The sequence below is a fragment of the Solwaraspora sp. WMMB335 genome, from assembly GCF_049179075.1.
In the GTDB taxonomy this organism is placed as follows: domain Bacteria; phylum Actinomycetota; class Actinomycetes; order Mycobacteriales; family Micromonosporaceae; genus Micromonospora_E.
In genome coordinates, this window is record NZ_JBMHMF010000001.1 from 5,231,545 (window position 1) to 5,287,367 (window position 55,823).

Below are 55,823 nucleotides of genomic sequence, written 5' to 3' on the forward strand. Positions count from 1 at the left end.
CCCGCGCGCCGGCCGGGCCGGGGCAACCCGCCGAACCGGGACAACCCGTCCAGCCAGGCACCGCCGTCAGGCCCACCGGCGCCGCTGAGTGTCCAGGCAAGGGCCAGGTCGACGGCGGCCACTGCGGTCAGTACGAGTGCCCAGCCGGCGGAACCGTCGATCAGGTCGTAGCAGAGCAGTGGAATGACCGGCTGGATCGCCAGCACCATCGCGTACCGGGGCAGACGTAGTCCGGTGGTGGTCGCGTACGCTCCGGCGACCAGCGCGGTCACCCCGAAGGTGAACCCGGCGAAGACGGTGCCGCTGACCGGCCCGGCACGGACCACGTCAGTGGCCCACAAGGCGAAACCGTCGATGGGAACCAGGACCAACGCGACGGCGGCGATCGTCTCGGCGGTGGAGGTGAGGCCGCGACGGGCCACCACCGGCGGGGCGGCGAGCAGCAGCAGGGTCCCGAGGAACAGGATGGCCAGCCGCGTCGGGTCGGCGATTGCGCTGTTCGCGACGGCGGCGAAGACCACCACCGCCATCAGCGCGCCGAGGCCGAGCAGGACGTTCTGGATCTCCAGCGGAGATGCCTCGGGCCGTGACCCCATGCCCGGCATCAGCGTGGTCGGGTCGTCGTCGGCAGCGGCGGACGGGTAACCGGCGTCGTCGTCCGGCGGCGGTCCGTCGGGCGGTAGGTCGTCACCGGAGGGAGGAGGTGCCTGCCGGGGGAACCTCGGCGGTGCCGTGCCCGGCTCGGCGGTCGGCGGTCGGCGGTCAGCCCGCCGCCGGACCAGCAGCTTTGGTCGCCCGCCCGGTCCGCGTCGGCCAGCGGCACCGCCGGTGGACAGGATGTCCCGCTGGAAGATCGCCGCCTGGATGTCGCTGGCGATCTTCTTCTGCTCCTTGGCCAGGGCGACGTCGCGTGCCTTCATGTCCGCGATAGAGCGCTCGATGCGGGCGAGGTCGTCGGCGAACTGCGGTTGGGCGGCCCCGCACCGGGGGCACGTGGCCGCCGCCGGCACGGTCCGCCCACACGAGGTGCAGCGGTACGCCGTACTCATGGCCCCTCCTCCACGCCGGGCCCAGCATTGTGGACCGCTCCTCTACGAAGCATGCCTAAACTAGGCAACGGTTGAACAGCCCTTGACGGCGTGGAGATCGTGAAAGGCGGTTCGCTCGGGACCCGCCCGGTCGGAGGCTGGTCCGGTCAGGGACGGCCCATGCCCCGGTACTCCCAGCCGGCGCCGGTCCACAGGGCGGAATCCAGGCAGTTGCGCCCGTCGATCACCCGTCGACCGGCGACGAGTTCACCCAGGGCGACCGGGTCGGCGTTACGGAAGTCGGCCCACTCGGTCAGTACGCAGACCAGATCGGCGTCGCGCACCGCGTCGACGATCGACGGCACGTAACTCAGGTCGGGTTGCGCCCGTCGCGCGTTCTCCATGCCCTCCGGGTCGAACACCCGTACCCGGGCGCCCGTCTTGGCCAGCATCGCGGCGACAGCGAGTGACGGTGCGTCGCGTACGTCGTCGGAGTTGGGCTTGAACGTCGCCCCGAGCACCGCCACGGTGGTCCCGGACAGATCCGGCCCGGCCGGCCCGGAGCGCCGGCCGAGCAGCTCGGCCGCGAGCTGGACCACCCGGGTCCGACGGCGCTGGTTGATCAGGTCCACCTCGTGCAGGAACCGCAGAGCCTCGCCCGCACCCAGCTCCTGGGCGCGGGCCTGGAACGCGCGGATGTCCTTTGGCAGGCAGCCGCCGCCGAACCCGACGCCGGCCTGCAGGAACCGGTTGCCGATCCGCGGGTCGAAGCCGATCGCCCGGGCCAGTTGGGTGACATCGCCACCGGCGACCTCGCAGACCTCGGCCATCGCGTTGATGAACGAGATCTTGGTGGCCAGAAACGCGTTCGCGGCCACCTTGACCAGTTCGGCGGTGGCGAAGTCGGTGACCACCAGGGGCACCTCACGGTCCTCGGTGGCGGCCAGGTCGAACACCCCCTTGTGGGCGGCGTACAGCATGCCGTTGGACCATTCGCTCTTGACCCCGACGACGATCCGGTTGGGTCGCAACACGTCCTCGACGGCGAAGCCCTCCTGCAGGAACTCGGGGCTCCACGCGACCTCGACGCCGAGGTCGGCCGGGGTGTGCTTGCTGACCAGCTGCTCGATCCACTCGGCCGTGCCGACCGGCACGGTCGACTTGCCGACGATCAACGCCTTGCGGGACAGCTGCTGCGACAGCCCGGTGACCGCGGCCTCGACGTAGGACAGGTCGGCACCCATCCCGTCGCCGCGTTGCGGCGTGCCGACGCAGATGAAGTGCACGTCGCCGAATTCGGCGGTGGCGGCCATGTCGGTGGTGAACCGCAGCCGACCGGCGGCCAGGCTACGGTTGAGCAACTCGTCCAGGCCGGGCTCGTGGAACGGCACGTCACCGGCGCTCAGTTTCGCGATCTTGTCGGCGTCGACGTCGTAGCCGATCACGTCGTATCCGAGTTCGGCGAAGCAGATGGCATACGTTGCGCCCAGATACCCGGTGCCGAGGAAGGTCAGACGTGGCCGGGGGGCGCCGGACGGCGGGGTCACCGCCGCGATGGCCGGCATGGGCTGGGTGTTCGGGTACGGGATGGTCACGCCTGTGTTCTCCGCTCGCGCTGGCGGCGCTGATTCTGCGTCGCGGTCGGTGGTTCCGGTGCCGGGGACCCGACACCAATCATCGTCGTTTTCACGTTCGCGGCACACCGCTTCTCCGGGGCCCGACCCGGACGGGGTGCCGCCCGGGTGCCCGGGAGACGATAGTCCGTGCGCCTGGGCGGGGGCGACCGGCACCGGCGTTACTCGCCGGTATCCTCACATTCGAGCACGTTGCGAGTGGGGACGCGAGACGAGTGGAGTGTGCGATGGCAGCCGGCCCAGCGTTCGATGTCTATCAGTTACCCGAAGAGTACGCAGCGGTCAGAGAAGCGGTACGGGAGGTCTGCGACGCGAAGGTCGCGCCCAACGCCGCCGAGGCGGACGAGACCGCGCAGTTTCCCGCCGCGTCGTACGACGCGCTACGAGCCGCTGATTTCCATGCCCCGCACATCCCCGAAGAGTACGGCGGGGCGGACGCGGACGCCCTCGCCACGGCTATCGTGATCGAGGAGGTGGCCCGTGCCTGCGCCTCCTCCTCGCTTGTTCCTGCGGTCAACAAGCTCGGCACCATGCCGCTGCTGCTCGCCGGCTCCGATCAGCTCAAGCAGCGCTATCTCCCGCCGGTGGCGGCCGGCGAGGCGATGTTCTCGTACTGCCTTTCCGAGCCCGAGGCGGGCAGCGACGCGGCGTCGATGACGACGCGGGCGGTCCGCGACGGTGACCACTGGGTGCTCAACGGCGTCAAGCGGTGGATCACCAACGCAGGCGTGTCGCAGTACTACACGGTCTTCGCGTCCACCGAACCGGGTGCCCGCTCTCGGGGCATATCGGCCTTCGTGGTAGAAAAGTCCGATTCTGGGGTCAGCTTCGGTGCTCCCGAGCGCAAGCTGGGGATCAAGGGATCGCCAACGTGTGAGGTGTATCTCGACAACGTGCGTATCCCAGCGGACCGGATGATCGGCGAGCCCGGCACCGGGTTCGCCACCGCGATGCGCACCCTCGACCACACCCGGGTGACGATCGCCGCGCAGGCCCTCGGGATCGCCCAGGGGGCGCTGGACGTGGCCCGCGGGTACGTGCGCGAGCGCACCCAGTTCGGCAAGCCGATCGCCGACTTCCAGGGGGTTCAGTTCATGATCGCTGACATGGGGATGAAGCTGGAGGCGGCCCGGCAGTTGACCTACGCCGCTGCCGGCCGCTCCGAGCGCGGCGACGCCGATCTCACGTTCTTCGGAGCGGCGGCGAAGTGCTTCGCCTCGGACGCGGCGATGGAGATCACCACGGACGCCGTTCAGCTGTTGGGCGGGTACGGCTACACCCGCGACTTCCCGGTCGAGCGGATGATGCGTGACGCCAAGATCACCCAGCTGTACGAGGGGACGAACCAGGTGCAGCGGATCGTGATGGCTCGCCAGTTGCTGTCCCCGTGAGTCTGTCCTCGTGAGCCTGTCCCCGGGAGCGCGCGACCTGCGTCGGATGTCACTCAGAGCGGGCGGGTCGCGTCCGGGTCGGCGGGTGCGTCCGGGTCGGCGGGTGCGGCGGGGTCGGTGGGCGCGGCCGGGGTCTGCGGTGTACCGGACCCGCCGGTGCCGCCCGACGCCGGCGGCCTGCTGATGGCCACCGTGTCGTCCGGGGAGGTGATGCGGGTGGTCGCCTCGGCGTCGCTGGCCGGCGCCGTGCCGACCTGGGTGGTTTCGTCGGCGTCGCCGGCCGGTGGATTCGGCGGGGTGGTGATCCGGGTGGTTTCGTCGGTGCCGCCGGTGACCGGAGCGCTCGTGTCACCGGGCGTGGTGCTCGACGATGGCCCGGACCGGTGCAGTACGACCGTGGGATCGTCCCGTCGATGGCCCGGCGGGGTCAGCCGCATCGTCTCCAACTCGGTGTCGGGGCCGGCGGTGGCCGAAGCCGGGCGGGCCGGCCGCAGCGGAGGGTTGCCGGTGGCGGGGAACGCGATCGTCTGCGCGGGGTTGCCGACCGCCTGCGGGGCGGTCCAGTGGGGTGGGCCGGCCCAGTGAGGTGGGCCGCCGCCCGGCCGGTTCCCCGCGTCAGCCGGGGGATAGCCGCCGTAGCCGGGCGCACCGCCCGGCGGCGCGGCGGTATGGGCCATCGCGGCCGGGCCGGGACCGCCGGGCACGCCGGCGTACAGCGCGGTCATCCGCTCACCCCGCCAGCGGCGCGGGCTGAACACGGTTGCCAGCAGCGGGACGGCCAGCACGACGGCGGGCCCTTCGGCGGGGGCGGTGAACACGAAATCCGTGCCGAGGAACCGGCGCGGGAGGTTCTCGTAGAAACTCGTCGCGTCCAGCGCCGACCAGGCGGACAGGCCGAGAAACACCAGCCCGGCGAGCACCGGACCCGTCGGAGAGAGTCTCGGCAGCAGCAACAGCGTGTAGACCAGGCCGCCGAGACCCAGCGCGGCCAGTCCGATGAACAGCTCCAGCGGCGGGTCGGCGTACGCGATCGCCCGGACCTGCCCGTACTCGCTGAGCCCCAGCCCGACGAGGAACCAGATGACCGGGGTGAGCGTCATGGACAGGACCAACGAGCCCACGTGCCTCATCTGACCTCCTCACAAGGGTGATGCTTCAGGCACGGTACCCGGCAGCCGCAACGCCCCCGGCAGTGGTCAGGCCGACCGGATCAGCGAGGTATGCGGGTCGATCGCGGGATCGGGCGTGCCGGACGCAACCGGTCCGGTCCGGTGCCGTCGTCGCCCGATGCCACGACACCGGTGTCCGGACCGGCCCCGGAACCGTCGCCGTCCGTGGCGGTGGAGCCCGCCGCCGCACCCGTGGATCGTCGCTCGCCCTGGGACGGGGCCGGGGCGGCCGGCGTCGCGCCGCCGCCCGACAGGGACCACAGCGAGGGATCGAACTCGCCGAGTGGACGCACCGGCAGTGGTTCCGCCTGTGGTTCGGCCGTGGTGCGCTCGCCGTCGCCGCGCCCGGGTCGCGACCGCCAGCGCCCGGGGCTGAACGCCGCCACGCAGAGCAGGACACCGAGCAGCGCCAGGGTACCGTTCGCCACCGGCGGCCACAGGTCGACCGGCTCGCCGAGGAGCCGCCAGGGCGCGCCGATGACGTCCCGGGTCCAGAACGGGTCGACGAACGTCGCCACGTACCCGGTGATGAGCAGCAGCCCTGCGGTGACCGGCCCGAGCGGCGAGAAGCGCAGCGTACCCAGCAGACCGAGCAGCAGACCGGCGACGAGCAGGTAGGCCGCCGGTACGAGCAGCTCCGCGGTGTGGAACCGGCCGTCGGCCACCCAGCCGGACACCGTACCGGCCGACGTGGACTGACCGATCGCGATCAGCAACCAGCAGACCGGTGCCACGGCGAGGCCGCTGAGAAAGCTCCAGAGATGACGCATGGGCGAACCGTACCGTTTCGGGCGAGTGAAGCTCGGACAGCCGCGCACCGGCAACGCGTTTTTTCGATGTACGCGGCTGGAGCCTGTGCCCGTACCGCGACCTGTCCGCGACCCTTGTGTTTCGGGCACATTGCCGTACCGGCGTTCTGGCGTACGACAATGGAACCTGCGGTACGCGAGGATGGCCACGGGCAGCCGGCGGAAAGAGACGGTGGTCGTGGTCCGGGAGGGAGCGACAGTCGTGAGTGAGGTGCTCTGGCGCCCGCCGGCGGATGTGCGCCAGCGGTCCCGCATCGGGGCGTACCTGGGCTGGCTGGACCGCAGCCGTGGGCTGCGGTTCGCGGACTACCCGCAGCTGTGGCAGTGGTCGGTGACCGACCTGGCCGGGTTCTGGGACTCGATCTGGGACTACTTCGAGGTGGTCGGACACCGGCCGGCGGACGCGGCGCTCACCGACCGGTCGATGCCCGGCGCCCGCTGGTTCCCCGGTGCCCGGCTCAACTACGCCGAGCACGTGCTGCGCGCGCCCGGCCTGACCGGCGACCAGCCGGTGGTGATCGCGCACAGCCAGACCCGGGCCCCGGTCACCCTCACTGTCGAGCAGCTACGTGAACAGGTCCGCCGGGTGCGGGCCGGCTTGCGCCGGCTCGGCGTGGGCCGGGGCGACCGGGTGACCGCGTACGCGCCGAACATCCCCGAGACGTACGTGTTGATGCTGGCCGCGACCAGCCTCGGTGCGGTCTTCTCGTCCTGCGCGCCGGAGTTCGGCACCCGCAGTGTCACCGACCGGTGGCAGCAGATCGAGCCGGCGGTGCTGGTGGCGGTGGACGGCTACCGGTACGGCGGCAAGGCGGTGGACCGCCGCGACGAGGCGGCGGCGATCGCGGCGGCGTTGCCCTCGGCGCGTCACCGGGTGCTGGTTCCGTACCTGGCACCGGACGACCGGGCGCCCGAGTGGGCGACGACGAGCTGGGCCGAACTCGCCGCGCCGACCGAGGAGACGTTGGCGTTCGAGGCGGTGCCGTTCGACCATCCGCTGTACGTGCTCTACTCCTCGGGCACCACCGGCCTGCCGAAGCCGATCGTCCACGGACACGGCGGCATCCTGCTGGAACACCTGAAGATGCTGGCCCTGCACCATGATCTCGGTCCGGGCGACCGGTTCTTCTGGTTCACCACCACCGGCTGGATGATGTGGAACTATCTGGCGTCCGGCCCGGCCGTGGGGGCGGCGATCGTGCTGTTCGACGGCAATCCGGCGGTGGACGCGCCACCCGGGGCGCCGGCCCGGCCGGATCTGGGCACCCTGTGGCGGTTGGCGGCGCAGACCGGCACCACGTACTTCGGTACGTCGGCGCCGTTCCTGCTGGCCTGCCGCAAGGACGGGTTGGTGCCCCGGGATATCGCCGACCTGTCCGCGCTGCGTGGAGTCGGTTCGACCGGCGCGCCGTTACCGGCCGAGGGGTTCACCTGGGTCTACCGGGCGGTCGGCACGGACCTGCAGCTCACCTCGCTGTCCGGCGGTACCGACGTGTGCACCGGGTTCGTCGGTGGCGTACCGCTGCTGCCGGTGCGGGCGGGGGAGATCACCTGCCGGTGCCTGGGCGCGCGGGTCGAGGCTCGGGCGTCGACCGGCCGGCCGGTCATCGGTGAGTTGGGCGAGTTGGTGATCACCGAGCCGATGCCGAGCATGCCGGTCGGATTCTGGAACGACCCGGGCGGCAGCCGTTACCGACAGGCCTACTTCGAGCGTTATCCCGGTGTCTGGTGCCACGGAGACTGGATCACCATCTCCGAGCACGGCAGTTGCGCGATCACCGGACGCTCGGACGCCACCCTCAACCGGGGCGGGGTGCGACTGGGCACGGCCGAGTTCTACTCGGTGGTGGAGACGTTGCCCGAGGTCGCCGACTCACTGGTGATCCATCTCGACGACCCGGCGGGCGGGGCCGGCGAGCTGTTGCTGTTCGTGGTGCTGCGCGGCGGCGTCGAGTTGGACGACGCACTGCGCGCCCGGATCGCGAGGCAGCTGCGTACCGCGTTGTCGCCACGGCACGTGCCGGACGCGATCCAGCAGGTCGCCGTGGTGCCCCGGACGCTGTCCGGCAAGAAGCTGGAGGTGCCGGTGAAGAAGATTCTCACCGGGGTACCGGCGGATCAGGCGGCAGCCAGCGGTGCCCTCGCCGATCCCACGTCGTTGGAGCAATTTGTACGTTTTGCCAGTAGCCGGGTGTTCGGATAGCTAATCGGGGCTCTTGGCAACGCAGTGTCAGCGCCGTGCGTCTCACAGTCGTGGGTGTCTACTTCCAGCTGAGGATCACCGACACGCTCGGCGTCTGGGTCAAGGGGGCGCATGCCTTCAATCCGTTGGCCCGGGTCACCAGGACCTTCTGGTACCGGTTGCCGGCGGAGTGGATGGTCGAGGGTGCGCTACCCCAGGAACGCCGCGAGATGCTGGTCGACCGCCTCTACGGCCCGGGCTGGCGCGACGGCAACCCGGACGGATCCCGGTACATCATCCTCGGGGTGCAGGAGAAGGTGCTCTCCGCGCGGGAAGCGGCGGGCAAGCCGTGGCTGGCCGACCGGGGCGGCTTCTACGTCTGGGTCGCCGACGGCGAACTGCGCGAAGTGGTGCCCAGCGAGTTGTGACCCGCAGCTGGTCAAATCAACGCCTGGTCGACTCGTTCGCTGCGGGTGCGCTTGTCGAGCAGGCGTCGGTCCAGGTTGCGGCAGAGCACCACGCTGGCGTCCGCCGCCAACGGCGCGAGCAGCCAGTCGACCGGATCCGGATAGCGGTCCGCGTCGAGGAGGATCCGGGAGCCGGTGGCGAACCCCAACCGCGCGCCCTGTTCGACCGCGCGACCGGCCAGGTCCGCATCCTGCGGGTCGACCGCCGGGTACGGGGTGAAGTGGTCGCCGTGCCCGCGTACCTCGGTGATGTAGTCGCTCCAGCCGTTCGGCAGGGTCCGGGCCGGTGCCGCCATCGGGGCGAGGGTCAGCAGGTACCGCTGTCCGGCCGGATGCGCGCCGGCGTCGCTCGACCCGCCCGTTGCCGACCCGTCCGTTTTCGACCCGTCCGTTGCCGTATCGCCGGTGGCGAAGAGCACCTCTGCGGCGGGATCCACGCCGACCACGAGCCCGGCCGACCAGCAGCCGAGGAGGACCGCGGCGGTCTGCCAGTGCGGCGGCAACCGCACCTCGACAGCATCGCCAGGGGCGGTGCCGGCCTCGTCGACCAGCAGGTTGGCCGTCTTGGCCACCCAGTTCGCCAACGTCGCGCCGGACAGTTCGGTGCGGTCGCCGGTGGCGTCGTCGTAAAAGGTGAGTAGCGGTCGCGTCGGGTCCGCTGCGACGGCGACCGCGAGTAGGCCGGCGATGTTGTTGGTCATCGCCCAGGAGCCTATCGGCCGCACGGGGACCGGCGGCACCGTCACTGACGGTACACGCTGTCACCGGATGATCTCGCGCCGCTGACAGGGCCGGAAATCGCTCGCCGAAGGCGTCTTCGGTCCGCGTCGTCGACGCGGCAGATGACGTCGAGCGGCGTAGGCTTGGCACACGTGTCGTTCCCCACAACCCTCCACCACCCCTTAAGAGGAGTTGCCCTGTGACCGCCGGTCGACCGCCCCGCGTACTCATCGACGCCACGAGCGTGCCTGCCGACCGTGGTGGCGTCGGTCGATACGTTGACGGCCTGCTCGGTGCCCTTGGCAAGCTCATCGGCAGCGACATCGAGCTCTCCGTCGTCGCGCTGCGTACAGATGTCGAGCGATATGTTCGGATGCTGCCTGCTGCGGACGTGATCGCCGCTCCGGCGGCCGTGGCGCATCGCCCGGCCCGGCTCGCCTGGGAGCAGACCGGGCTGCCGCTGCTCGCGCAGCAGGCTGACGCGGACGTGCTGCACTCGCCGTACTACACCTGCCCGATGCGCGCGGGTTGTCCGGTAACGGTGACTGTGCACGACGCAACCTTCTTCACCGAGCCCGAACATTACGACAAATCGCGGCGTACTTTCTTCCGTAGCGCGATCAAGACCTCGTTGCGCCGGGCCAACCGGGTGATCGTCCCCAGCAAGGCCAGCCGGGACGAACTCATCCGGCTGCTCAACGCGGACCCGGCTCGGATCGACGTGGCCTACCACGGTGTGGACCCCAGCGCCTTCCACGTGCCGAGCGACGAGGAGAAGGCGCGCGTGCGCGCCCGATTGGGCCTGGTCACCACCGGCTACGTCGCTTTCCTCGGCGCCAAGGAACCGCGCAAGAACGTGCCGAACCTGATTCGTGGCTGGGTGCAGGCGGTACGGCACCGGCCGGAACCGCCCGCACTGGTGATCGCTGGCGGCCAGGGCCACGACGACGACATCGACCGCGCCGTGGCGGACGTCCCGGCGCATCTGCGGTTGCTGCGTCCCGGCTATCTGCGTTACGCCGACCTGCCCGGATTCCTCGGTGGCGCGCTGGTCGCCGCCTATCCCTCGTACGGCGAGGGCTTCGGCCTGCCCATCCTGGAGGCCATGGCGTGCGGGACTCCGGTGTTGACGACTCCACGACTGTCACTGCCCGAAGTCGGCGGCGACGCGGTCGCCTACACCAGCGAGAACCCGGAGCAGATCGGCACCGACCTGGCCGCGTTGCTCGACGACGATGCCCGACGGCAGGCGCTGGCCAAGGCCGGTGCCGACCGGGCGAAGGACTTCACCTGGACATCCAGCGCCGAGGTGCACATCTCGTCGTGGAGCCGGGCGGCGGCATTGGCCAGGACCGCCGGATGACCTGCCCGCTGCCGACCGGTACGAGTGGGGATCCCCTGTCTCGCCGGGACGCGTGCGTACGGCGGGCATGATGTGCTGATGCTTTACGCAGTCATCCCGGCCGGTGGCAGCGGCACTCGTTTGTGGCCGCTGTCCCGTGCCGGCAACCCTAAATTCCTGCACCCGCTCACCGGCACCGACGCCTCGTTGCTGCAGGCCACCGTCGCCCGGCTGGCGCCGCTGACCGACCCGGAGCGGATCCTCGTCGTGACCGGGGTCGCGCACGCCGCCGCGGTGGCCCGGCAGTTGGCCACGGTGCCGCAGGAGAACGTGCTCGTCGAGCCGTCACCCCGGGACTCGTGCGCGGCGATCGCGCTGGCGGCTGCGGTGATCGCCCGGCGTGAACCGCAGGCAGTGATGGGGTCGTTCGCGGCTGACCACCTGATCAGCGACCCGCAGCGGTACGTCGACACGATCCGCCAGGCGGTCGCCGGCGCACAGGACGGGCTGCTGATGACGGTCGGGATCACCCCGACCCGGCCGGAGACCGGATACGGATATCTCGCCTGTGGTGGTCTGCTCGGTCCCGGACCGGTCCGTCGGGTCGAGCAGTTCACCGAGAAGCCCGGTCTGGCGGTGGCCGAGGAGTATCTGCGCTCCGGCCGCCACCTCTGGAACGCCAGCATGTTCGTCTGGCGGGTCGACGTCTTCCTCGCCGAGCTCGCCCGCCAGCAGCCGGAGCTGCACTCTGGGCTGAGCCGGATCGCCGCCAGCTGGGACAGCCCGGACCGTGACGAGGTGCTCGGGGACATCTGGCCGACCCTGCCGCGGATCTCCGTCGACTACGCGGTCATGGAGGGCGCCGCCGCGGCCGGCCGGGTCGGCACCGTGCCCGGTGACTTCGGCTGGAACGACGTGGGTGACTTCCACACCCTCGGCGAGGTTCTGCCCCGGGACGAGAACGGCAACGTGGTCCTCGGCGCCCCGGCCGCCGAGGAGAAGCCCGGGGTGTTGCTGCGCGACAGCAGCGGGCTGGTGGTGGTGCCGCACTCCGGGCGGCTGGTCGCCGCGCTCGGCGTACGGGACCTGATCGTGGTCGACACCCCGGACGCCGTGCTGGTCTGCCCGCGTGATCGGGCGCAGGACGTCAAACGCCTGGTGGACGCGCTGAAGGAACGGGGCGCCGACGGCTACGTCTGAGCGCGTGGCTACGTCTGAGCGCGCCGGCCGCGCTCAGCCGGCCGGCACCAGACCGAGGTACGCAGCGAGCCCGCCCACGCCGGGCTCGCTGCCCAGATAGGCGCTGGCGATCCCCTCGCTGGCCAACGCCGCCCGCAACCGATGCAGGTCAGCGCCGAACCGGACGAGGTCCGTCCCGGCGCCGTCCGGCGGACGGCACCGCAGGTATCCCGGGTATCCGGCCCGTAGCGAAGGCTCGGTGAGCGTGACGGGACCGGTCGGCTCGATCCGGGTCCCGGCCGCGATCGCATCCGCCACCAGCCGCACCGCCCGCCGCACCGCCCCGGCGTCGACCGCCCCGGCCCCGGCAGCCCCGGCCCCGGCAGCCGTCCCGGTCCGATCCTCGGGCGCGGCCTGCGGTAGCGTCGCCGCTGCCGCCAGTCCGACACACCGTGCCTCGGCGGTGCCGAGGGTGAACATGTCCTGATCCAGATCACGGATCAGCGGCCGGACCCCCGGACCGTCCGGTACGCCAACGAGTCGCGACTGCCCGCCGGCCTCGGCCGCCGGGCCGGCCCCGGTGGTCTCGCCGGCCTGGGCGGTCTCGCCGGCCCCGGTGGTCGGGCCGGGCCGCCACGGATAGCCACGGATCACTGCCACCGGCACCTGCTCGCTCTTACCCTTGACCAGCTCACCGGCGCCGGCGAGCTCATCGACCACGGCCATCTGGGTCAGCCGCAGCTCGTTGCCGTACCGGTCGGTCTGGCCCCGGTAGTCGAGTAGCGGCGGCACCCCGGCAGCGCCCAGCGCGACGTCGGTCAGGCCGTTGCGCCACGGTCTGCCCATGGTGTCGGAAACGACGACCGCGACGTCGACCCCGAGCCGCGCGCGCAGCGCCCGGCGCAGTTCGCGCGCGGACCGGTCCGGATCGAGCGGCAGCAGAACCAGCCGGTCCGCCGCCACGTTCGAGTTGTCGATCCCGGCGGCGGCCATCACGAAGCCGTGCCGGGTCCGGGCGATGCGGGTCGGGCCGCGCCGGGCCACCACCGCGGTGGTCTCCGCGGCCAGCGCCTCGTCGTACCGGCGGGTCCGGTCCGGTTCGGCTACCGGCAGGTCGACCAGCCGCCCCTCCGCCTTGGACACGATCTTGCTGGTCACCACCAGGACATCGCCGTCGTGCAGCCACGGCGCGGCCCGCGCTATCAGGTCAGCCAGATCGTCGCCGGGAGCGACCTCGCCGATTCCGGTGACCGGCAGGATCTCCAGTCTCATCTCGCCACCCCGTCAGGCCGTGGCCGGGTGCCGGCCGGCTCGACTGAGCCGGCCAGTTCGACTGCGGCGGCGACCATCTGCGCGGTCGCCGTCTCGTCGGTCATCCACAGCGGTACGGCACGTACCGGTACCCCGTCGGTCTCGGCTGCGGCGTCGACCGGGTCGACCAACCAGCCGTCGAGCACACCACCGCTGCGGCGGGAGCCGTACAGCCCGGCCACGGCGGCGGCGGTGCACGGCACATCCAGTACCGCCAGGCATCGGTCAGCCATCCCGCGTACCGGGGCGTCGCCGATGATCGGGGAAACGCCGACCACCGGTGCGGCACCGCCGACCAGCGCTTCCCGAATTCCGGGCACGGCCAGCACCGGAGCCACGCTGACCACCGGGTTGCTCGGTGCGATCAGCACCACGTCCGCGGCGGCCAGCGCGTCGAGCACGCCGGGGGCGGGTTCGGCCTGCGCCGCGCCGACGAAGACGAACCGGTGGGTGGGCAGCGCGCCCCGGTGCCGTACCCACCACTCCTGGAAGTGGATCGCCCGCTGGGCCGGCGGCGCCGGATCGGGATCCGACACGACCACGTGGGTCTCCAACCGGTCGTCCGTGGCCGGAATCATCCGGACACCCGGGTTCCAGCGTACGCAGAGCGCATCGGTGACCGCCGACAGCGGATAGCCGGCGTTCATCATCGTGGTTCGGACCAGATGGGTGGCGATGTCCCGGTCGCCGAGTCCGAACCAGGTCGGCTCTGCCCGGTAGGCGGTGAGTTCCTCCTTGACGGCCCAGGTCTCGCCGGCCCGGCCCCAGCCGCGTTGGGCATCGGCGCCACCGCCGAGGGTGTACATGACACTGTCCAGGTCCGGGCACACCCGCAGCCCGTGCAGCACCGCATCGTCACCCACGTTGACCACCGCGGTCACCTCGGCGCCGGTGCGGCGGGCGTACGCCCGCACCCCGACCAGGAACTTCGCCCCGCCGATCCCGCCGGTCAGCACCACTATCCGCATGTCGACATCCTCCCGCATCGGCCGGGACCAGCCGGTTACCGGTCCGGTGGTTTACGTCTGGCACGGTTCGGGGATCCGACCCGTGGACGCCGGCCGATACGCTCACGGCGCAACCGCCGTCACCGCCAGCACAGGGAGAGTCCGTGACCACGCAACCAGAGGCCGCGCCCGGCGACCGACCGCCGGCCAGGGAGTTCACCGCGCCGTTGCGGGAGATCGCCGCGGCGGTGCTGCTCGGCGCCACAGCGGTCTTCCTCTTCACCGCACTGCTCGATCTGCTCGTCCCGTATGGCTTCGGTGGTGGCGGTCCCGGGTTCGCGCGCCGCTCCGCGAACAGCTTCGGCGGCTTCGTCAACCTGATCACCATCGGTTTCCCGGCTCTGGCCGTGCTGCTGGCCAACCACATCACCCCGGAACTGTCCCGGGCCCGGCTGCTTACCGCGGTCGCGTTGGTGGAGTATGCGGTCGCCGCGCTGTTCGGGACGTTGTTCGGACTGCTGGTCGGGTTCGTGGTGCTGGTCGACGACAGTGTCCGCGTCGCCTTCCAGGCACTGCTGAGCCGGGCGGCCTGGTTGGCGGTGCTCGGTGTCGCCGGACTGGCGCTGGTCAAGGTCTGGCAGGGGCGCTACCACGTGGCCAAGCCAAAGCCGCCGGCGTCGCCGCCCGGGGTCTACGGTCAGCCCGGCGGGTATGGCCAGCCTGGGGGGTACGGGCAACACGGTGCGTACGGGCAGCCGCCGGCCGGATACGGTCCGCCGCCCGGCTACGGTGGTCCACCGCCCGGGTACGGCCAGCCGGGCTACCCACCACCGGGCCAGCAAGGTGGCGGATACCCGCCGCCTGCCGGCTATCCGCAGGGCGGTGCCGGTCATCCGCAGGGCACGTACGGCCAGCCGGGTACGCCCGGCCAGCCGCCGACCGGCTACGGCCAATCCGCGCCGTACGGGGGGCAGTCCACGGTGTACGGTCGACAGCCGGCCCAGCCCGGTCCCACTCCGCCGGGCAGCCCGCCACCGGTCTCCTCCGCGCCACCGGTCTCTCCGGCGGCTCCGCCCGGACCGGTCTCTCCGGCGGCTCCACCCGGACCGGCCTCCCCGGCACCTGCCCCGCCGACCCGTCCGGACGATTCCGGATCACCCGACGCCACCCAACGGCTTCCCTGATCCCCGGTCGCCTGGCCCCGTCGGGCGAGTTCCCGCTCGCCCGACCCGGCGGCCGATGTGGCGCGTGCCACCAGGAGCGTGCCACCGGAAGGCCTAGGCTGCACAGGTGGCCGACCACACTGACACCACCGGGGCTCCCGCACGGGCTGGCGTGCCCACCGCATCCGCCGAGCGGCCGACTCTGGCCAGCGTGCGGCGCGCGTTGCGGCGGGCCGCCGCCGGCCGCAGCCTCGACCTAAACGAGGCGACCGGGCTGCTGGCCGCTACCGGGGCGGAGTTCGACGAGCTGCTGTCCGTGGCCGGGGCGCTCCGGGACGCCGGGCTGCGCGACGCGGGGCGGCCGGGCATCGTCACCTACTCCCGCAGTGTCTTCGTTCCGCTCACCCGGCTGTGCCGGGACCGCTGCCACTACTGCACGTTCGCCACCGTGCCGGGCCGGGTGCCGGCGGCCTACCTCGACCGCGACGAGGTCCTGGCCATCGCCCGGGCCGGTGCCGCACAGGGGTGCAAGGAGGCGCTGTTCACCCTCGGCGACCGGCCGGAGGAGCGTTGGCCGGCGGCCCGGCAGTGGCTCGACGAGCGTGGCTACGACTCGACTGTCGACTACCTGCGGGCCAGCGCCGTCGCCGTGCTGGAGGAGACCGGCCTGCTGCCGCACCTCAACCCTGGCGTGCTGAGCTGGGCGGAGCTGCAACGGCTCAAGCCGGTCGCGGCCAGCATGGGGATGATGCTGGAAACCACCGCCACGCGACTGTGGTCCGAACCGGGTGGACCGCACTTCGGCTCCCCGGACAAGGAACCCGCGGTCCGGCTGCGGGCGATCGCCGACGCCGGGCGGGTGGGCGTGCCGTACACGACCGGGCTGCTGATCGGCATCGGGGAGACCCCGGCCGAGCGGGTCGAGTCGCTGTTCGCCATCCGGTCGGCGGCCCGCGAGTACGGCCACATCCAGGAAGTCATCATGCAGAACTTCCGCGCCAAGCCGGACACGGCGATGCGCGGCATGCCCGATGCGCAGTTGCGGGACCTGGCCGCGACGGTCGCCGTGGCCAGGATCCTGCTCGGGCCACGGGCCCGGATCCAGGCCCCGCCGAACCTGGTGGCCGGTGAGTACGCCCTGCTGCTGCGGGCTGGCATCGACGACTGGGGCGGTGTGTCGCCGGTCACCCCTGACCATGTCAATCCGGAGCGGCCATGGCCGCGGGTCGACGAACTGGCCCGGCACACGGTCGGCGCTGGCTTCACCCTGCGCGAGCGGCTGGCGGTCTACCCGGAGTACGTACGGCAGGCCGAGACGTGGCTCGATCCGCGGATCATGCCGCACGTGACGGCGTTGGCCGAGGCCGGTACCGGGCTGGCGGACGACGCGGCGACCCCGACCGGGCGACCCTGGCAGGAACCAGACGAGATCTTCGTCCCGGTCGGCCGGACCGATCTGCACGCCACCATCGACATCACCGGCCGCACCGGGGACCGGCGGGGTGACTTCGACCAGGTGTACGGCGACTGGACGCAGGTCGCGGTCCGGGTGAACGGAGGCGGGACGGGCACGGCGACCGGCGGCGGTGACGCCGACCTGCTGGCCGGGTTGCGACTGGCCGCCGATGATCCGGCCGCCCTGCTGGCGCCCCGGCACACCGACGCCGCGCTCGCGTTGTTCGCCGCCGACGGGCCGGCGCTCGACCGGCTGTGCCGGATCGCCGACGACGTGCGCCGGGACACCGTCGGGGACGACGTCACCTACGTCGTCAACCGGAACATCAACTTCTCCAACGTCTGTTACGTCGGTTGCCGGTTCTGCGCCTTCGCGCAACGGGAACGGGACGCCGACGCCTACCGGCTCTCCGCCGAGCAGGTCGCCGACCGGGCGGAGCAGGCATGGCAGGCCGGGGCGACCGAGGTCTGCATGCAGGGTGGCATCGACCCGAAGCTGCCGGTGACCGCGTACGCCGACCTGGTCCGTGCGGTCAAGCAGCGGGTGCCCGAGCTGCATGTCCATGCCTTCTCGCCGATGGAGATCGTCACCGCGGCGGCAAAGGCCGGCATGCCGGTGCGGGACTGGCTGCTCCTGCTGCGTGCGGCGGGGCTGGACACCATCCCGGGCACCGCGGCCGAGATCCTCGACGACGATGTGCGGTGGGTGCTGACCAAGGGCAAACTGCCGGCCGCCACCTGGGTCGAGGTGGTCAGCACCGCGCACGAGGTGGGCCTGCGGTCCAGCTCGACGATGATGTACGGCCACGTCGACCACCCCGGGCAGTGGCTGGCCCATTTCCGGGTCCTCGCCGGGGTGCAGGACCGCACCGGGGGGTTCACCGAGTTCGTGGCGCTGCCCTTCGTCCACACCAACGCGCCGATCTATCTGGCCGGGCTGGCGCGGCCCGGCCCGACGTGGCGCGAGAACCGGGTCGTGCACGCGATGGCGCGGCTGCTGCTGCACGGGCGGATCAGCAACATCCAGTGTTCCTGGGTCAAGCTCGGCGACGACGGTACGGCCGCGATGCTGCGCGGCGGCTGTAACGACCTCGGCGGCACGCTGATGGAGGAGACCATCTCCCGGATGGCCGGCTCGGCCAACGGTTCCGCCCGTACGGTAGCGCAGCTGCAGGCGATCGCCGCTGCGGCCGGGCGGCCGGCCGTGCAGCGGACCACGGCGTACCAGCGGATCAGTCGGTGAGGTGATGTGGCCACTTTTCGCCGTCGATCGAACTGACCGGCACTGCTGGCCGTATGGATAGGTGCCGGCGGTTGTGGCAACCGGTGAGCCACCCGCCGGCACCGGTCCCGACGCGACAGCGGGTCAGCGGCGCTGATCCGCCGGAAGGGGTTGTTCATGAGAACCGACCAGCGAAGTCGACCGAGGTTGCGGATCTCGCGCCGGCAGGTGTTGACCGTTGCGGCGAGCGCCGGAGTCGGCGCGGCTGCGGTCAGCGTCACCAGCCTCTCGTCCGCGGTGGACAGCAGGCTCGCCGGACCACCGAGTGACGAGCCTATCGTGGTGCATCTGCGTGATCCGGCCAACGGAACGCTGGACGTCTTCGTCGGCGCGTCGCGGTTCGAGGTACATGACAAGGGACTTGCCGCCCGGTTGCAGCGCGCCGCCCGAAAGGGCTGAGATCGTCCGCGCCATCAATCCGGCGCTCCCGTTTCCGGCGCGAATCAGCGTCGATCACCGATCTTCCAGGATATGTGAGGTAGGTTCGCCATGTCTTCGCACCGTGAAGCGCCGGAGATATCCAAGGATCCGGTCGCCGACAGCACCGACCTGTATGCGTTCGTCAGCCCGGACCGACCGGACACGGTTACGCTGATCGCCAACTACGTCCCGTTTCAGGTGCCGTCGGGCGGACCGAACTTCTTCGAGTTCGGCGACGACGTACTGTACGAGATACATATCGACAACAACGGTGACGGGCATCGGGACGTCACGTACCAGTTCAGATTCCAAACGGAGATCACCAACGAGAACACGTTTCTCTACAACACCGGCCCGATCGACGCACTGGACAGCGAAAACTGGAATCGTCGCCAGTTCTACAGCGTGACCAAGGTGGACGCACACGGCAAAGCACAGGTCCTCGCCCGTAAGGTACCCTGCCCTCCGTGCAATATCGGACCGCTGTCCACCCCCGACTACGCCGCGTTGGCCAGATCCGCCACCTTCCAACTCAAGAGTGGTGAGCGTGTTTTCGCCGGGCAGCGTGCCGAGGGTTTCTTCGTCGATCTCGGTGCGATCTTCGATCTGGGTAACTTGCGCCCGTTCCAGCAGCTGCACGTCGTCGGAAAGGACATCTTCAACGCGGCGGCCGAGCCGGTCAACGCCACCGACCGAGCCAATGTGCACAGCATCGCCATGCAGATTCCCATCGCGCATCTGGTCAGCGGCGGCGGGAAGTACGGCGTGGACGACCAGCGGTCGGTGATCGGGGTGTGGACCTCCGCCGGCCGCCAGCAGGTCCGGGTGCTGCGCGGCGCCCAGACCACGGACATCAACGTGGGACCGGTCGCGCAGGTGTCCCGGCTGGGTAACCCGTTGTTCAACGAGGTCATCGTTCCGATGGCGCAGAAGGATCTGTGGAACTCGCTGCCGCCGTCGGACGACAAGCGGTTCGCCGGGTTGGTCGAGAAACCGGAACTCGCGGCACTGCTACCGGTGCTGTATCCGGATGTGTTCCCCAACCTGGCCGCGCTGAACGAGTCGGGCGAGCCCCGGGCCGACCTGGTGGCGATCCTGCTGACCGGTATCCCGGCCGGACTCATCGACGGCTTCCAGAACAACACCGGCGATCTACCGGCCGACATGTTGCGGCTGAACACGGCGATCCCGCCGGCTGACCGGGCCAGCCGGTTCGGTCTGCTCGGCGGCGACCTGGCGGGCTTCCCCAACGGTCGCCGGGTCACCGACGACGTGGTGACGATCTCACTGCGAGCCATCGCTGGGCTGACCTTTCCGCTGATCGACAAGACCTTCACCCCGGACGACGCGGCGGGCGCGGTCACCCATGGCCTGAGCGCCGCTGACGTGACCGCCCCCTTCCTGAAGCACTTTCCGTACCTCGGTGTGCCGTACGACGGCTTCAACAACCCGTCCTGACCGTAGGCAGCGGGTACTTCCAGCGAGCATGGGCAGTTCGAAGGAGTGGATGGCATGCAGCACGAGCACAGTCTGGGCCGGTCCGAGACCGGCGGTGTCGTCCTCGACATCGGCGGAGACACCGGTGCGTTGATCATCTACACCGGGCAGGAGTTCCACGGCCGGGAGATCGAGATCGGCCCGTTCGCCGGAGAAGGCGGCGGTGCCGGGGAGCAACAGTCCGCTGCCGGGAGCCGGACGCACGCCGCAGTGCGTGAGCGGCGGGTGCACGACGGCGTCTTTTACAGCGCGGTTTACACCGATCTGTCGGCCGGTGTCTATACCGTGTGGCGGGCGCCCGATGTGCCGGCCGGCCAGGTGACGATCACCGGCGGCGCGGTCACCGAGTTCGTCTGGCCGCAGCACAGCACCGCCGGCAGGCTGATTCCACACTCGGCCTGACCGGGTTGCCGAGCGGGACCGGACCGGGTCGTCGGTCCAAAAGTTCTCTGGGGAGGGAAACAGGGCGGTCGAGGCAGGTCGATAGGCCGACCCTGCGCCGGGCCGGCGCCGCGTGAGCGGCGCCGGCCCGGCGCTGTGCGTGTACCGCCCTGCGTACTCGCCCGCCAGCGCGACGCGCCGGTGCCGCGTTACTTGGCGGGGGTGTCAATCGATAGGGCAGGTTGCGGGACCGGACGACCGTCGGGGGGCGGTTGGCCGGCCCGGGAAAGGGAGCCTCATTTACCAGGTTCGTCTTGACGACGCACGCATTACACGCGTGTAATTTCACCGGGGTCGCTCGGGCGGGCTGCATCAAAACCGGATCGAACGGGCAAGATAGACACGCCTTCCGCGTGGGGGGTTGCACCGGCTGGACCAGCCGGTGCGCGAAAGGAGGCACGCGTATGGATGGTCGGCTGGAGGTTGCGGACCTGCTCGGTAACGCCCCGGAGTGGCAGGAGCGGGCGCTGTGCTCGCAGACTGACCCCGAGGCGTTCTTTCCGGAGAAGGGCGGATCCACTCGCGAAGCGAAGCGGATCTGCTCGCGCTGTGAAGTCAAATCCGAGTGCTTGGAGTATGCGCTCGGTCACGATGAGCGGTTCGGAATCTGGGGTGGACTGTCTGAGCGGGAACGCCGCAAGCTCAAGCGCCGGGTCGCGTGATCAAGTGACCAAGACCGCCTGACCGCCGCCGGCCCGGTGCGCCTGCCCGCTCATCGGCCACCGGGCCCGCTGGCGGTGGCCCGGCCGCAGCCGGCCCACTGAACCGGGGGCACCGGGCCGGCGCTTACACCAGTTCGTCGGGATCCACCCCGAGCAGGTTTGCCACCTGTTCGATGATCACGTCGTGGACCAGGTCGGCGAGATCCTCGTTGTCCATCGCCCGGAACTCCAGCGGACGCCGGTAGAGCACGATCCGCGGCGGCATCTCCTGACGACCCGGCCGGCCGGGTAGCAGCCGGGCCAGCGGGACCTCACCGTCCTCCAGCACGTCGGAGTCGTAGACGTTCAGATCGGGCGGCACGTCCTCGACCGCGAACTCGACCCCGGCCAACTCCTTGGCGAAGCGTCGTTCGAGCGCCTCGACGGTGTCCAACACCAGCTCGTCGAACACCTCCGCCTTGGTCCGGGCGAGCGGCACGGTCGCCGGCACCAGCCGGCCGCGCAGGCCACGCCCGTGCCGGTCCCGGCGGTCCCGGCGCACCCGGCGGGGGGTCTGCGCGCTGCCGGGCGCGGGAACGGTCACAGGGATCCTCCGGTCACCAGCTCAGCGTAGTCCGGAACGGGCCAGTTCGGGGGCGGGGGATGAGGACTGTCGGCGTGTCGCGGCGGCAAGCTGGTAGCGGAGCCGGTAATAGAGATAACGTTCCGCCGTGAGGTCACCACGGCGCTGCTCCCGTAACGGCTGTCCCCGCCAAGCCGTCGCCACGTTGACCTACGTCTACAACGAGTCGACCGCGGTCGTCGGCCCGCTGGCCGCGTTCGCCGAACCGCACACCTACGACCTGTGCGAGCAGCACGCCCGCAGTCTGACCGCACCCCGAGGCTGGGAGGTGGTCCGGCACGAAGGCGAGTTCGATCCGCCGCCGCCAACCACCGACGATCTGGTCGCGCTCGCCGAGGCGGTACGCGAAGCCGCCCGTCCCGCCCCGTCCCGCCCCGTCGAGCCGGACGCGGTGGATCTGGACATCAACCCGTCGACCGGCCGGCGCGGCCATCTCCGGGTGATCCCGCCCACCTCCTGATCGCCATACCCGTCGACTCGCACACCCCTGCCGACCGCAGGGGCTCATCAGCGACCGATCCAGCGGTCCAGCAGTGCCGCCCACCGCGACGGCCGGCCGCACCGGTGACCCCACCCAGGGCAGCGCCGTCAGATCGCTGTCCACGCCCCGGATCAGGTCGGCGTCGGCGAGGGTACGCCCGGCCAGGTTGGCCGTGCTCACGCCGTCGCCGACGTAGCCACCCGCCCAGCCCAGTCCGGAGTCCCGGTCCAACCCGACCGAGGCAGTTGCGCCCGGACGCACCGTGCCCGGCGGTCTCCTTTTCCAGGACCACGATCTGCAGCGACGGATCGGCCAAAGCCAGGTAGCGCCGTCCACAGGCCGGTGTAGCCGGCGCCGACGATGGCCACGTCGGCGATCCGGTCCCCGTCGAGCGCCGGCTGCGGCGTCAACTCGTCGCCAGCGGTGGCCGTCCAGTACGACACGTCCCGGTACGCAACGCCCGCCCACCCCACTCACCCTCGACGATCTTGGGCTGGTTGGGAAGATATGTCGGATTTTCCGTACGATAAGTCCAAGATCGCCGGGAGTGATCGGAGGTTACAGGCGCTGCCAGGCTTCGGTGAGGACGGTGCGCAGGATGCGTTCGATCTCGTCGAACTCGGCTTGGCCGGCGATCAGCGGCGGAGCGAGCTGCACCACCGGATCGCCCCGGTCATCCGCCCGGCAGTACAGGCCGGCCTCGAACAGCGCGCCGGACAGGAAGCCGCGCAACAACCGCTCCGACTCGGCATCGTCGAAGCTCTCCCGGGTCGCCCTGTCCTTGACCAACTCGATGCCGTAGAAGTAGCCGTCCCCGCGGATGTCTCCGACGATCGGCAGGTCGTACAGCTTCTCCAGGGTGGCCCGGAATCCGCCCTCGTTGGCCCGTACGTGCCCGACCAGATCCTCGCGGGCGAAGACGTCCAGATTGGCCAGGGCGACCGCACAGGAGACCGGGTGCCCGGCGAAGGTGATTCCGTGGGCGAACGACGCGGCACCGGTGAGGAACGGTTCCATCAGCTTGTCGGCGGCGATCATCGCGCCGAGCGGCGAGTAGCCGGAGGTGATCCCCTTGGCGGTGGTGATGATGTCCGGGCGGTAGCCGTAGCGCTGCGCGCCGAAGTAGGCGCCGAGCCGGCCCCACGAGCAGATCACCTCGTCGGAGACGAGCAGCACGTCGTACGCGTCGCAGATCTCGCGTACCCGCTCGAAGTAACCCGGCGGCGGCGGGAAGCAGCCGCCCGCGTTCTGCACCGGCTCCAGGAACACGGCGGCGACCGTGTCCGGGCCCTCGCGTTCGATCGCCCGGCCGATCTCGTCGGCCGCCCACCGCCCGAACGCCGCCGGGTCGTCGCCGTGCTCCGGTGCCCGGTAGAAGTTGGTGTTCGGCACCTTGATCCCGCCGGGGACCAGTGGCTCGAAGTCGGCCTTGATGCCGGGCAGCCCAGTGATCGACAGCGCACCCATCGTGGTGCCGTGGTAGGCGATGTGGCGACTGACCACCTTGTGCTTGGTGGGCTTGCCGACCCGCTTGAAGTAGGCGCGGGCCAGCTTCCAGGCCGACTCCACCGCCTCGGAGCCGCCGGTGGTGAAGAAGACCCGGTTGAGGTCGCCGGGGGCGAGCGCGGCGATCCGCTCGGCCAGCTCGATCGCCGTCGGGTGGGCGTACGACCAGATCGGGAAGTACGCCAGCTCGCCGGCCTGCTTGGCGGCGGCCTCGGCCAGCTCGGTGCGGCCGTGGCCGGCGTTGACCACGAACAGCCCGGCCAGCCCGTCCAGGTAGCGGCGCCCCTCGCTGTCCCAGATGTACGCGCCCTCGCCGCGCACGATGGTCGGCACGGGCGTCTCCCGGTAGCTCGACATCCGGGTGAAGTGCATCCAGAGGTGGTCGGTCGGGTTGCCCATGTCGTGGCCCCATCGCGTCGGCAGCACCGGCGCCCGCGCAGACGCCGTCCTGACTACGGTTATCGCACAGACCCGCCGCTACCTGCAAGGTTCACGAGATCATCAGTGGCGTTCACCTACGGTTTGAGCAATCTGAACAGACTACAACGACGAAATCCGCATCCGGGGGCGAGCCGCTCGGTCGTCGGGACGTGTCAAGGGCGTTTCGACAGACGTTCCGATCCGGCGTCAGACGTCCGGAACCGACCCGCCGCCGCGCCCCCACCGCCGCCGGATTTCTCCGTAGGGTCGATCGCGAACCACCGATGTGGACGCCACGAGTGAGGTGCGCCGATGAACGAGGTGCTGCGGGTCGCGCTGGCCCGGTCCGGACACACCGTCGAGTCGCTGGCCGAGCGGATCCAGGTCGACCCGAAATCGGTGAGCAGATGGATCGCCAAGGGGCGGGTGCCGCACCCGCGCAACCGGCACCTGACGGCGGTGGCGCTCGGCATGGATCCCGCCGAGCTGTGGCCGGACCCGTACCGGCACCGGGGCAAGGCCTGGTTCCGGCCGTGGGAGGAGATCGAACGGGAGGCGGTCGCGCTGCGCTCGTACGAACCGCTCGTCGTGCCCGGCCTGCTGCAGATTGAGGGGTACGCGCGGGCGATGCTGCACGTCGGCGGGGTGAACACCGCCGACGAGGTGGAGCGGATCGTGGTTACCCGACTGGAGCGTCAGACGATCCTGACCGGGCCGCGCCCGCCGTTTCGGTCGCGGTCATCGACGAGGTGGTGCTGCGTCGCCTGGTCGCCGACCGGGCGGTGATGCACGACCAGCTGCGGCACCTGACCGCACTGACCGAGCGCCACCCACACGTGCAGATCCGGGTGATCCCGGCCAGTGTGCCCTGGCACACCGGGCTGGCCGGCCCGTTCGTGCTCGCCCGGCTCGCCGACGGCCACGAGTTCGCCTACCTGGACAACCAGTTGCGCGGCGAGATCCACGCCGCCCACGACGACATTGCCACGCTGGGCCGGCGGTGGGACAGTGTCAGCGGAGAGGCACTCCCGCGCGAGGCATCGATCGACCTGATCAAGGAAGTGGCGCAATCATGGACCTGACCGGCGCCCGGTGGCGTACGTCGACCCGCAGCAGCAACAACGGCGGAAACTGTGTCGAGGTGGCGGACAACCTGCCGGGGCGGGTGCTGGTCCGTGACTCCAAGGACCGGGTCGGCGGCGTGCTCGCCTTCGACCCGGCCGCCTGGCAGGCCTTCGTCGCCACCCGCCGCCCCTGACGAAGGCGTTAGGCGCCGGCTGGCGCGGGTAGATTCCGTTCGCGCCCTACGGGCAGGGGTGTATACCGGTGGTGAAAAAGGGAGTGCTCACGCCAGAGAGATGGTTCCAGTCCCGGTCGGGGCACCTGCCTTTCCACCGGGTGCCGACCTGCGTGGTGTGGCTGCTGTCCGAGTAGTAGCTGGTGATGTGAAGGTAGTACTCGGGTGGGAGGGCCTGTGCCGGAGCGTTGGTAGCGACCAGAGTGGTGGCCACCATGAGCAGCGTTGCGGCCAACGCGTTGCGGACGAAGGTCAGCATCGTTTGGGTCCCTTCTGGATGATCGACCCCTGGTAGTCAAACCATAGCAACCCGTAGATGAGTGCGGTGAAGATCCGACAAACGCTGCACGGAGCCCGGTCAGTCGGTGGTCGTCGGGCGGCCGGGGTTGAGGTCGACGCTGCCGCCGGCCGGCACCGGTACGAAGGTCGGGCAGCCCTTCGCGGTCTCGTCGGTCAGGCAGCGCTGGAACACCTCGTAGAGCACGTACGCGTCCGGGCCGAGCACCTCGACGAGCTGGCGGATCTGCTTGAGCTTCTCCTCGACGGTGGCGTTCTGCTCGGTGACCGCCCGCCGCTCGGTGATCGCCACCTGCACCGCCGCCAGACCGTCGACCAACTCCTGACGGGGCGTCGGCTTCTGCAGGGTCAGGTTGAACTGTAGGAAGTACGCCCGGCCGCCGGTGGTCGCCTGCACCGCCGCGCCCAGGTCCTCGTTGATCGCCGTCTCGAACGCGGCGCGGGTGGCAGGGTCGTTGTAGAGCGCCAACCAGTCGTACTTCTGTGCCTCGGTGGTCATCGCCCGCTGCAGCGGATGCCCGATGTAGAAGCGCAGCATCTCCAGCCACCGGTCGGTGGTGCGCCCGTCGCCGTCCATCACCGGTTGGAACTTCAGCCCGATCTCCTCGTGGAACTCACGTAGCATCCCGCCGTCGTCGTCGCACGAGGTGTCCAGGTGGAAGGTCAGCCCGCCGGAGACGGTCAGCTCCTGGTTGTCCTTCGACACCACCACGAACGGCGGCGACTCGGAATTCTCGACGCCGGTGAAGTCGAACGTGCGCTGGCCGGCCGGGTAGACGTAGTACTTCTCGCCCGGCCCGTCCCAGGCGCGGTTGTTCTGGGTGACGCACTCCTGGTAGGTGGTGCTGGAGAACGCCCCGGCGTCGTAGTGCAACGCCACCTGGTCGGACTCGGTGCTGATCGTGGTGCAGCCGGTCACGGCCAGCACCAGCAGCGCCGCGAGGCCGGCCCCCGCGACTGCCCGTCGTGCGCGGGTGTGCACCCGTCCCTGCCGCATATCGACTCCCGTTCCCTCGTCGCCTGGCGTCAGGGTAGGGAAGGCATGCAACAAACCGGACGAACGTTACGCGGTGCCCCAGGTGTAGGTCTGCTTGCGCAGCTTGAGGTAAACGAACGCCTCGGTGGAGGCGACACCCTCGACCGAGCGCAGCCGCTGCAGGATCTCCAGCAGGTGGTCGTCGTTGCGGCAGACCACCTCGGTGAGTAGGTCGAACGAGCCGGCGGTGATCACCACGTAGTCGACCTCGTCGAGCTCGGCGAGCCGGTCGGCGACCGCTTCCAGGTCCCCGGTGGTACGCAGCCCGATCATCGCCTGCCGGGGGAAACCGAGCTGCAGTGGGTCGGTGACCGCGACGATCTGCATGACTCCGGCGTCGAGCAGCCGCTGCACGCGCTGGCGTACCGCCGCCTCGGAAAGCCCGACCGCCTTGCCGATGCTGGCGTACGGCCGCCGCCCGTCCTCCTGCAGCTGCTCGATGATCTGTTTGGCCACGTCGTCGAGGACGACGTGGCCGGATCCGCCACCGCTGTATTGCCGTGTACCCATCCGGGTCTCCCCGTTCGCCGAAGTCGGTGCATTATTCACTGCAGGTGGTACGCCGCCGAGACGGCCGGTGTTAAGAGTCTGAGTCTGGCGTATTTCGTCGCCAATCGCGAGCCACGCAACGGAATCCCTTGTGATGCGCTCTAGCGCATGTCAGGATCGTCGTCTGATCGGTGCACACACTACGCCACCTCGCTTCGGGCCCGTGTCGACCGGCCCGCACCCCTTCAGGAGCCGTACATGCGCAGCCGCCTCCGCCCCCCGCCCTCCGCGCCGGCCGCCACTCTGCTGTCCACTCTCGGCGTGGGGGCGTCCCTCACCCGGCGCAACCTGGTCCGGGGCGCCGCCGCCTCCGGCGGGCTGCTGCTTACCGGTGGTGTCCTCGCCGCCTGCGGCACCCCGGCCGCCCAGCAGACCGAGGAGAGCTGCGTCAGCGAAGACCTGTCCGGCAGCGAGCAGGTGATCAACTTCTCGAACTGGCCGCAGTACGTCGACGTCGACGCCGAGGACGAGAGCCGCCGGCCGACCCTCGAAGCCTTTCAGGAAATCACCGGCATCGAGGTCATCTACACCGAGGACATCAACGACAACAACGAGTTCTTCGGCAAGGTGCAGAACCAGCTGTCGTCCTGCCAGCCCACCGGCCGCGACGTCATGGTGCTCACCGACTGGCTGGCCGCCCGGATGATCCGGCTCGGCTGGGTGCAGCAGCTCGACAAGGCGAACCTGCCCAACGTCACCGCCAACGTGCTGCCCTCGCTGCGCGCCCGTCCCTTCGATCCGGACGACTCGTACGCCGTGCCGTGGCAGTCCGGGCTGACCGGCATCGCGTACAACGGCACCGTCACCGACGAGGTACGCACCATCGACGACCTACTCACCAGGGCCGACCTCAAGGGCCGGGTGACCGCGTTGACCGAGATGCGCGACACCATGGGGCTGCTGCTGCAGTCGAACGGGCACGACCCGGCCGACTTCACCGAAGCCCAGTTCGACGACGCCCTCGAAAAGCTGCGTCAGGCGGTCGCCGATGGGCAGATCCGCCGGTTCACCGGCAACGACTACGCCGCCGACCTGGCCCGTGGCGACGTCGCCGCCTGCATCGGCTGGTCCGGCGACGTCATCCAGCTGTCCGCCGAGGACCCGGCCATCGTCTTCCAGGCACCGGAGTCCGGGTTGATCCTGTTTTCCGACAACATGCAGGTGCCGAACCGGGCTGCGCACAAGGCCAACGCCGAGAAACTGATGGACTACTACTACGATCCGGCGGTCGCCGCCGAGGTCGCCGCGTACGTCAACTTCATCTGCCCGGTGGTCGGCGCCCAGGAGGCGATGACCGCGATCGATCCGGAACTGGCCGAGAACCCGCTGATCTTCCCCGACGAGGCGATGCTCGCCCGGTCCGCCGTGTTCATGGCGCTGACCGAGGAGCAGGAACGTACGTACGAGCAGAAGTTCCAGCAGGTCATCGGGGCCTGAGGCGGGCACGGATGGCGAACGACCCGCCCGCCGGCGACCTGCGCCTGGCGGAGCTGACCAAGCGGTTCGGCCCGTTCACCGCGGTGGACGAGCTGAACCTGACCATCCCGCAGGGGGCGTTCTTCGCCCTGCTCGGTGCCTCCGGTTGTGGCAAGACCACCACCCTGCGGATGGTCGCCGGGCTGGAGCAGCCCACCAGCGGTCGGGTGTTGCTGGGCGGGCGGGACATCACGCGGCTGCGGCCGTACCGCCGGCCGGTGAACACGGTCTTCCAGAGCTACGCACTCTTTCCACACCTGAGCATCTTCGACAACGTCGCCTTCGGGCTGCGCCGACGCGGTATCCGCGACGTCCGTACCCAGGTCGAGCAGATGCTCGCCCTGGTGCAACTCGACGGCTTCGGCCCGCGCCGCCCGCAGCAGCTCTCCGGCGGGCAGCAGCAGCGGGTGGCGCTGGCCCGCGCGTTGATCAACCACCCGCAGGTGCTGCTGCTCGACGAACCGCTCGGTGCCCTCGACCTGAAACTGCGCCGGCAGATGCAGATCGAGCTCAAACGCATCCAGACCGAGGTCGGCATCACCTTCGTACACGTCACCCACGACCAGGAGGAGGCCATGACGATGGCCGACACGGTCGCGGTGATGAACGCCGGCCGGATCGAGCAGCTCGGCCCGCCCGCGCAGATGTACGAGTACCCGGCCACCGCGTTCGTGGCCAACTTCCTCGGCCAGTCGAACCTGCTGGCCGGCGAGGTCACCGGCCGCAGCGGCGACGAGGTGCTGGTCAGCGCGTACGGGTCGCGGTTCACGGTGCCGGCGAGCCGGTCCCGGTCCGCCGACGGCCCGGTCCACCTCGGGGTACGCCCGGAAAAGCTGGCTCTGGCCCGCGACGTCGGCGCGGTACCGGCCGGTGCGCAGTCGGTCACCGGCGTGGTCACCGACCTGGCCTACCTCGGGGTCAGCACCCAGTACCAGGTGCGCACCGGCTGGGGCACCGAGCTGAGCGTGTTCAGCCCGAACAGCGGCGCCGGAGCCGGTAGTGGTGCCGGTGCCGGCGGCGGTGCTGGAACCGGCGGTGCCGGCGGGCTGCTGCCGGTCGGCGCCGATGTGGTCGCGTACTGGCAGCCGGCGCATGCCTTTCTGCTCGCCCGTGAACCGGGCGCCGGCGACCGGACCACCCCACTGCTCGACGACGAACCGGTCACCTCAGACGAATCAGTCATCTCGTGAGCGTCCTCGCACACATCGGCGGGGGAGCGGGCAAGCCACCGGCACCGGCACCGGGGGCCCGGCGCCGCAACCGGCTGCTGCCGTACCTGTTGCTGCTGCCCGGCGGGGCGTGGCTGATCCTGTTCTTCGCGGTGCCGGCGTTCCAACTCGCCGCCACCAGCCTCTACGACCCGACCGGCTCACTCGCCACCGGGTACGCGATGACCTGGTCGTTCGGCAACTACCCGGACGCGCTGTCGGCGTACTGGACGCAGTTCGGCCGGGGCTTCCTCTACGCCGGTGTCGCCACGGTCATCGCGGTGCTGCTCGGCTACCCCCTGGCGTACGCGATCGCGCAGCGGGCCGGCCGGTGGAAGAACCTGATGCTGGTCTGTGTCGTGGCCCCGATGTTCACCAGCTTCCTGGTGCGCACCCTGGCCTGGAAGACGATCCTGTCGGAGAACGGCTGGCTGGTCGGTCTGCTGCAGGACCTGCGGCTGCTCGCCGACGACGGGCGGCTGCTGTTCACCCCGGTCGCGGTGGTGCTCGGGCTGACGTACAACTTCCTGCCGTTCATGGTGCTGCCGCTGTACGCGAGCCTGGAGCGGCTCGACCCCCGGCTGCTGGAGGCGGCCAGCGACCTGTACGCGAGTCCGGTGCGGGCCTTCTGGCGGGTGACCCTGCCGCTGTCGCTGCCCGGCCTGGTCGCCGGCACCCTGCTCACCTTCATCCCGGCGTCCGGCGACTACATCAACGCCCGGCTGCTCGGCACCCCCAACGAGTACATGATCGGCAACGTGATCGACTCGGCGTTCCTGGTGCGGTTGGACTACCCGCAGGCCGCGGCGCTGTCGTTCCTGCTGATGGCGGCGATCCTGATCATCGTGTCGGTCTACGTCCGGCGGGCCGGCACGGAGGAGGTGCTGTGACGGGTACGCGATTCGGCCTACGCTTCGGTCGGTGGCTGGCCGAGCACTGGGTGCTCGGTGCCGGTCTGCTGGTGCTCGGCTATCTGCTGCTACCGGTCGCGGTGGTGGCCGCGCTGTCGTTCAACCGGCCGTCCAGCCGGTTGTCGTACGACTTCAACGAGTTCACCCTGGACAACTGGCGCCAGCCCTGCGCCACCAGCGAGATGTGCGACGCGGTGCTGCGCAGCGTACAGATCGGGTTCCTGGCCACCGCCGGGGCGACCATTCTCGGCACCGCGATGGCGTTCGCGCTGGTCCGGCACCGGTTCCGCGGCCGGTCCGCGATCAACCTGCTGATCTTCCTACCGATGGCCACGCCGGAGCTGGTGATGGGCTCGTCGCTGCTGACCCTGTTCGTGGCCGGCGCGGTGCCGCTGGGCTTCTGGACCGTGGTGATCGCCCACGTGATGTTCTGCCTGAGCTTCGTGGTGGTGACCGTGAAGGCGCGGCTGACCGGCATGGACACCCGCCTGGAAGAAGCGGCGATGGACCTGTACGCGAGCGAGTGGCAGACGTTCCGCCGGATCACCCTGCCGCTGGTGCTGCCCGGCATCGTCGCCGCCGCGCTGCTCGCCTTTTCGCTGTCGTTCGACGACTTCATCGTCACCAACTTCAACTCCGGCACCACGGTGACCTTCCCGATGTACGTGTGGGGTGCTGCCCAGCGCGGTATCCCGCCGCAGGTCAATGTGATCGGCACGGCGATGTTCGTGGTCGCGGTGCTGCTGGTGGTGCTCGGCGGCACGGTCGGGCGCAGCCGCCGGGCCGGCGTCGGCGTCGGCTGATCGCAGGGGGCGGCGATGCGGATCCTGTTGGTAGGCGCTGGTGGTGTCGGCTCGGCGGCGGTGTCGATCGCCGCCCGCCGGGACTTCTTCGACGCGCTCGTGGTTGCCGACCACGACACCGCCCGGGCGCAGCGCGCGGTCACCGCCTGTGGCGGTGACCGCCGGTTCGTCGCCGCCACCGTCGACGCGTCGTCGGCCGACGAGGTCACCGCGCTGTGCCGTGAACACCGGATCACCCATGTCCTGAACGCGGTCGACCCCCGCTTCGTCATGCCGATCTTCGACGGCGCGTACGCAGCCGGGGCCGACTACCTGGACATGGCGATGTCGCTGTCCGCGCCGCACCCGGACCGGCCGCACGCCGAGTGCGGGGTCAAGCTCGGCGACGCCCAGTTCGCCGCCGCTTCCCGCTGGGCGGACGCCGGCCGGTTGGCGCTGGTCGGTATCGGTGTCGAGCCGGGCCTGTCCGACGTGTTCGCCCGACACGCCGCCGACACGCTGTTCGCCTCGATCGACCAGATCGGGGTACGCGACGGCGCCAACCTGACCGTCGACGGCTACGACTTCGCCCCGTCGTTCTCCATCTGGACCACCATCGAGGAGTGCCTCAACCCGCCGGTGATCTGGGAGGCCGGGCGCGGCTGGTACACCACGGCGCCGTTCAGCGAGCCGGAGGTGTTCGACTTTCCGGCCGGCATCGGCCCGGTCGAGTGCGTCAACGTGGAGCATGAGGAGGTGCTGCTGATCCCGCGTTGGGTGCGGGCACGGCGGGTTACCTTCAAGTACGGTCTCGGTGCCGAGTTCATCGATGTACTCAAGACGCTGCACAGGCTGGGCCTGGACTCGACCCGTCCGGTGCGCGCCGGCGGTGTGCGGGTCGCCCCGCGCGACGTGGTCGCCGCCTGCCTGCCCGACCCGGCCACCCTCGGCGACCGGATGCGCGGCAGGACCTGCGCCGGCACCTGGGTGACCGGACTGTCCACCTCGGGCGAGCCACGCGAGGTCTACCTTTACCATGTGGTGGACAACGAGTGGTCGATGGCCGAATACGGCCACCAGGCGGTGGTCTGGCAGACAGCGATCAATCCGGTGGTCGCGTTGGAGCTGCTGGCCGCCGGCAGCTGGTCCGGCACCGGAGTGCTCGGCCCGGAGGCGTTCCCGGCGCGACCGTTCCTCGACCTGCTGACCGGGTACGGCTCGCCGTGGGGTCTGCGGGACAGCCTGGCCGTAGGCACCCCGTCACGACCGGCGGCACCGGCATGACCGGGCGATACGGGGCGATGTACGGACCGGACCTGACCTTCCTCGGCGTACCGCCCTGCGACCTGGCCGATCCCACCAGCTTCGCCGGCGCGGACGTGGTGGTCGTCGGCGCGCCGTTCGACGGCGGCACCTCGCACCGTCCCGGCACCCGGTTCGGCCCGGCGGCGTTGCGCCAGGCCTGCTACCTGCCGCACGACGGGTCCCGGCCGTCGCTGGCGCTGCGCGTGGACGCGCTGCGCGACCTGCGCGTGCGCGACGCCGGGGACGTGGAGATGTTCGCCGGGGACATCGAACGGTCGCTGGGCTCGCTCGAATCCGCCGTGTACGCGGTGGCCCGTGCCGGGGCGATCCCGGTGGTGCTCGGCGGCGACCACTCGATCGCCCTGCCGGACGCCACCGGGGTGGCCCGGCACCTGGGCTTCGGCAACGTGTCGCTGGTCCACTTCGACGCGCACGCCGACACCGGGGACATCGAGTTCGGCTCCCTGTACGGGCACGGCCAGCCGATGCGCCGGCTGATCGAGTCCGGGGCGGTACGCGGCGACCGGTTCCTGCAGATCGGGCTGCGCGGCTACTGGCCGGGTCCGGACACCCTGGCCTGGATGGCCGGGCAGCGGATGCGCTCGTACGAGATGACCGAGATCGTGGCCCGTGGCCTGGACGTGTGCCTGGCCGAGGCGGGCCGGACCGCAGTGGACGGCTGCGCCGGGGTGTTCCTGTCGGTCGACGTGGACGTGGTGGATCCGGGGATGGCGCCGGGCACCGGCACCCCGGAGCCGGGCGGGCTGACCAGCCGGCAGCTGCTCGACGCGGTCCGGCGCTGCTGCTACGACCTGCCGGTGGTCGGCGTCGAGGTGGTCGAGGTGTCACCGCCGTACGATCAGGCGGAGGTCACCGCGTACCTGGGCAACCGGGTGGTGCTGGAGGCACTGTCGGCGATCGCCCGGCGACGCCGCGACGCCGCCGCTGGCGGCCCGCCGTGGGATCCGACCCAGCCGTTGCTCGACGGTCGCGGCGCAGGGGCCTAGTCAGTCCTCGATCGCGTGCATGACGTGCTTGACCCGGGTGTAGTCCTCCAGGCCGTACATGGACAGGTCCTTGCCGTGGCCGGAGTGCTTGAAACCGCCGTGCGGCATCTCGGAGACGAACGGGATGTGGGTGTTGACCCAGACGCAACCGAAGTCGAGCCGGCGGGTCATCCGCATCGCCCGGCCATGGTCGCGGGTCCACACCGAGGCGGACAGGCCGTAGCGGACCCCGTTGGCCCACCGGACCGCCTCGTCCTCGTCGGTGAAGCGCTGCACGGTGATCACCGGGCCGAAGACCTCGTCCTGGATGATCTCGTCCGGCTGGCGAACTCCGGAGACGACGGTCGGGGCGTAGAAGTAGCCCCGGTCGCCGACGCGTGCGCCGCCCGTGTGCAGCCGCGCGTGTTCCGGCAGCCGGTCGACGAAACCGGTCACCCGGCCCAGTTGGTCGACGTTGTTCAGCGGTCCGTACGCCACGTCCGGCTCGTCCGGCGGCCCGGTCCTCGTGGAGCGTGCCTGCTCGGTGAGCGCCGCCACGAAGTCGTCGTGTACGCCAGGCCCGGCCAGCACCCGGGTCGCCGCCGTGCAGTCCTGCCCGGCGTTGAAGTAGCCGGCCCCGGCGATGGCCTCGGCCGCCGCCGCCACGTCCGCGTCGTCGAAGATGACCACCGGTGCCTTGCCACCCAGCTCCAGGTGGGTGCGCTTGAGGTCGGGCGCGGCAGCGGCGGCCACCTCCATGCCGGCCCGGGTCGAGCCGGTGATGGACACGAACTCCGGGGTCGGGTGGGCGACCAGCGCGCGGCCGGTGTCGCGGTCGCCGCAGACCACGTTGAACACCCCCGGCGGCAGGAACTCGGCGGCGATCTCGGCCAGCAGGAGGGTGGACAGCGGGGTGGTGTCGGACGGCTTGAGCACGACCGTGTTGCCGGCCGCCAGCGCCGGGGCGACCTTCCAGACCGCCATCATCAGCGGGTAGTTCCAGGGGGTCACCTGGGCACAGACCCCGATCGGCTCCCGCCGTACGTACGAGGTGTGCCCGGCCAGGTACTCGCCGGCGGACTTGCCCTCCAGCACCCGGGCCGCGCCGGCGAAGAACCGGAACTGGTCGACGCAGGGCGGCAGCTCCTCGTCGGCGGTCAACTGGCGCGGCTTGCCGGTGTTGCGGACCTCGGCGTCGACCAGGTCGGCGGCGCGCGCCTCGACCGCGTCGGCGAGCTTGAGCAGGGCCAGCTGCCGCTGCGCCGGGGTGGTGTCCCGCCAGCTGCCGAAGGCGGCGGCCGCCGCTGACATGGCCCGGTCGACGTCGGCCGGGCCGGAGACCGGGGCGTGGGCGAACACCTCGCCGGTGCACGGGTCGATCAGGTCCTGGTAGCCGCCGTCGACCGGTTCGACATACTCGCCGTCGACGAAGTTGCGCAACGTCTGCTTGTCGGTCATCGTTCGGCGCTCCCGCACGTCGGGCCGGATCAGGTCAGGATGAGGTATCCGCCAGCTATGAGCCATCTTCGCGACCGAAATCGCGGCAGACAAGGGGTACGGCGACTGTTTCCGTTCCTGCCGTCCGTCGCAGTCGAGGACGGCGCTGGGCTCAGGCGGTTTCGTTGGTGTGCCGGGCGAGGAACTCGTCGATCGCTTGACGAATGAGCCCCGACCGGCCGCCCTTGTCGTTGCCGGCAAGTTCGTCCAGCCGCCGAACTGCCGTCGCGGACAGTCGAACTCCAGTCACGATCATCGGCACGCTCTCCGGAGACGGCGCAGGGCCCAGATCTGGACCCCTGGAGGCGTCGCGTAGCAACTCCGAGATGTCGCCTCCCCGGTCGAAGTACGCCACCAACTCCTCGCGGCTCATCGTCCGTGGATCACGGCTCGCGCTCATCGTGTTCCCTCCATCCACTGCTTGACCTCCTCAGGAGTAGCTGGCCGTGCCGCCAAGATCGGGTAGCTGCTGACCTTTCCGACCCGCTCGCACAGCACCGCGATCACCCTGGCGGTGTCAGCCAGGCCTGCCACCGCCAGCAGTAGCGTCCCGATGTGGTTCTCGATCCGCTGCGGCGAGTAGAGCGCCTCGACCATTTCTCGCTCGCAGACGCCGTGCCGTGCCGCGCTGGCCTTGCCGGCCTCCGTCCACCCGTACTCTCGCGCTCCCACGGCACCAGCGTACAACGCGTAAAACGCCGGAGTCGGCAGCTCGGCATCGAGGTCATCGCCGAGGCGGTCGGCCGGAACCCGGCACCCGTACCTTTTGTCGGCGAACCCGCGACAGCAGCTGGATACCTGTCCAGTAGCCGCTCATCGGCGCGGTGGATGTTGCCGATCGGCTTCCTTCGTTGGTTGAGTTACCCCGACGGGGGTCCTGGCGTGACTGGACGGTCTACTCGGGCAGCCGGCCCCGGCTCGGGTTGGTCTGCGCGCTACCGTCTGCGTATATCGCGGCGGCGCGCTTCAAGATCCGCAGCCCAGTTCTGAACAGCACGAGGAGACACGATGACCGACGCCACCAGCGACGCCGATCCCACCGCAGACGCCGAAGCGGGAACCGAGGAGCAGCCGCAGCCCTTCGAGAACCGGGCGGCACGCCGGTCCAAGGGCAAGGCCACCACCAACCACACCTCGGGTACCGCGAGCCGAATCCACGGCCGTTCCGGCACGGTGCAGAGCCCTCGCCAGTACGGCAACCGTCGAAGCGGCTGATCCTCGGACCTCCTGGGCGCCGGATCGAGATCACTGGTAGGGCGGGTAGAAGCGTCGGAAGACCAGGGGGCGAAACAGTAGGATGAGGGCGGTGATCGCCCCGCCGACGAGCAGCGGTGGCCCGTACGTGTCGCTCAGGGAGACCCAGGTTGGCACGAGCTCGAACCGGAGCGCGGCGTTGTCTGAGTCGTCGAGGTCCCCCGTGACGGATCCCCGGCCGTCGATCAGCAGCAGGCCGCAGAACAGCGCGAACGGAGCGGCCAGGGTGCAGGTCGTGTCTGACAAGGAAGCGAAGGGCGAGATCTTCCAGTCCGTTTCGGTTGGCGGCATCCGCCGGAGACACGTCGTCGGCGTACACTGTGTCCCAGTTTGGGATCTTGTAGAGGGTCTCGCCGTTCGGAGGAGCAGGCTGAACGCAAGTACCCCGACCGCGATCGGCGGGGCGAACACAGACCAACGCGCGGGCGACGGCATCGCGCTCTTGTCCGGGTGACCTGCTCTCCTGTGGAACATTCGACGGACCATACGCAGAACGGTATCGACCACCACACCCACGCCTGGCGCGTCCCGGACCGTCGAGCCGGCTGGCCTGGGCAGGACGCCGCCATCGGCACCTACCTCCGATGGCGCAGCCGACGCGCGCAGCCGAAGACCGGATTCGCCGCCGGTTCCAAGATCCGCCACCTGGAGTACCCGTTCACAGCTAACTGACGAGGCACTAGGCGTCGCAGGTCCAGGTAGTGTCTGTTGCGATCGCGATGACTTCGTCGAGGCGTACCTGGGCCTGGGTCAGCGCGGCGATCTGCTCCTCCAGCCGCTCCCGCTCGGCGTCCAGGAGAGCCTGTGAACGAGGTACGCAGTCGGCCTCGAGCAGCGGTAGCAGGTCGGCGAGCACCCGGCTGGACAGGCCTGAGCCTGCCGGAAATCTACGCCTGGCTGGCCACCACCCCGCTGATCCCGACTTCGGCCGCCACGACCGAGCGTCAACCGGCCGGCTTCCAGCTCACGACCTCGGCCTAACTGGTCGGACAGTGGGGCGCCCTGTGCCCACCAGCGCTGCAAAACATCCGCCATTCGATACGTTCAGGCGTCAGCGGCCATCACCGAAATCACCGTCGGTGGCGAGCGTCTCGCGGCGGAAGAGTGCGCAGGCCAGGTCCATGTCCGATGTCCGGCACTGCATTATCTGGCCGCGCCGCTCGATAGCAGGGACAGCGTTCGTCATCGACCGCCAAGGATTTTCTAGGTCACGGCATGGAGGAGGACCTGGCGGTGCTCGTGGTCGGCGGCACCGGAGTGACCTGGTTTCTCGGCACGGTGAAAGGCACCCTTGCCGGGACACCGTTCCTCGCCCGGGTTCGCTACACGCGCACATAAATCCTCGATGAGGAAAAGGGATGGCGCCTGATCGCGGCACATGCCAGCCTCGCCGACCCGGACACCGCCACGGGCGGGTGACCGGACAACGCATCGCCCCAGTCCGAGAACGCGCCGACCGCGAGCGCGGCCCGGGTACGCAAGATCACGTGCACGCTCATGGACACGTCCGGAAGCCGGCGGCCAGCACCGCCCTCACCCACGGTGACGATCGGTTCGCGGCAGATCCGTACGTTGGCCTACCCCGAGCCGACGAGGATACAGAACGGATGTCCCTCCGGGTCGGCGAGAACGTAGAGGGGCTCCTCTGAATCCTGGGTGCGGTCGTAAAGCAAGCTGGCTCCGAGCTGCTCGGCTCGTCGACGGTGTCGCTCCAGCTCATTGACGGTGGGTACACGGAGATCCAGGTGCATCTGCTTCGGAACGTTGTGTGACGGCCAGGTCGGCCGCGCCAATGTAGGCACCTGTTGAAAGGCAAGCTTGCGGTTGCCGTTGCCGTCGACCAGGACGAGCCAGTCTTCGTCATCGGTGGTCCCGTCAGCCGGAGGTTCGTCACCAGGGCGGTATTGCAGTCCGAGGAACTCCCGGTAGAACTCAGCGAGGGCCCGGGCGTCGGTGGCGTCCAGGGCGGTGTGCATGAGAACCGGATAGTCGGACACTGACGACGCCTCCTCATAGTGCTGGCCCTGTCATCACACCACGAAATCGACGAGCGAACATCCAGACATCGGCCCACACGTCCGAGCGTCCTCGCGGCTGTCCGTGCCAAGGTCGGCGGCTACCGAAGGTGATGGAGGTGCCAACACCAGCGCGCGACCGGCGGCATGTGCGGGCGTCCGCTGTGCGGGTGCGGGCATTCCGTCCAGCCTGGGATGCTCGGCGTATGGGTGATCAACCACCGGAGGGATACGTTGAGCCGATCTCGGTATGGCTCGTGGAGTTCCTCGACGGCCGCCAGCCGGGCGGACGGTTCCAAGCGGGAGCCTTCACGACGGAAGAAGAGGCGCAACGGCTCCTGGATGCCTTGGGGCAAGCTGGCGGCTATGAAGAGCTCTGCATCAACGTGGTGCCAGTTCACGCCCGGCTGGAGGACTGGGACTGGGACCGCTGAGTGTCCCGCTCGCGGCATGAGCGTGCACGTAATCGAGGGTGTGCAGCTACCCGTAGCCTGGTCGGAGGCAGCGGCTGTAGTTAGATAAGCGCCGTGGCCACAGCCGGCAGGACATCGGCCAGGTTGCACAACCTCACACGGTCGGCATGCGTGGCGGTGAAGGTGTGCAGGGCGATCGGGTGCGGGCCGTAGCGATCCTGATAACGGGTGCGTAGGTGCTGGGACGAGCGGGACAGCAGGTTGGCGACCGGTGTGGTGCTGGTGCGGAGGAAACGCAGTGGTTCCTCGCCCGCGACCCACAATTCCGGACGGCGGCCTGAGTCGTCGAGAGCAAGGTGTACGAGGTCGGCGGTCAGGGTTCGTTTACGCATCATGTCGCCGCCAGACCAGACTGCGACCTTGAACTCGGCGATGCGCAGGTTCGTCTCCAGGTCGTAGGGCCGTGATCTGTCGTTGCCGGGGCCGAGAGATGGCCGGTTGGTCACGGTCTCGCCATCTTCAAGGATTACCGGGAGCGCGAGCGAGATCACTGCGGCGTGGATGACATCGCTGACCCGTCCGACATCGCGTCGGACGATCAGGGCTGCCTTCAGTAGATTCTCGGTGATCCCGGCTGTGGTGGTCACGGCGGCGACCGTGTGCCGGTCGGCGTTGACGAGCCGGTGTTCCAGGGTGCTGACGCCGTCGGTCAAGGGACTGCCGCGCAGGAAAGAGACCAGGGTGGTGAACGCGGCACCGGCCTGTTCGGCGCTGGTGGGGGGCGTCGGACGTGTCCGCAGCGCCGCGCCAAGGGCGCGGGACGGCGTGACCTGCAACGGGCTGGTGGTGAACCCGAGCCGGGCCAGCACCGAGCGAGCGGTCTGTGAGGTGAACCGCTTACGGACGATGCCGGAGCATGCCTCCAGCGCCTGCTTGACGGGAAAGCGGGTGCCATCGACGTCCACCCAGTGCGTCAGCACCTGCTAGGGAGCACGGTCGCGCAGACGCGCGACGACCGTACTCCGGTCGAGGTCGACCATGTCGCCGTCGATCTTGAACTGCATCGCTGATCTCCTGTCGAACACCGGGACAATAGCGGGAGTTTCGTCGCGGCGGTACGGCCGACATCAGCCGGCATGGGCTGCCGCATGGCACGTCCACCGGCATCCCAGATCTGAGACCGGCTGCACCTGTATGCATGGAACCGACCGGGCAGCGGCAGATCCGGCCGCCGTCGGGTCGACCATCATGACTGAATGTAGTTGATCGTTGCGGAGCAAGCTCCGTCGCGAGCCGCAGCCGCGTCGCAGATGTCGATAGCTGCCGTGTACTCGGTGGCGTACTCAGCTCTGCATTCGAAGCCGTACGCCGACAGGCGTTGCTGGGGTGATGGTCGCAGACCGACAAGGGTCGCCGGGAGAGGGAGAGCAGGTGCCACGGTGGCCGGGGTTCGTATGCCGAGTGGCGGACGGGGCATCAAGTCCGTGAACGTGCGCTGTCAGTCAATGACAGGTGCCGCCGCTGTTGGCATCCTGGTTGTCGAGGCGGACCGCCAACGCATCGGTTCTCGCTTCTAGAGAGGACGATCAATGCGCGAGGTGTACAACACTGACCGTATGCCGCCTGGTCAGCAGTTTGACCGCATGCGGCAGGCCATCGAGCAACTGCCGATGCCGCTGCGGGTGGTTGGCCAGCCGTCAACCCATCTTCAGGCAGTAGTGAAGATCGCGAACCTCGGCCAGGTGGGCGTGACGTTTCTGGACTCGCGTTCAGACCGTCCGTTGCAGTTACGGCGTACTCATCGGCTCATCAGGAAGTCTGACCCGGAGGAATACCGGCTTGTGTTGAGCCTCCACGGGCGGCTGACGTGCCAGCAGGGCGACCACGAAACCCGGTTCAAAGCCGAGGAAGTAGCGCTGTTCGACACCTCTCAGCCGCTCGCCTGGTACCGGGACGGCGGAACACGACCGTGGCAGGCGTTCATCGTCAGCGTTCCGCGCACGGCGCTCACGGGAGCAGCGAGGCGGGCCAAGCCTCTGTTGTGTAGGACCTTGCCGGTCCACCGGCGCCTGCGTGTCCAGCTCCGCTGCTGGCTCGGCGAGATCGTCGCGCGGAAGGCAATATTCGAGCAGATAGAGTCGGAGGAAGGCGGTGCTCTCATCAGTCTGCTCAACGGGTTACTGGCCGGTGAAGGTGACCAAGGATGGTTCAATAGTCTGACGTCCGAGATTGTGGCCATGCGGGCGAAGTCAGCAATCCTGGAGGACCTTGGCAGCCTGGATATGCGCCCATCTCGAATCGCGGCGGCCATCGGCGTCAGCCCTCGATCTTTACACAAGCACGTCGGTGCCACTGGCCAGTCTACGGTCATGGGACTTGTGAGCGCGTACCGGCTCGAGCAAATCTATCGGGACATCATCGAATCGAGCGAGGACGGCGCCTCCATCGCCAGCATTGGCAGGAGATGGGGGTATCCCGATCCTGCGCACCTGAACCGCAGTTTCTTTAGACGGTATCGGGTCAACCCGGGCAGTTTGCGGCCTACGCGGCCCGGATCGGATCGAGGGAGCCAGGATGGCAGACGATGACAGAGAGCGACGTGACCCCCGCTTGTCGCGGATCTATGCATGGGTGGCTTTCCTCGCTGCGGTCACATCACTGGTGACCGCCCTGGACAGGATTCGGTCATGGTAGGCAAATAAAGTCGTCTATGGCCGGCGGCGGCACGGGCGTGTGGCCGCTTCCAGATACAGAAAAATGGCTCGCTTGATCGGACGCACTCAACTCGGCAGATCCGGAAGCCGAGGATCGGCAGGCTGGGCGACTTGCCGTCACGCAAGGTTACTGAGCTGGCTTTGCCGAAGGCCCTACCCGGGTAGGGCCGGCGCTCTCTGGTTGCCCTGTCGGGGCTGGGAGTCGGCTCAGTGGTGCTGCTTGGCCAGCTCGACGAACGAGGACCATGCGGACGGGCCGAAGGTCAGCGTGCCGCCGTCGCGGTCCTTGGTGTCCCGGACCAGGACCCGGCCGGGCAGGTTGTCGGCCACCTCGACACAGTTGCTTACACCGCCCGATTTTGTGGATTTGCGCCATACGGGGCTACTTGTGTTCATCGATCAACCTTAGAATCAAGTCTCGGCTTTGGGTAGTCGATAAAGAGAGCTCATTGATGGCTTCCCAAGCCCACTCTAGTTCGATGATGTCGGCAGCGGTGCTGGCTGGCCTGCCGCGTAGTTGGTCGTCCAGGTAGGCAATCCGGCGGCCGTCGGCCAGGGTTGCCAACGAGAGCGGCCCACCGAGGCCAGGGTGAAGGCTCAGGCCACGGTCCGGCACGACCCGTATGCGGACGTTCGGTTGGTGGCCGGCGTCGACCAGGTGGGCAAGCTGGTCTTTGAGAACCTCTCGCGACCCCTGATGCAGGGCAGCCTCGCCGATCAGGCAGGACAGCTCTACCGGCTCCTCGCGGTCGAAGACCGCTGCCTGTCGGCCAAGGCGTGTCCTGACCAGATCGTCAACCCTGTTCTTGTTCGCTGGCACGGAGGCGAACAGCTCGCGCATGTACGGCTCGCGTTGTAGCAAACCCGGGATGATCGACAAATCCCAGCATCGCAGCAACATCGCGCGGCGTTCGTGCTCGGCCCAGGAGCGTAGCCACGGCCGTTGGTCTCCCCGGGCCTCGTCCGATAGCTTCTGGACCTGCCTCCCGGAGTCCAGCACCTGGTCCAGTGCCTTCGCAGTGTCCTCCTTAGGCACCAGCCGGCCCGTCTCGAAGCTGGCGATCAGCGACTTGGACACGCGCAGCGCCTTTGCCAACTGCGTCTGGTTCATGTGTCGCGACAGCCGGAGCTGACGGAGCTCTGACGGAAGTTCACTCATGACTATCACCTCGAATACAACCGGAGTGGCAGCTATCTCAACCGAGTTCATCTTCCACTGACGCCCGCCGATAGGCCAGGGTGAAAACGAGATTCCGAGTCGGGTAGTCGAAAGGACTGTGGATGTTGGGGCCCGAAGCGGTTATCGGGGCGTCCGACGTGGCCCATGAGCAGGCGCACTGGATAGCCGGTTGATCAGGACGCCGGAGCCGAAGCCCGAAGTGCTGGTGATCGGTCGGGAGGCGAGCGTTCAGTTCGCCGGCGGCCGTGGCTTCCGACTCCGGGTCATCTCGGTGGACCGGAAGCAGACGTACGACGGCTGGTACTGGCTGGCCGGATATGTGATCGACCGAGAGGGTAATGCCGCCGATCGGCGGGAGATGTTCGTCCAGCGCCGTGGGCTTTATCGACTGCCCGCGCGTACGAAATCCTGAGTATTGATCAAGGAGAGAAGATGATCACCGAAATGTGGCGTGACTGGTGGCTGCGCTGGCTGGACTGGCGTTCTGGCCGGTCGACCGCGTCCCCGGCGGTTGGAAGCGCTGTGCCGGGAGCAGACAGCGCTCCGGCGTCGCCGACTCGACGACAACCGGGGACACCGCTGGTTGACCGAGGCGACGATGCTGGTCCCGACGACGCGACCGCTGATGACGTACGCCCAGCAGCTCGGCTACCGGCTGCCACGCAGCGCATCCTGACCTGGCCTAGGCTGGCGGGATGGAGCACGCCGCCGACCGTACCGATCGGAAGCCGTTCTGGCTGGCGGGTGAGCCGGCGCACGGTGACGAGCCGCTGGCCGTGCACCACCCGTACGACGGCCACCTGGTCGGGCGGACCAGCCACGCCACGCCCGACCAGGTCGAACGGGCGGTCGTCGCCGCACACCGGGTGGCCGCCGAGGCGGCCGCGCTGCCCGCGTACCGCCGGGCCGCCGCGCTGGACCACATCAGTGCGCGGATCGCGCAGCGGGCCGAGGAGATCGCCCGGCTGATCACCGCCGAGAGCGGCAAACCGATCAAGTGGGCGCGGGCCGAGGTGAGTCGGGCGGTCTCCACGTTCCGGTGGGCCGCCGAGGAGGCCCGCCGGTTCTCCGGCGACCTGCAGCGACTCGACACCGACCCGGCGGCCGCCGGGCGCCTCGCCGTGGTCCGCCGGGTGCCGCGCGGTCCGGTGCTGGGCATCTCGCCGTTCAATTTTCCGCTCAACCTGGTCGCGCACAAGGTTGCCCCGGCGATCGCGGTCGGCGCGCCGATCGTGGTCAAGCCGGCTCCGGCGACCCCGCTGACCGCGCTGCTGCTCGGCGAGCTGATCGCCGAGGTCACCGAGCCGCCCGCAGCGCAGGGCGAGCCGGGCAGCGGACTGCCCGCCGGCATGGTCTCGGTGCTGCCGGTGCCGAACGATCGGGCCGGTGAGCTGGTCGCCGACCCCCGACTGCCGGTGGTGTCGTTCACCGGGTCCGGTCCGGTCGGCGCGCGGATCCGCCGGTCCGTGCCGGACAAGCACGTCACCCTGGAGCTGGGCGGCAACGCCGCCGCGGTGATCTGTGAGGACTGGGCCGGCGACGAGGAGTTGACCTGGGCGGCGCAACGGATCGCCACCTTCGCCAACTACCAGGCCGGGCAGAGCTGCATCGCGGTGCAGCGGGTGTACGTGCACGAATGGCTCTACGACGGCTTCCTGCCCCGACTCGTCGACGCCGTGCGGCGGCTGCGGATCGGCGACCCGGCCGACGACGCCACCGACGTCGGGCCGCTGATCAACGAGGACGCCGCCAAGCGGGTCGAGTCCTGGGTGGACGACGCGGCGGCTGCCGGGGCGCACGTCGACGTCGGCGGCCGTCGCGACGGCGCGACGTACACGCCGACGGTGCTTACCGGGGTGCCGGCCGGCGCGAAGGTGCTCACCGAGGAGGTCTTCGGCCCGGTGCTCGTCGTGGACCGGGTGGAGAACGACGAGGCCGGCTTCGCGGCGGTCAACGACTCGGCGTACGGGCTGCAGGCCGGCGTGTTCACCCACCGCCTGCAGACCGCGTTCACCGCCCACCGGGTGCTGCAGGTCGGCGGGGTGATCGTCGGTGATGTGCCGTCGTACCGGGCCGACCAGATGCCGTACGGCGGGGTGAAGGGCAGCGGTGTCGGCCGCGAAGGCGTGCGCAGCGCGATGGACGACTACACCGAGCCGCGGGTGATGGTCCTCACCGGACTCGACCTCTGACCGCCACCGTCCGCCGGTCGGTCACGCGACGGCGAGCAGATCGGCGCCGATCATCGGTGCCCAGAACCGGCTCGCCGAGGCGAGATCGTTGCACCAGGTCATCCCGTTGCCGGTGTCGCCGGTGCGCACGATCAGGACCTCGCCGTCCGGCATGGCGAACGCCCAACCGATCACCTCGCTGACCGGCTCGATGTCGTCTGCGCCGTTGGCGTCATCGCTGTCGTCGTAGGTGAAGCGGCACAGTGCGAACACCTTCGGTGCCCGGTCGAGCAGCACCGCCTCCAAACGGATCGCAGCGGGTACGGCACGGGTCTCGTCGCTCACGGTCGACCTCGATTCGAGAGCAGTGACAGTCGGTGATGCAATAGTGTCGACTGGCAAACGTGCCATGCAAGTGCATCTAGTTGCGCTATCTGAACAATTGGTGGCTGACATTGCACCATACGTGAGTGAGACTGATGTCCATGCATCAACCAATGGGAGGTGTCTGATGGTCGTCGGATCGCCGCCGACGGTGCGTCGCCGGCAGCTCGGCCGCGAACTGCGTGCCCTGCGGGAGGCGTCCGGCCTGCTCGCCGAGCAGGTCGCCGCCGAGGTCCGGTGCTCGTCCGCCCGGATCAGCCGGATCGAGACGGCCCGGGTCCGGATCTCTCCCGGCACCGTCCACGAGCTACTCGACGTCTACGGCGTGCAGGGCCCCGAGCGGCAGCGGCTGGTCGCCCTCGCCCGCCAGGCCCAGGAGACCGGCTGGTGGCAGGAGTACAGCGAGCGCCTCACCTGGGAGTATTCCACGCTGATCGCTCTGGAGAACGACGCCGCCGAGCTGCGTTGGTTCGAGCCCTCCGTCCTACCCGGACTGGTGCAGACCGAGGAGTACGCCCGGACCGTCATCGGCAAGACGCTGCCCGGTCACAGCACCGAGGTGATCGAGGAGAAGGTCGGCGTACGGATGGCCCGGCAACGGGTGTTGACCCGTGACACGGATCCGGTGCGGCTGTGGGCCGTCCTCGACGAGGCCGTGCTGCGCCGGGTGGTCGGCGGGCCGGAGCTGATGCACCGGCAACTGCGTCAGCTCGTCGAAACGGCCGCGCTGTCGACCGTACGACTGCAGGTCCTGCCCTTCAGCCGCGGTGCCTCCGCCTGCATCACCGGACCGTTCACCGTGCTGACCTTCCCGGAGACCGCCGACGCCGACGTCGTCTACGTCGAGAACGAGGCCGGTGACCTCTACGTGGAGAAGCCGGCCGGCGTGGACCGCTATAACCTTGTCTTCGACGACCTGCGGGCCGACGCGCTCGGCTGCGACGACAGCCGGGCGTTCATCGCCGAGATCGCCGACGGGCTGAGCTGACCCGGAGCCGATGACCCGGGCCGAGCTGACGCGGAGCGGACAAGGAGACGCGCGATGTCCAGAGCAGACTTCACCGGCGCGAGGTGGCGCAAGAGCAGCCGCAGCGGCGGCAACGGCAGCTGTGTCGAAGTCGCCGTCGCCGACCGGCTCGTCGGCGTGCGCGACTCCAAGGATCCGGCCAGCCCGGTGCTCGTCTTCGCCGCGACCGACTTCGCCCGATTCGTCACCGCAGCGCGCGGCACCGGCTTCCGGCACTGATCGCGGCCTCAGCCGACGGCGGGTAGCCTGTCGCGCGGCGGCGTCCGAGGCGCGGGTGCCGGCGGCGCGGGAGGCGAGGCTGACATGTCGGTACGGCGTACGGCGGCCCGGCTGACGATGGTGCTCGTGCTGACCGGCGGCGCGGCGGCGTTCGCCGCGTCCCCGGCGTACGCCCAGGACGAGCGGGTGCAGATCAGTCTGCCGGGCAGGTTCAACGCCGGGGAGACGGCCGGCGGGATCACGGTCAAGGTCACCAAACGCACCGACGGGTGCGTGGCGGTGCGGACCTCGCTGGCGATCCGGCTGCCCGGCGCCACCCCGGACCTGGTGGCGGTGCAGGCCCGCATCGACGACGACTGGGTGAGCGTGCCGATCTGGGCCGACGGCGGTGGACTGCTGCTCACCGACCGCACCGCGCCGGAAAAGGACGAGTTGTGCAAGGGCAAGAGCCGTTCGGTCCGCTACCGGATGGCGTTCCTGGCCGGTGCGCCGGCCGGCACCGCGAACATCGTCGGTGAGGCGTACACCGCCGGCGGTGAACTGCTCGGCCGGGCGGCCGGGGCGAAGAAGGTCACCGGCCGGCTCGCTGGCACCTACCAGCCAGGCCCGCCGACCCCGTCGCCGAGCGAGGAGCCGACTCCGGAGCCGGCCGCGGCTACCCCGCAGCCGAGCGAGGCACCGGCGCTCGCGGCGCCGGACCAGGACCTGCTGGCCGCGGCCGGCACCGGCGGCGGGCCCGGTTCCGACGACGGGTCCGGGATCGGCACCGGGGTGATGGCCGCCGGAATCGGCATGGTCGCCATCGGCGTCGCTCTGCTGGTGCTGCTGATCCGCCGGGGGCGGCCGAGCCGGTTGGGCCGCTCGGGCTCGCCGGGACAACCGGGCTCCGGTGGCGGCAACGGTTCCGGTGGGGACGGTGGGGCGACCATGCTGCTGCCCCGAATCCGGCGCTGACCAGCGGGAATCGTCTCGCAACCGGTGCCGGACGGACTGCCTGTACGGCAGCAGGATGAACATCGTACGGCTGGAGGATGGACCGCCTGCCTTGGCCGAGAGCGCTGCCCGACGCTCCGTTACCCTCACTCGTGTTGGCATCAGCCCGGCTGAGGAGCGAGACCTTGTCTGACTTGTCCAAAATCGTCAAGGCCTACGACGTCCGTGGTACCACTCCCGACCAGCTCAACGAGGCGGTCGCCCGGGCTATCGGCACCGCGTTCGTGCAGGTGCTGACCGAGCGCGGCGACAAAGCCGACCGGATCGTCATCGCCCACGACATGCGGGAGTCCTCCCCGGCGCTCGCCGAAGCCTTCGCCGCCGGCGCCAACGCCGTCGGCGCCGAGGTGCTGCACGGCGGGCTGGCCTCGACCGACCTGCTCTACTACGCCTCCGGCGCGCTGGACCTGCCCGGCGCGATGTTCACCGCCAGCCACAACCCGGCGCAGTACAACGGCATCAAGATGTGCCGGGCCGGGGCGGCACCGATCGGGCAGGACTCCGGGTTGACCGAGATCCGCGACCGGGCGCAGGCGCTGCTGGACAGCGGGGACGTGCCGACCGGTGAGCGGCGGATCGAGCGTCATGAACTGCTCGCCGACTACGCCGCACACCTGCGTACCCTCGTCGATCTGGCGCGGATCCGGCCGCTGAAGGTGGTCGTCGACGCCGGCAACGGGATGGGCGGCTACACCGTGCCCGCCGTACTCGGCGACAGTGTACTGCCGGCGCTGCCGCTGACGATCGTGCCGATGTACTTCGAGCTGGACGGCTCCTTCCCCAACCACGAGGCCAACCCGCTGAACCCGGAGAACATCGTCGACCTGCAGAAAGCCGTCCGCGAGCACAACGCCGACCTGGGGCTGGCGTTCGACGGTGACGCCGACCGCTGCTTCGTCGTCGACGAGCGCGGCGAGCCGGTCTCCCCGTCGGCGATCACCGCCCTGGTCGCCACCCGGGAGCTGGCCAAGCATCCGGGCGAAGTGGTCATCCACAACCTGATCACCTCCAGCGCCGTACCGGAGATCGTCCGGGAGAACGGCGGCGAGCCGGTGCGGGCCCGGGTCGGCCACTCCTTCATCAAGGCCGAGATGGCCCGCACCAACGCGGTCTTCGGCGGCGAACACTCGGCACACTACTACTTCCGGGACTTCTGGTTCGCCGACACCGGCATGTTGGCCGCGATGCACATGCTGGCCGCGCTGGGCGAGCAGGACAAGCCACTGTCCGAGCTGGCCCATGAGTACGAACGCTACGTCGCCTCCGGCGAGATCAACTCGACGGTCACCGACCAGCAGGCCAAGCTGGCCGAGGTGAAGGCCGCGTACGCCGGTGCGGACACCGACGAGTTGGACGGGTTGACGGTCCGGTTCGACGACGGCGCCTGGATCAACCTGCGGGCCTCCAACACGGAGCCGTTGCTGCGGCTCAATGTGGAGGCACCAAGCACCGAGCGGATGGTCGAGCTGCGTGACAAGGTGCTCGCACTGGTCCAGGGCTAGCAACGGCAGCCGGCGCCGCGCGCGGATAGGATCTTCGCGGGCCGGTACGGGCACCACCGCGCCGGACCCCCGGACTGGAAGGAGCCGCCTGATGGCCCTGGATTCGCAACTGCTGGAGATCCTGGCCTGCCCGGACACCCATCACACCCCGCTGACCTACGACGCGGCGGTGCAGACGCTCGCCTGCTCCGAGTGCTCGCGGGTGTTCGAGGTCCGTGACGGCATCCCGGTGCTGTTGCTGGACGAGGCCCGTGGCGGCCCCGGCAAGGACAACTGATGGCGGCCGTGCCGATCGACGGGGCATCGGGGGTGGTGGGCCGGCGTCTCGCCGACGAGTCTCTGCTCGACGACGCGGACGCGCTCTCCGACGCCGACCCCGGCGGCATGCTGCGGTTCACCGCCTCCGCCGGCGCGCAGGTGCGCGAGGCGGCGGCGCTGACCGCCGAGGCCAACCTCGGGGTGCTCAGTGATGAGGGCCGGCCCCGGGCGGTGGTCATCGCCGGTATCGGCACCGCCGGGCGTACCGGTGACGTGCTGGCCACGGTGGCCGGTCCGCGCTGCCCGGTGCCGGTCATCGCGCATCGCAGCGCCGGCGTGCCCGGCTGGGTCGGTGCCGCCGACGTCGTCATCGCGGTCAGCGCCTCCGGACGCAGCCCGGAGGCGCTCGGCGCGGCGCAGGCGGCCGCCCGGCGCGGTGCCCGGCTGGTCGCCGTCGGTGCGCCCGACTCGCAACTGCAGTCGGTCGCCGAAGGGGTACGTGCCCCGTTCATTCCGGTGCCACGCCGCGCCCCGGCCAGGGCCAGTCTGTGGGCGCTGACCGTGCCGGTGCTGCTCGCCGCCCGGGCGCTGGGCCTGGTGAAGGTCAACGAGGCGGATCTGGCGGAGACGGCGGCCCGGTTGGACGCGGACGCGGAACGTTGCCGTCCGGCCGCCGAGTCCTTCGTCAACCCGGCGAAGACCCTCGCGATGGGCCTGGCCGGGTCGGTGCCGATCGTCTGGGGGTCGTCGCCGGTCGCGGCGGTGGCCGCCCGTCGGTTCGGCGACACGCTGTCCACCAACGCGCGATACCCGGTGGTCACCGGCGCGCTCGGCGAGGCCGGCCGGGGCCGGGTCGGGCTGCTCGACGGCGTCTTCGGCGGGCTCGGTGAGTCCGGTCGGGACATCTTCGCCGACCCGGAGGACGAGGTGGAGACGCCGACCAGGCTGCGGCTGGTGCTGTTGCGTGACGGCGGGCTGAACCCGGAGGACGAGGCCGACGAGCCACTCGCGGTCGAGGAACGGCGGGCGGACGCGGTGGAGGAGTTGGCGGACCGGCGCGGCGTACGGTGCGACACCATCACCGCCGAGGGCGGCTCGGCGCTGGAGCGGCTCGCGTCGCTGATCGCGGTCCCCGACTTCGCCTCGGTCTACCTCGCGCTGGCCCACCATCTCGATCCGATGGCGGTCCCGGCGGTCAGCGAGATGAAGGAACTGTCCACCGGCTGACAAGGGTGCCGATGGACCTCAGCTGAGGGGTGCCGGTTGGAACTGCTGACCAGCCAGATCCGGGACTACGCCTGGGGGTCGCGGACCGTCATCGCGCAGCTGCAGGGCCGTCGGTCGCCGGCTGACGGCCCGGAGGCGGAGCTGTGGCTCGGCGCCCACCCTGGTGCACCCTCCACGGTGCAGCGGGACGGGGCGCCGGTCAGCCTCGCCGACCTGATCCGCCAGGATCCGCGCGGCTGGCTCGGTGAGCAGACGGCAGCCAGGTTCGACCACCGACTGCCGTACCTGATGAAGATCCTCGCCGCGCAGACCCCGCTGTCGTTGCAGGCCCACCCGGACGCGGCGCAGGCCCGCGAGCGCTACGCCGCGCAGCAGGCGGCGGACAAGGCTGCGGATCCGGCGGGTGCCGGGGCAGGCGGCGTGCCGCGCACCTACGCCGACCCGTACCACAAACCCGAGCTGCTGGTCGCGATCGGTCCGTTCGACGCGCTCTGCGGGTTCCGGCCGGCGGACCGGTCCGCGGCGGTGCTCGCCGAGCTGCGGATCGACGCACTCGAACCGGTGGTGAAGGGTCTGCGTACCGGGACCGGCGGGCTGCGTGACGCGATGGAGACGCTGCTGGGTTGGCCGGCGGCACAGCGTGCCGAGCTGGTCGCGGCGGCGGTCGCGGCGGCGGAACACCTGCCGGCGCAGTACGCCGCCGACGCCGACCTGTTGCGCAGGCTGGCCGCCCATTACCCGGCCGATCCGGGCGTGCTGGTGGCACTCCTGCTCAACAACGTCACCCTGGCACCCGGTGAGGCGATCTGGATGCCGGCCGGAAACCTGCACGCCTACCTGTGCGGTGCCGGGGTGGAGATCATGGCGGCAAGCGACAACGTGCTGCGCGGCGGGTTGACCCCCAAGCATGTCGACATCGCCGAGTTGCTGCGGGTGTTGCGCTTCGAGGTGCTCGACGACCCGGTGGTACGCCCGGAGCCGGTCGCCGAGGGGATCGTCACCTGGCCGGTGCCGGCCGCCGAGTTCGTCCTGCATCAGGTGGTTCTCGACGGGGCGCTGCCGCAGGTGACGCTGCCGGCCGCCGGACCGCGTCTGGTGCTCTGTCTGCGGGGCGGGATCTCGGTCGACGACGGGGCAGGGGCAGTTGCCGTCGCGCCGGGACGCGCCGCGATCGGGTCGGCTCGGGACACGCCGCTGGTGCTGTCGGGTGCCGGCGAGGCCTATGTCGCCTCGGTCAACCTTGACCTGCGCAGCTAGGCGGTAAGGCCGGCCCGGCAGATAGGGCCTACCAGCAGGCGGGTAGCTGGCACGCCGGGTGGGTGGGGCCAGGTGGGGCGGGTAGCCAGCACGCGGGGCGGCCGGGCGCGCGTCCGCTCCGCTCGCCGTACAGCCGCCCCGCGTATCCCCCCGGTTTGGTTCCCCCGCGCGTCAGCGTGACGATTACGTGACGCGACGTAGTCGTAGATTTGCAGTGCGTAGCCATGCTGTCAAGCTGATCCGGAAATTACCGACTCGTGGCGTGTCGCGGTCGGGGTGGTCAGCGTGGTGGCCGACTGCCTGATCGGCTACCCGGTCGGACCCAGGTCCAGATGCAGTATGCGAGCCAGCCAACCGCGAGACCGGTGGCCAGGGGACGCAGACCGATCGCGTTCAGCAACATGATGATCGCGAGTACGACCAGCCACGGAATGAAGGCCTTCACCGCACCGATGCTGCCACAACCGATGCCCATCCGGCCCATCCGGCCCGTCCCGACCAGGCACGATCGTCGCTGCCGTCAGGCTGGCCGGTCGTCGTCGGCGGGTGTCGAGCGGTCCGGACGTCCGGTGAGCGTGCTGGCTACCGGTGGTCGCCGGATGCCGGTCCAGTCCGGCTGCTCCCCGGTCGACGCCAGCCATGGCGGTCGCGGCCAACTCTCCCGTGGCCACTCGGGTCCGCTCGCCCCGGTCGTCCCCGGCCCGTCGACACTGCGTTGGCCCGGTGCCGCCGCTTGCACCGGTGCCGCCGCCCGTACCGGGGTGTGGCCCGTCGCCCGGCTCATCACGGCGCGGGCAGGGGTCAACCGGGCAAGCTCCGGCCAGAGCGCGGCGGTCAGCGCCCGGGTCCCGGCGAGCCGCTGCGCCGACCGTCGATGTCGCTCGGCCAGGACCGCCGCCAGGTACGCCCATCCCGGTACGCCGGCCGGTGGCGGGGGAGCGGTCACCTGCGCCACCTCGGCCGCCAGCATCCGTACCAGCTCGGAACGGGCCGGCTCGACGAAGCCGTGCCCGCGGGCGAGCAACTGCCGCACCGACAGCGCCAGCCCGTCGTCGAGCCTGGTCAGGTCGAGCGTCCGGGCCCATGCCGCCAGCGCCGGTGGCATGCCGGGCACCCAACCCCAAGACGCCGGCGTACGGTCGTGAATCACGATCGTGCCGGCCGCCAGATCGCCCAACCGCTTGCCGTTGCTGGTCGCCAGCATGGTGACCAGGCTGGCCAGCCAGGTCAGCGGAGGCATCAGCAGGCCCGGCCATTCGGCCGCTACCCCGACCAGACTCCGGGCCAGCGCATGCCGCAACCGCAGCCGGGTGCCGTCGTCGCGAACCACCCGGATCCCGACCGCCAGCTTGCCCGCGGTGCGGCCGTTGCCCAGCGTCTCGCACGCCACCGGGTAACCGACCAGGACCAGGACCGCCCCGATGGTGAGCAGGGCCTGGCCGAGAGCCTCGTCCACCTCGACCGAGGTGCGCACGGCGGCCAGCGTGGACCCGGCGAGGAGCACCAGGAACAACGCGAGCAGCCCCTGGACCAGCAGGTCGATCAGCAGGGCGAGGACCCGGGAGCCGACCCGGGCCAGACGTACCTCGACCTCGACGGCCTCGCCGCTGACCAGCGTGGTGCCCCCGGATGTCCGCCCGCTCACCCTGCCAGTGAACACTATGGGTCGGGAGGTGGCGGTGGACCTCGATGCGTACGTGGCCGAGCACGAACCGCAGTGGCGTCGGCTTGAGCAGCTGGTACGTGGCTGGCGACTGTCCGCGGCGGAAGTCGACGAGTTGGTCGCGCTCTATCAGCGCGCCGCCACCCACCTGTCGGTCGTCCGCAGCCGGTCACCGGATCCGGCCCTGGTGGCCCGGCTGTCCCGGCTCGTGCTGGCTGCCCGGTCCCGGCTCGTCGGCGGGCGGGCGTTGTTCTCCTGGACGCGCGTCGGCAGGTTCTGCACGGTCGAGTTTCCTCAGGCGGTGTTCCGGGCCGCGCCGTGGTGGGGTGCGGTCGCGGTCGGGTTCTGTACGTTGACCGGCTTCCTCATGTACTGGGTAGCGGAGCATCCGGACCGGGCCCGGCTGCTGATCGGGCAGGAAGCGGCGGCCGAGTTGGCCGAGTCGAGCTTCGCCGGCTACTACACCCGGTACGCCCCCGGGAACTTCGCCGCGCAGTTGGTCACACACAACGCCTGGCTGGCCGCGCAGTGCCTGGCCGCGGGCGTACTCGTGCTCCCGGTCCTCTACCTGCTCTGGGTCAATGCGCTCAATCTCGGGGTGACCGGCGGGATCATGATCGCCTATGACCGCGCCGACGTGTTCTTCGGCCTGGTCACGCCGCACGGCCTGCTCGAACTCACCGGGGTGTTCATCGCGGCCGGGGTCGGGCTGCGCATCGGCGGGGCGTGGATCTCACCGCCGGTGCACCTGCGGCGTGGTCAGGCAGTGGCCGAGGCCGGGTTGTCGGGTGTGGTGGTCGCGCTCGGCCTGGTCGTGTTGTTCGCGGTGGCCGGGCTGATCGAGGCCTTCGTGACTCCGGCGCCGTTGCCGGCCTGGCTGCGAGTGTCGATCGGCGCCGTGGCCTGGCTTGCCTTCCTGTGGTACGTCCTCGCCCTCGGCTCCCGCCGCCCCTTTGCCTCCAAGATCGGCGCGGCCGAGCAGACTCCGGGCCCGCACCACACCCGGCAGTCCCCGGTGTGGGGCGGTCGAGGTGGCGGAGTCAGAGACGGCCGAGGAGTTTCAGATGCAGGTAGATGTCGGCGAGTCGGCTGGCGAACGCGGGTGCCGGCGCGTCCATCACGAGCACGCCGTGACGGCTCAGCGCCGCAGCTACCCGATCGCGCTCGGTGATGGTGCGCCACGCCGCCGCGGCCGCGTACACGTCGTCGATCTCGCGCACCGGAGTGGTGGTCAGGTCCGTCAAGGCCGGATCCCGAACGGCGGCCACCACCACCTGATGACGGGCGGCGAGCCGGGGTAGCACCGGTAGCAGCCCGTCACCGAGGGCACCCGGCTCCAACGCGGTGCAGAGCACCACCAGCGCACGCTTGCGTTCCCGGCGCAGCACCTCCCCGGCGACGAGCTCGAAATCCGTCTCCACCAGCGTCGGCTGCAGCGGAGCCAGCGCGTCGACCAGCCGTGGCAGGAGAACCTGGCGGCCCGCGCCGGCGACCGCCGCCCGGACCGTGGCGTCGACGGCCAGCAGATCCACCTGGTCGCCGGCGCGGTGCGCCAGCGAGGCGAGCAGCAACCCGGCGTCGATCGCCACGTCCAGCCGGGTCTGGTCGCCGATGCGAACCGCCGCCGTCCGGCCGGTGTCCAGGACCACGACCACCCGCCGGTCGCGTTCCGGGCGCCAGGTCCGCACCAGCAGGTCGGTCCGCCGGGCGCTGGCCCGCCAATCGATCGACCGTACGTCGTCGCCGACGACGTACTCGCGCAGGTTGTCGAACTCGGTGCCCTGCCCCCGTCCCCGGGCCGCCCGCATCCCGTCAATGACCCGTAGCCGTGCCACCTTCTCCGGCAGCAGTCGCCGGGAGTCGAATCGCGGGAGTACCCGCAGCGTCCATCGCGGTGTGGCCGGCCGCTGGTGGTGCTGCCGGAACGCCAGCCGCAGCGGGCCGAAGGAGCGGACACCGACCGGGCCGGCCAACCGGTCCCCGTGCCGGGTGGGGGTGAGCACGGCCGGTAGCGCAGCGGTCTCGCCAGGGGCCAGGTCGACGTGCCAGACCACCCCGGCGACCGGCACCGGGC

Annotated in this window: 55 protein-coding genes and 3 pseudogenes (2 of these 58 only partly in view); 34 read left to right on the top strand and 24 right to left on the bottom strand. The window is 70.1% G+C overall.

Annotated elements, in window-relative coordinates:
- Positions 1–1,049, bottom strand: partial view of an SCO7613 C-terminal domain-containing membrane protein gene (locus ACN27F_RS22775; RefSeq protein ID WP_421436655.1) — the start only. 4,105 nt of this gene lie to the left of the window's left edge; 1,049 of the gene's 5,154 nt are visible here — the first part of the coding sequence; the start codon lies at positions 1,047–1,049; its stop codon lies off the left edge, out of view.
- Between the two features lie 146 nt (positions 1,050–1,195).
- On the bottom strand, positions 1,196–2,623 hold the full coding sequence (locus ACN27F_RS22780; RefSeq protein WP_421436656.1) for a UDP-glucose dehydrogenase family protein: 1,428 nt from the start codon (positions 2,621–2,623) through the stop codon (positions 1,196–1,198).
- A 266-nt stretch (positions 2,624–2,889) separates the two neighbouring features.
- Here ACN27F_RS22780 and ACN27F_RS22785 point away from each other — a divergent pair, with 266 nt between their 5' ends.
- Complete coding sequence (locus tag ACN27F_RS22785; protein WP_421436659.1) at positions 2,890–4,053, top strand: acyl-CoA dehydrogenase family protein; 1,164 nt, start codon at positions 2,890–2,892, stop codon at positions 4,051–4,053.
- Between the two features lie 53 nt (positions 4,054–4,106).
- Here ACN27F_RS22785 and ACN27F_RS22790 read toward each other — a convergent pair whose 3' ends face one another.
- Positions 4,107–5,183, bottom strand: coding sequence for a hypothetical protein (locus tag ACN27F_RS22790; protein ID WP_421436660.1), 1,077 nt, complete (start codon positions 5,181–5,183; stop codon positions 4,107–4,109).
- Between the two features lie 80 nt (positions 5,184–5,263).
- The gene (locus tag ACN27F_RS22795) at positions 5,264–5,992 is read right to left on the bottom strand and encodes a hypothetical protein (RefSeq protein WP_421436662.1); all 729 of its coding nucleotides are present in this window, start codon (positions 5,990–5,992) and stop codon (positions 5,264–5,266) included.
- Between the two features lie 241 nt (positions 5,993–6,233).
- Between ACN27F_RS22795 and ACN27F_RS22800 the strand changes: the two genes are divergently transcribed.
- Positions 6,234–8,234, top strand: coding sequence for an acetoacetate--CoA ligase (locus ACN27F_RS22800; protein ID WP_421436665.1), 2,001 nt, complete (start codon positions 6,234–6,236; stop codon positions 8,232–8,234).
- A gap of 35 nt (positions 8,235–8,269) precedes the next feature.
- Positions 8,270–8,641, top strand: a complete 372-nt coding sequence (locus ACN27F_RS22805) for a hypothetical protein (RefSeq protein WP_421436666.1) — start codon at positions 8,270–8,272, stop codon at positions 8,639–8,641.
- Between the two features lie 11 nt (positions 8,642–8,652).
- Here ACN27F_RS22805 and ACN27F_RS22810 read toward each other — a convergent pair whose 3' ends face one another.
- Complete coding sequence (locus ACN27F_RS22810) at positions 8,653–9,381, bottom strand: TIGR03089 family protein (RefSeq protein ID WP_421436669.1); 729 nt, start codon at positions 9,379–9,381, stop codon at positions 8,653–8,655.
- Between the two features lie 218 nt (positions 9,382–9,599).
- Here ACN27F_RS22810 and ACN27F_RS22815 point away from each other — a divergent pair, with 218 nt between their 5' ends.
- Both ACN27F_RS22815 and ACN27F_RS22820 read left to right on the top strand, forming a co-directional pair.
- Positions 9,600–10,763, top strand: coding sequence for a glycosyltransferase family 4 protein (locus ACN27F_RS22815; protein WP_421436671.1), 1,164 nt, complete (start codon positions 9,600–9,602; stop codon positions 10,761–10,763).
- Positions 10,764–10,841: 78 nt separating this feature from the next.
- Complete coding sequence (locus ACN27F_RS22820) at positions 10,842–11,942, top strand: mannose-1-phosphate guanylyltransferase (protein WP_421436673.1); 1,101 nt, start codon at positions 10,842–10,844, stop codon at positions 11,940–11,942.
- Between the two features lie 33 nt (positions 11,943–11,975).
- On the opposite strand, the gene ACN27F_RS22825 is transcribed toward ACN27F_RS22820, so the two are convergent.
- Both ACN27F_RS22825 and cofD read right to left on the bottom strand, forming a co-directional pair.
- Complete coding sequence (locus ACN27F_RS22825) at positions 11,976–13,193, bottom strand: coenzyme F420-0:L-glutamate ligase (protein WP_421436676.1); 1,218 nt, start codon at positions 13,191–13,193, stop codon at positions 11,976–11,978.
- Positions 13,190–14,200 (bottom strand): 2-phospho-L-lactate transferase, encoded by a 1,011-nt coding sequence (gene cofD, locus ACN27F_RS22830; RefSeq protein WP_421436678.1) that lies wholly within the window; start codon positions 14,198–14,200, stop codon positions 13,190–13,192. The genes ACN27F_RS22825 and cofD overlap by 4 nt, the downstream gene beginning before the upstream one ends.
- Positions 14,201–14,343: 143 nt before the next feature.
- Between cofD and ACN27F_RS22835 the strand changes: the two genes are divergently transcribed.
- The 6 genes from ACN27F_RS22835 to ACN27F_RS22860 all read left to right on the top strand — a co-directional run bounded on the left by ACN27F_RS22835 (position 14,344) and on the right by ACN27F_RS22860 (position 21,099).
- Positions 14,344–15,363: a hypothetical protein gene (locus ACN27F_RS22835; protein ID WP_421436680.1), complete on the top strand. Its 1,020-nt coding sequence runs from the start codon at positions 14,344–14,346 to the stop codon at positions 15,361–15,363.
- A 151-nt stretch (positions 15,364–15,514) separates the two neighbouring features.
- On the top strand, positions 15,515–18,040 hold the full coding sequence (locus ACN27F_RS22840; RefSeq protein WP_421440405.1) for a bifunctional FO biosynthesis protein CofGH: 2,526 nt from the start codon (positions 15,515–15,517) through the stop codon (positions 18,038–18,040).
- Positions 18,041–18,196: 156 nt separating this feature from the next.
- Positions 18,197–18,478 carry a hypothetical protein gene (locus ACN27F_RS22845; RefSeq protein WP_421436682.1) on the top strand — a complete coding sequence of 94 codons (282 nt, stop codon included), beginning with the start codon at positions 18,197–18,199 and terminating at the stop codon, positions 18,476–18,478.
- A gap of 90 nt (positions 18,479–18,568) precedes the next feature.
- Positions 18,569–19,957 (top strand): DUF4331 domain-containing protein, encoded by a 1,389-nt coding sequence (locus ACN27F_RS22850; RefSeq protein ID WP_421436684.1) that lies wholly within the window; start codon positions 18,569–18,571, stop codon positions 19,955–19,957.
- Positions 19,958–20,011: 54 nt separating this feature from the next.
- Positions 20,012–20,398, top strand: coding sequence for a phospholipase (locus ACN27F_RS22855; RefSeq protein ID WP_421436686.1), 387 nt, complete (start codon positions 20,012–20,014; stop codon positions 20,396–20,398).
- A 443-nt stretch (positions 20,399–20,841) separates the two neighbouring features.
- Positions 20,842–21,099, top strand: coding sequence for a WhiB family transcriptional regulator (locus ACN27F_RS22860; RefSeq protein WP_123605977.1), 258 nt, complete (start codon positions 20,842–20,844; stop codon positions 21,097–21,099).
- A gap of 124 nt (positions 21,100–21,223) precedes the next feature.
- Here the strand turns inward: ACN27F_RS22860 and ACN27F_RS22865 are convergent.
- Positions 21,224–21,666: pseudogene (locus ACN27F_RS22865) on the bottom strand (metallopeptidase family protein); the annotation flags it as partial.
- A 143-nt stretch (positions 21,667–21,809) separates the two neighbouring features.
- Here ACN27F_RS22865 and ACN27F_RS22870 point away from each other — a divergent pair.
- Entirely contained in the window at positions 21,810–22,181 is a 372-nt protein-coding gene (locus tag ACN27F_RS22870) for a DUF3499 domain-containing protein (protein WP_421436688.1), read from the top strand.
- A 579-nt stretch (positions 22,182–22,760) separates the two neighbouring features.
- On the opposite strand, the gene ACN27F_RS22875 is transcribed toward ACN27F_RS22870, so the two are convergent.
- A complete protein-coding gene (locus tag ACN27F_RS22875; protein WP_421436691.1) occupies positions 22,761–24,107 on the bottom strand; it encodes an aspartate aminotransferase family protein in 1,347 nt (448 codons plus the stop codon).
- A 333-nt stretch (positions 24,108–24,440) separates the two neighbouring features.
- On the opposite strand from ACN27F_RS22875, the pseudogene ACN27F_RS22880 reads away from it, so the two are divergent.
- A pseudogene (locus ACN27F_RS22880) lies at positions 24,441–25,210 on the top strand (helix-turn-helix domain-containing protein).
- Complete coding sequence (locus ACN27F_RS22885; RefSeq protein WP_421436693.1) at positions 25,201–25,386, top strand: DUF397 domain-containing protein; 186 nt, start codon at positions 25,201–25,203, stop codon at positions 25,384–25,386. Before ACN27F_RS22880 ends, ACN27F_RS22885 begins: the two are co-directional and overlap by 10 nt.
- 46 nt (positions 25,387–25,432) lie before the next feature.
- On the opposite strand, the gene ACN27F_RS22890 is transcribed toward ACN27F_RS22885, so the two are convergent.
- From ACN27F_RS22890 to ACN27F_RS22900, 3 genes are all read right to left on the bottom strand, one after another.
- Entirely contained in the window at positions 25,433–25,684 is a 252-nt protein-coding gene (locus tag ACN27F_RS22890) for a hypothetical protein (protein ID WP_421436696.1), read from the bottom strand.
- 99 nt (positions 25,685–25,783) lie between these two features.
- Complete coding sequence (locus ACN27F_RS22895) at positions 25,784–26,719, bottom strand: SPFH domain-containing protein (protein WP_421436698.1); 936 nt, start codon at positions 26,717–26,719, stop codon at positions 25,784–25,786.
- A gap of 66 nt (positions 26,720–26,785) precedes the next feature.
- On the bottom strand, positions 26,786–27,268 hold the full coding sequence (locus ACN27F_RS22900) for an Lrp/AsnC family transcriptional regulator (RefSeq protein WP_421436699.1): 483 nt from the start codon (positions 27,266–27,268) through the stop codon (positions 26,786–26,788).
- Positions 27,269–27,505: 237 nt separating this feature from the next.
- Here ACN27F_RS22900 and ACN27F_RS22905 point away from each other — a divergent pair, with 237 nt between their 5' ends.
- The 6 genes from ACN27F_RS22905 to speB are packed head-to-tail and all read left to right on the top strand — an operon-like array spanning position 27,506 to position 33,996.
- Positions 27,506–28,744 carry an ABC transporter substrate-binding protein gene (locus ACN27F_RS22905; protein WP_421436702.1) on the top strand — a complete coding sequence of 413 codons (1,239 nt, stop codon included), beginning with the start codon at positions 27,506–27,508 and terminating at the stop codon, positions 28,742–28,744.
- Positions 28,745–28,755: 11 nt separating this feature from the next.
- The gene (locus ACN27F_RS22910) at positions 28,756–29,973 is read left to right on the top strand and encodes an ABC transporter ATP-binding protein (protein ID WP_421436704.1); all 1,218 of its coding nucleotides are present in this window, start codon (positions 28,756–28,758) and stop codon (positions 29,971–29,973) included.
- The gene (locus ACN27F_RS22915) at positions 29,970–30,881 is read left to right on the top strand and encodes an ABC transporter permease (protein ID WP_421436707.1); all 912 of its coding nucleotides are present in this window, start codon (positions 29,970–29,972) and stop codon (positions 30,879–30,881) included. The genes ACN27F_RS22910 and ACN27F_RS22915 overlap by 4 nt, the downstream gene beginning before the upstream one ends.
- Complete coding sequence (locus ACN27F_RS22920; RefSeq protein ID WP_421436709.1) at positions 30,878–31,705, top strand: ABC transporter permease; 828 nt, start codon at positions 30,878–30,880, stop codon at positions 31,703–31,705. Before ACN27F_RS22915 ends, ACN27F_RS22920 begins: the two co-directional genes overlap by 4 nt.
- Before the next feature lie 15 nt (positions 31,706–31,720).
- On the top strand, positions 31,721–32,968 hold the full coding sequence (locus tag ACN27F_RS22925; RefSeq protein ID WP_421436712.1) for a saccharopine dehydrogenase family protein: 1,248 nt from the start codon (positions 31,721–31,723) through the stop codon (positions 32,966–32,968).
- The gene (gene speB / locus ACN27F_RS22930) at positions 32,965–33,996 is read left to right on the top strand and encodes an agmatinase (RefSeq protein WP_421436715.1); all 1,032 of its coding nucleotides are present in this window, start codon (positions 32,965–32,967) and stop codon (positions 33,994–33,996) included. The genes ACN27F_RS22925 and speB overlap by 4 nt, the downstream gene beginning before the upstream one ends.
- On the opposite strand, the gene ACN27F_RS22935 is transcribed toward speB, so the two are convergent.
- The 3 genes from ACN27F_RS22935 to ACN27F_RS22945 form a co-directional block, all read right to left on the bottom strand.
- Positions 33,997–35,433 (bottom strand): gamma-aminobutyraldehyde dehydrogenase, encoded by a 1,437-nt coding sequence (locus ACN27F_RS22935; protein ID WP_421436718.1) that lies wholly within the window; start codon positions 35,431–35,433, stop codon positions 33,997–33,999. It abuts the gene before it with no gap.
- A gap of 151 nt (positions 35,434–35,584) precedes the next feature.
- The gene (locus ACN27F_RS22940; protein ID WP_421436720.1) at positions 35,585–35,872 is read right to left on the bottom strand and encodes a CopG family transcriptional regulator; all 288 of its coding nucleotides are present in this window, start codon (positions 35,870–35,872) and stop codon (positions 35,585–35,587) included.
- Positions 35,869–36,144, bottom strand: a complete 276-nt coding sequence (locus ACN27F_RS22945; protein ID WP_421436722.1) for a hypothetical protein — start codon at positions 36,142–36,144, stop codon at positions 35,869–35,871. The genes ACN27F_RS22940 and ACN27F_RS22945 overlap by 4 nt, the downstream gene beginning before the upstream one ends.
- Before the next feature lie 336 nt (positions 36,145–36,480).
- Here ACN27F_RS22945 and ACN27F_RS22950 point away from each other — a divergent pair, with 336 nt between their 5' ends.
- The gene (locus tag ACN27F_RS22950) at positions 36,481–36,687 is read left to right on the top strand and encodes a hypothetical protein (RefSeq protein ID WP_421436724.1); all 207 of its coding nucleotides are present in this window, start codon (positions 36,481–36,483) and stop codon (positions 36,685–36,687) included.
- A gap of 30 nt (positions 36,688–36,717) precedes the next feature.
- Here ACN27F_RS22950 and ACN27F_RS22955 read toward each other — a convergent pair whose 3' ends face one another.
- Together ACN27F_RS22955 and ACN27F_RS22960 are read right to left on the bottom strand one after the other, a co-directional pair.
- Positions 36,718–36,972, bottom strand: coding sequence for a hypothetical protein (locus ACN27F_RS22955; RefSeq protein WP_421436727.1), 255 nt, complete (start codon positions 36,970–36,972; stop codon positions 36,718–36,720).
- A gap of 433 nt (positions 36,973–37,405) precedes the next feature.
- Positions 37,406–37,582, bottom strand: coding sequence for a hypothetical protein (locus ACN27F_RS22960; protein WP_421436728.1), 177 nt, complete (start codon positions 37,580–37,582; stop codon positions 37,406–37,408).
- A gap of 359 nt (positions 37,583–37,941) precedes the next feature.
- Here ACN27F_RS22960 and ACN27F_RS22965 point away from each other — a divergent pair, with 359 nt between their 5' ends.
- Positions 37,942–38,064 carry a hypothetical protein gene (locus ACN27F_RS22965; protein WP_421436731.1) on the top strand — a complete coding sequence of 41 codons (123 nt, stop codon included), beginning with the start codon at positions 37,942–37,944 and terminating at the stop codon, positions 38,062–38,064.
- Positions 38,065–38,303: 239 nt separating this feature from the next.
- Here ACN27F_RS22965 and ACN27F_RS22970 read toward each other — a convergent pair whose 3' ends face one another.
- Positions 38,304–38,723: a VOC family protein gene (locus tag ACN27F_RS22970; protein ID WP_421436733.1), complete on the bottom strand. Its 420-nt coding sequence runs from the start codon at positions 38,721–38,723 to the stop codon at positions 38,304–38,306.
- Positions 38,724–38,947: 224 nt separating this feature from the next.
- Between ACN27F_RS22970 and ACN27F_RS22975 the strand changes: the two genes are divergently transcribed.
- Entirely contained in the window at positions 38,948–39,175 is a 228-nt protein-coding gene (locus tag ACN27F_RS22975) for a hypothetical protein (RefSeq protein WP_421436735.1), read from the top strand.
- 80 nt (positions 39,176–39,255) lie between these two features.
- On the opposite strand, the gene ACN27F_RS22980 is transcribed toward ACN27F_RS22975, so the two are convergent.
- Complete coding sequence (locus ACN27F_RS22980; RefSeq protein WP_421436736.1) at positions 39,256–40,023, bottom strand: hypothetical protein; 768 nt, start codon at positions 40,021–40,023, stop codon at positions 39,256–39,258.
- Positions 40,024–40,743: 720 nt separating this feature from the next.
- Between ACN27F_RS22980 and ACN27F_RS22985 the strand changes: the two genes are divergently transcribed.
- Positions 40,744–41,742 (top strand): helix-turn-helix domain-containing protein, encoded by a 999-nt coding sequence (locus ACN27F_RS22985; protein ID WP_421436738.1) that lies wholly within the window; start codon positions 40,744–40,746, stop codon positions 41,740–41,742.
- Positions 41,743–42,075: 333 nt separating this feature from the next.
- Here the strand turns inward: ACN27F_RS22985 and ACN27F_RS22990 are convergent, their stop codons facing one another.
- Positions 42,076–42,264 carry a DUF397 domain-containing protein gene (locus ACN27F_RS22990; RefSeq protein WP_421436739.1) on the bottom strand — a complete coding sequence of 63 codons (189 nt, stop codon included), beginning with the start codon at positions 42,262–42,264 and terminating at the stop codon, positions 42,076–42,078.
- Positions 42,251–43,027 (bottom strand): helix-turn-helix domain-containing protein, encoded by a 777-nt coding sequence (locus ACN27F_RS22995; RefSeq protein ID WP_421436741.1) that lies wholly within the window; start codon positions 43,025–43,027, stop codon positions 42,251–42,253. Before ACN27F_RS22995 ends, ACN27F_RS22990 begins: the two co-directional genes overlap by 14 nt.
- Positions 43,028–43,217: 190 nt before the next feature.
- Between ACN27F_RS22995 and ACN27F_RS23000 the strand changes: the two genes are divergently transcribed.
- Both ACN27F_RS23000 and ACN27F_RS23005 read left to right on the top strand, forming a co-directional pair.
- Complete coding sequence (locus ACN27F_RS23000; protein WP_421436743.1) at positions 43,218–43,460, top strand: hypothetical protein; 243 nt, start codon at positions 43,218–43,220, stop codon at positions 43,458–43,460.
- A gap of 283 nt (positions 43,461–43,743) precedes the next feature.
- Positions 43,744–45,240, top strand: a complete 1,497-nt coding sequence (locus ACN27F_RS23005) for an aldehyde dehydrogenase family protein (RefSeq protein ID WP_421436745.1) — start codon at positions 43,744–43,746, stop codon at positions 45,238–45,240.
- Between the two features lie 21 nt (positions 45,241–45,261).
- On the opposite strand, the gene ACN27F_RS23010 is transcribed toward ACN27F_RS23005, so the two are convergent.
- Positions 45,262–45,564, bottom strand: a complete 303-nt coding sequence (locus ACN27F_RS23010) for a hypothetical protein (RefSeq protein ID WP_421436746.1) — start codon at positions 45,562–45,564, stop codon at positions 45,262–45,264.
- A 166-nt stretch (positions 45,565–45,730) separates the two neighbouring features.
- Here ACN27F_RS23010 and ACN27F_RS23015 point away from each other — a divergent pair, with 166 nt between their 5' ends.
- The 7 genes from ACN27F_RS23015 (at position 45,731) to manA (ending at position 52,086) form a co-directional block, all read left to right on the top strand.
- Positions 45,731–46,591 carry a helix-turn-helix domain-containing protein gene (locus tag ACN27F_RS23015; RefSeq protein ID WP_421436748.1) on the top strand — a complete coding sequence of 287 codons (861 nt, stop codon included), beginning with the start codon at positions 45,731–45,733 and terminating at the stop codon, positions 46,589–46,591.
- Positions 46,592–46,645: 54 nt separating this feature from the next.
- Entirely contained in the window at positions 46,646–46,849 is a 204-nt protein-coding gene (locus ACN27F_RS23020) for a DUF397 domain-containing protein (protein WP_421436751.1), read from the top strand.
- Between the two features lie 84 nt (positions 46,850–46,933).
- Positions 46,934–47,803 carry a hypothetical protein gene (locus tag ACN27F_RS23025; protein ID WP_421436754.1) on the top strand — a complete coding sequence of 290 codons (870 nt, stop codon included), beginning with the start codon at positions 46,934–46,936 and terminating at the stop codon, positions 47,801–47,803.
- Positions 47,804–47,967: 164 nt separating this feature from the next.
- Entirely contained in the window at positions 47,968–49,344 is a 1,377-nt protein-coding gene (locus ACN27F_RS23030) for a phosphomannomutase/phosphoglucomutase (protein WP_421436756.1), read from the top strand.
- 91 nt (positions 49,345–49,435) lie between these two features.
- Positions 49,436–49,621 (top strand): Trm112 family protein, encoded by a 186-nt coding sequence (locus ACN27F_RS23035; protein WP_421436758.1) that lies wholly within the window; start codon positions 49,436–49,438, stop codon positions 49,619–49,621.
- Positions 49,621–50,829 carry an SIS domain-containing protein gene (locus tag ACN27F_RS23040; protein ID WP_421436760.1) on the top strand — a complete coding sequence of 403 codons (1,209 nt, stop codon included), beginning with the start codon at positions 49,621–49,623 and terminating at the stop codon, positions 50,827–50,829. Before ACN27F_RS23035 ends, ACN27F_RS23040 begins: the two co-directional genes overlap by 1 nt.
- Positions 50,830–50,865: 36 nt before the next feature.
- The gene (gene manA, locus ACN27F_RS23045; protein ID WP_421436762.1) at positions 50,866–52,086 is read left to right on the top strand and encodes a mannose-6-phosphate isomerase, class I; all 1,221 of its coding nucleotides are present in this window, start codon (positions 50,866–50,868) and stop codon (positions 52,084–52,086) included.
- Positions 52,087–52,606: 520 nt separating this feature from the next.
- On the opposite strand, the gene ACN27F_RS23050 is transcribed toward manA, so the two are convergent.
- On the bottom strand, positions 52,607–53,731 hold the full coding sequence (locus ACN27F_RS23050) for an RDD family protein (RefSeq protein WP_421436764.1): 1,125 nt from the start codon (positions 53,729–53,731) through the stop codon (positions 52,607–52,609).
- Positions 53,732–53,747: 16 nt separating this feature from the next.
- On the opposite strand from ACN27F_RS23050, the pseudogene ACN27F_RS23055 reads away from it, so the two are divergent.
- Positions 53,748–54,596: pseudogene (locus ACN27F_RS23055) on the top strand (stage II sporulation protein M); the annotation flags it as partial.
- Positions 54,597–54,789: 193 nt separating this feature from the next.
- Here the strand turns inward: ACN27F_RS23055 and ACN27F_RS23060 are convergent.
- Positions 54,790–55,823: the 3' portion of a DUF58 domain-containing protein gene (locus tag ACN27F_RS23060; RefSeq protein ID WP_421436767.1), read on the bottom strand. It continues 349 nt past the right edge of the window; only the last 1,034 of its 1,383 coding nucleotides appear in the window; the start codon falls outside the window, past its right edge — the gene reads right to left on this strand; its stop codon occupies positions 54,790–54,792.

Bases quoted from the DNA above. Each gene is read 5' to 3' on its own strand.
- ACN27F_RS22785 (WP_421436659.1), top strand. From the start codon at position 2,890: ATGGCAGCCGGCCCAGCGTTCGATGTCTATCAGTTACCCGAAGAGTAC.
- ACN27F_RS22790 (WP_421436660.1), bottom strand. From the start codon at position 5,183: ATGAGGCACGTGGGCTCGTTGGTCCTGTCCATGACGCTCACCCCGGTC.
- ACN27F_RS22795 (WP_421436662.1), bottom strand. From the start codon at position 5,992: ATGCGTCATCTCTGGAGCTTTCTCAGCGGCCTCGCCGTGGCACCGGTC.
- ACN27F_RS22810 (WP_421436669.1), bottom strand. From the start codon at position 9,381: ATGACCAACAACATCGCCGGCCTACTCGCGGTCGCCGTCGCAGCGGAC.
- ACN27F_RS22820 (WP_421436673.1), top strand. From the start codon at position 10,842: ATGCTTTACGCAGTCATCCCGGCCGGTGGCAGCGGCACTCGTTTGTGG.
- ACN27F_RS22825 (WP_421436676.1), bottom strand. From the start codon at position 13,193: ATGAGACTGGAGATCCTGCCGGTCACCGGAATCGGCGAGGTCGCTCCC.
- cofD (WP_421436678.1), bottom strand. From the start codon at position 14,200: ATGCGGATAGTGGTGCTGACCGGCGGGATCGGCGGGGCGAAGTTCCTG.
- ACN27F_RS22845 (WP_421436682.1), top strand. From the start codon at position 18,197: ATGAGAACCGACCAGCGAAGTCGACCGAGGTTGCGGATCTCGCGCCGG.
- ACN27F_RS22850 (WP_421436684.1), top strand. From the start codon at position 18,569: ATGTCTTCGCACCGTGAAGCGCCGGAGATATCCAAGGATCCGGTCGCC.
- ACN27F_RS22855 (WP_421436686.1), top strand. From the start codon at position 20,012: ATGCAGCACGAGCACAGTCTGGGCCGGTCCGAGACCGGCGGTGTCGTC.
- ACN27F_RS22860 (WP_123605977.1), top strand. From the start codon at position 20,842: ATGGATGGTCGGCTGGAGGTTGCGGACCTGCTCGGTAACGCCCCGGAG.
- ACN27F_RS22875 (WP_421436691.1), bottom strand. From the start codon at position 24,107: ATGGGCAACCCGACCGACCACCTCTGGATGCACTTCACCCGGATGTCG.
- ACN27F_RS22885 (WP_421436693.1), top strand. From the start codon at position 25,201: ATGGACCTGACCGGCGCCCGGTGGCGTACGTCGACCCGCAGCAGCAAC.
- ACN27F_RS22890 (WP_421436696.1), bottom strand. From the start codon at position 25,684: ATGCTGACCTTCGTCCGCAACGCGTTGGCCGCAACGCTGCTCATGGTG.
- ACN27F_RS22895 (WP_421436698.1), bottom strand. From the start codon at position 26,719: ATGCGGCAGGGACGGGTGCACACCCGCGCACGACGGGCAGTCGCGGGG.
- ACN27F_RS22900 (WP_421436699.1), bottom strand. From the start codon at position 27,268: ATGGGTACACGGCAATACAGCGGTGGCGGATCCGGCCACGTCGTCCTC.
- ACN27F_RS22905 (WP_421436702.1), top strand. From the start codon at position 27,506: ATGCGCAGCCGCCTCCGCCCCCCGCCCTCCGCGCCGGCCGCCACTCTG.
- ACN27F_RS22910 (WP_421436704.1), top strand. From the start codon at position 28,756: ATGGCGAACGACCCGCCCGCCGGCGACCTGCGCCTGGCGGAGCTGACC.
- ACN27F_RS22925 (WP_421436712.1), top strand. From the start codon at position 31,721: ATGCGGATCCTGTTGGTAGGCGCTGGTGGTGTCGGCTCGGCGGCGGTG.
- speB (WP_421436715.1), top strand. From the start codon at position 32,965: ATGACCGGGCGATACGGGGCGATGTACGGACCGGACCTGACCTTCCTC.
- ACN27F_RS22935 (WP_421436718.1), bottom strand. From the start codon at position 35,433: ATGACCGACAAGCAGACGTTGCGCAACTTCGTCGACGGCGAGTATGTC.
- ACN27F_RS22940 (WP_421436720.1), bottom strand. From the start codon at position 35,872: ATGAGCGCGAGCCGTGATCCACGGACGATGAGCCGCGAGGAGTTGGTG.
- ACN27F_RS22950 (WP_421436724.1), top strand. From the start codon at position 36,481: ATGACCGACGCCACCAGCGACGCCGATCCCACCGCAGACGCCGAAGCG.
- ACN27F_RS22965 (WP_421436731.1), top strand. From the start codon at position 37,942: ATGGAGGAGGACCTGGCGGTGCTCGTGGTCGGCGGCACCGGAGTGACC.
- ACN27F_RS22975 (WP_421436735.1), top strand. From the start codon at position 38,948: ATGGGTGATCAACCACCGGAGGGATACGTTGAGCCGATCTCGGTATGG.
- ACN27F_RS22985 (WP_421436738.1), top strand. From the start codon at position 40,744: ATGCGCGAGGTGTACAACACTGACCGTATGCCGCCTGGTCAGCAGTTT.
- ACN27F_RS22990 (WP_421436739.1), bottom strand. From the start codon at position 42,264: ATGAACACAAGTAGCCCCGTATGGCGCAAATCCACAAAATCGGGCGGT.
- ACN27F_RS22995 (WP_421436741.1), bottom strand. From the start codon at position 43,027: ATGAGTGAACTTCCGTCAGAGCTCCGTCAGCTCCGGCTGTCGCGACAC.
- ACN27F_RS23005 (WP_421436745.1), top strand. From the start codon at position 43,744: ATGGAGCACGCCGCCGACCGTACCGATCGGAAGCCGTTCTGGCTGGCG.
- ACN27F_RS23015 (WP_421436748.1), top strand. From the start codon at position 45,731: ATGGTCGTCGGATCGCCGCCGACGGTGCGTCGCCGGCAGCTCGGCCGC.
- ACN27F_RS23020 (WP_421436751.1), top strand. From the start codon at position 46,646: ATGTCCAGAGCAGACTTCACCGGCGCGAGGTGGCGCAAGAGCAGCCGC.
- ACN27F_RS23025 (WP_421436754.1), top strand. From the start codon at position 46,934: ATGTCGGTACGGCGTACGGCGGCCCGGCTGACGATGGTGCTCGTGCTG.
- ACN27F_RS23035 (WP_421436758.1), top strand. From the start codon at position 49,436: ATGGCCCTGGATTCGCAACTGCTGGAGATCCTGGCCTGCCCGGACACC.
- ACN27F_RS23040 (WP_421436760.1), top strand. From the start codon at position 49,621: ATGGCGGCCGTGCCGATCGACGGGGCATCGGGGGTGGTGGGCCGGCGT.